This is a genomic window from Curtobacterium sp. MCPF17_011, from assembly GCF_003234145.1.
Taxonomy (GTDB): Bacteria; Actinomycetota; Actinomycetes; order Actinomycetales; family Microbacteriaceae; genus Curtobacterium.
In genome coordinates this window covers 56,468-112,026 of record NZ_QKSK01000010.1, presented here as the reverse complement: position 1 = coordinate 112,026, position 55,559 = coordinate 56,468, and the positions used below count along the sequence as shown (strand labels likewise).

The following is a 55,559-nucleotide window of genomic DNA, read 5'->3' as shown; positions in this document are numbered from 1 at the left end:
ATCACGTCACGGCGGAACTCTTCCGGATACGCCTTCACCATGGCGCACATCCTTCCAGCAGGAGCCAATGCCCCTACCTGTCAGGAGTCAACCAAACCTGCAGCAGTCCCCCGCGAGGTCACCGAGAGGTGAGTTCCGGGTACGAACGAGGCCGCGCAGCTTGAGCTCATCGAGGATCGCGACGTAGCTCGCGAGCAGCTCGCGAACCGACAGGTCCGCAGGGTTGAAAGGCGGACGAGGCAGCGGAGAAACGTCGGGCATAGCCGCAGCCTACGTGCGGGTAGCGCCGACCCCGGATCGAGATTCAGGCCGAGCAGAACCTTTGCAGCTGAAGCCGCGCTGGAAGTCAGAAACGAGGTCTGCGCGCTCCTCGAGGCCGTGCCAGGGGGTGGGCGGTGCCAACCTGCGCGGCGTCGGCAAGTTCGACATGGTGTGCGTTCCAGGGGCCGGAGTCTCAACTACTTCGAGAGAAGTCTCATCTGGGTTGAGAAACGACAACAGCAGTGGGGGACCGGAGAGAGCGAGTGACGGGAATCGAACCCGCGCTACCAGCTTGGGAAGCTGGAGTTCTACCATTGAACTACACTCGCGCATCCCGTCGAACGGGACCGCACCAGCCTAGCGGAACTTCCGCCGGGTGCCAGCCGCACCTCCGTGGCGGACACACGCCGGGCCTCCCGTCCGCCCCTGTCTCTCCGCTGTGAGCCGCGCTCTCCGACGGACACCGCCAGGAGCCCGTGTGTACCGTCCGAGGAGATCACCGAGCTCGTACGACCGACCCGAGGAGGAACCGGAATGGTCCGACATCCCCTCATCGACGACGTGGTCGGCCCGGCCATCGTGGTGGACTCCAGTGCCCCCGTGGTGTGGCTCACCGACTCCCTCGACTCCCTGCTGCGCCGCGCCGAGGTGGCCGGGCGCACGGTCGTCCTGCGGACCGGGCCGGAGGCTGCGCTCACCCCCGCACTGCGGCACGCGCTGGGTGCGCACGGCGCCGCATGGGCGGTCCGCGGACCCGACGGCGCCCTGCGAGACGGGCGCACCGGTGTGCCGGCGGCCGGCGTGGAGGACTTCGTCACGCGCGGCTCGGAGCTCCTCGGTGAGCCCTCGCCGGAGCACCGTGACGCCGTCGGCTCGGTCCGGCAGATCAGCATCGACCTGACCCTGCGGCACCACGACGAGCGGACCGTCGACATCGGCTCCGCGATCGAGGCGCTGTGCGCGACGGTCGGCACGTGCCCGACACGGTGGGGCACGTCCGAACCGCTCACCTCGGCGTGGGACCGCTGGGTCGTGACGCAGTACGCGATGCACGAGTCGCCGGGCATCAGCACCTCGTACGCGATCGGCGACGGCTTCGCTGCGACGATGACCGCGCACCTGACCGACGGGGTCGTCGTCGAGACGATGTCCGCGGTCCTCACGGTGCCCGAGAGCGGCGCGGACCCGCAGCTCGCGTCGCGCCTGCTCGATGCCGTGCACCGCGTCGCCGGTGACGTGGAGCCCGTGTTCGGTGTCGTCATGCAGCGCCGTGGGGACGCGGACCACCTGGTGCGCGCGGTCGCCTACGGCGAGCCCGAACCGCTCGCGGTCATCGTCGGACCCGAGGCCACACGCTTCCTGGACCGCCGCGGCGAGTGGCCGCCGGTCCGCACCACCACCGACACGTTCGCGGGCGAGGTCGGCGAGGGCCTGGTCGTCCGGTTCGAGGACGGCTGGACCGCGCTCGAGTCGTTCCTCGACCGCATCGACGAGGACCGGTTCCTGCAGCTCGTCGGGGGTGGGCCGCTCGACCCGGCCTCCGACGACGGCGCACTCGGGCCGCACGCCATGCACCACGGTGGGCAGGGGTCCCAGGGTGCCGCGTGACGTGACCCTCCTCTGTCGCGGTGAGGTGCAGGTCCGCGACGTCGCCGAGGCGCTGCTGCTCCACGACGACGCGTGGGGTGTCCGGGCGCTCGACGACGGACCGATGATGCAGGTCTGCCGTGACGCCACGCACCCGGTCATCACGGTGCTCGGAGTGCGTCGGGTCGACGAACTCGGCGAGGTCACGCGGCTCCTGCCCGACGCCCCGGCGCTCTCGGTGCCGCTGTGGTGGGTCGACACGGTGACGCCCTTCGACGCGGACGGCGAGCGCGGGGTGACGGCGGCGCTGGAGGCGTCGCTCGACCTGGACGCCGTGTGCATCGTGCACGGGGACTGACGCCGGGTCTTCGCAGCGTCCGTTGACCGCTCCGGCCGGATTCAGACGCAGCGGGCGCGCATCCGCCGTGCCGCCGCGCAGAGGACCGGGACGTCGGTCCGAGCCGTGCCGAGCAGCACCGACGCGGGTGTCCCGGCGGGTCGGCGGGTCAGTCGTCCGGCGAGCGCCGACACGTGCGCCCACGGCACGGCGGGTTCGTGCGCGGTCATCATCGGCGGGAGCTGCTGGACCGCCGAGGCGATGTCGACCAGGCACATCCGGACGGCGTCGTGCACGAGCGCCTCGGGCAGGGCCGGGTCGGCGACGTAGGTGCGGATCCGGTCACAGGACGCGATGACGTCGTCCAGGGACTGCGCGACGGGCGTCGTCACAGCGGGACCGTCCGGTCGAGCAGCTCGTCCGACAGGGCATCGGCGGCCAAGACCTCGACGCGCACGCCGAGCAGCTCCTCCGCGTCGTCCTGCATGCGCATCAGCGAGAACATGCCGGTGGGCGGTGCCAGGTCCACGACGAGTTCGACGTCCGCGGGCCAGTCGTCCGCGCCCTGCGCTCCCGAGGTGCCGACGAGCTGCCGGACGGCGACTGCGCCGTGCCGTTCGAGGATCGAGCGGAGTTCGTCACGGTGCCGGGCGACGAGTTCGCGCAGGGGGAGTGGCTCGGCGACGGGTTGCAGGTCGATGGCGGTGCGGAACCCCGCGGCGAGCAGGAGCCGCTGGAGCGCCGCGAGCGAGGGTTCGCGTCGGCCGTTCTCGTAGGTGCTGATCACGCTCTGGGTGACGCCGGCCCGTCGGGCGAGTTGCACCTGCGTCAGGTCGGCCCGGAGCCGGGCCTCGCGGATGATCGCTGCGGCGGAGAGCGTCGTCGTCGACGCGCGAGCGTGTCCTGGCGGCATGTGCGCAACGATACACAGGATTCCGTATTCCGGTTCTGCGGTGGGGATCGATGGTCCGCCGCCCCGACGGAGGCTCGTTCAGCGCGGCTGGGACACGTCCGCTCGGTGGAAGTTCAGTGCCGACCGCGACGCCGTCGGTCCGCGCTGCCCCTGGTAGCGCGACTGGTAGTCGGCGGACCCGTAGGGTTTCTCGGCCGGGCTCGACAGCTGGAAGAAGCAGAGTTGGCCGATCTTCATCCCCGGCCAGAGCTTGATCGGCAGGGTCGCGACGTTCGACAGCTCGAGGGTCACGTGTCCGGAGAAGCCCGGGTCGATGAACCCGGCGGTGGAGTGGGTGAGCAGCCCGAGACGGCCGAGCGAGCTCTTGCCCTCGAGCCGTGCCGCGATGTCGTCCGGTAGCGTGACGACCTCGAACGTCGACCCGAGCACGAACTCGCCCGGGTGCAGCACGAACGCCTCGTCCGGGTCGGTCTCGACCAGACGGGTCAGGTCGGGCTGGTCCACCGCGGGGTCGATGTGCGGGTACTTGTGGTTGTCGAACAGCCGGAAGTACTTGTCCAGCCGGACGTCGATGCTCGACGGCTGCACGAGTGCGGGGTCGTACGGGTCGAGGCCGATCCGGCCCTGGTCGAGCTGGGCGGTGATGTCGCGGTCGGAGAGCAGCACGCTGGAAGCCTAGTCGCCGGCCCGCGCACCGTCAGGAGTCGAACCCGTCCAGGACCCAGTCGTCGGTCGGCAGGGTGCGGTCCTGCCAGCGCATCCGGACCGCGCCGTCGTCGACCAGGTGGGAGTCGGGGTGGCCGGTCCGGAGCTGACAGCGGTGCCCGTGCAACATCCGCGGGCAGCGGTCCTGGTCCGGACCGGCGGAACCACGGCGGCCGACGACGGATCCGGCCAGGCGGGCGGCGACGCGGCGCAGACGAGCTCGGCTGGTACGCCGCAGGCTGACGCGGCGGGCGACGGGCCGGGCGGCGGGCGAGAGGGGAAGTGGTGTGCGCACGGGAGACTCCAGCTGTTCGCAGTGATGCGAATGAACGAGCGGCCGGGGTCTGGGGCTACCGAGATGAACGCTAGTCGAGCCCACCTCGGAGTGGGTGGAGTCCGCGCGACTAGGCTGAAGTCGTCCGCTTCAGCACCCAGCCCCCGCGCTGCAGCCACCCCCAGCAGGAGCGAAGATGACCACGACGACGACCTCCACCTCGACCACCACGCGCGGCACGTGCTGCCCGACGCGGTGTCGGCGATGATCTCCTTCGCCGACGCTGCCCGTCGCCTCCAGCACGGTGAGGACGGAGCGATCGCCAGCACGTTCGTCGACGTGCTGCCGATCCAGGCTGCAGCGCTGTCGACGCTCGGACCGCCGTTCGGCAGCGCGGTCTTCTCCGCTTCGGATCGACGTGCCGCAGAGTCGGACGAGCAGCAGGTGCTCCTCGGTGAAGGCCCTGGGTGGTCCGCGCTGCGGTACCGGGAGCCTGTCCTCGCGTACGACCTCAGCGGACCCACCGGGGACGACTGGCCGTCGACCCGAGCTGCACTCCGGCAGACCGGCTGGGCGGGACTGCTGTCGTTCCCCCTGTCCGTCGGGACGTTCGACCTCGGGGCCGTGACGCTCTACCGCGCGGACACCGGCCCGCTGGCACCGGCCGAACTCGACGAGGCGAAGCTCCTCGCCCACCTGGCCGCGCTGCGGATGCTGTCCTCGGCCGTCCGCGACGTCGAAGCCGGACGGACCCCGACGTCCGTCTCGGTGGCGCAGCCCTCCGGCCGCCACGTGCACCAGGCGACGGGGATGGTGGTGGCCCAGCTGGACCTGACCGCCGAGGACGCGCTCCTGGTCCTCCGCGCCCGGGCGTTCGCCGACGGGCTGCCGCTCCACGCCGTCGCCGAAGCCGTCATCGAGCGGCGCATCGACTTCCGAGACCCACGCACAACCGATCCCGTACGGAAAGAAGACCGCTGATGACGCAGAGCAGAGAGCAACGCCTCGTCGACACGTTCGTCACGCTCGCCGACACCCTCGTCGACGACTACGACGTCATCGAGCTGCTCCAGCTGCTCGTGGGGAAGGCAGCTGACCTCTTCGACGTCAGCGCTGCAGGGATCATGCTCGCGACCCGGACGGACGAACTCGAGTTGGTCGCCTCCACCAGCGAGCGGAGCAACCTCGTCGGCATCATGCAGCTCGACGCCGGCGAAGGCCCCTGCATCGAGGCCTACCGCACCGGCAAGGTCGTCACCGTGGGCAGCCCCGCCGAGTTGGCCGAGCGGTGGCCGGCCTTCGCGGCGGCGTCGAAGCTGTTCGGCTACGCGTCGGTGCACGCCATCCCGCTCCGTCTGCGGAACGAGACGCTCGGTTCGATGAACCTCTACCGCGAGCAGCCTGGTGCACTGGGCGAGGACGACATCGTCGCCGCCCAGGCGCTCACCGACGTGGCGACCATCAGCATCCTGCAGCAGCGTGGCCTCGAGCAGGCCACGATCGCGCGCACGCAGCTCCAGCGGGCGCTCGACAGCCGGGTGGTCATCGAGCAGGCCAAGGGGTTCCTCGCGCAGACGCACGAGGTCGACATGGACGAGGCGTTCGCCCTGCTCCGGTCCTACGCGCGGTCCCACCAGACGCCACTCGCCGACACCGCACGGCAGGTCGTCGAGCGGACCCTCTCGATCTGAGGGGCAGCGGGGCCGACCGTCAGGCGAACTCGCGCAGGTCGGCCCCGCGCTGGACGACGTCCTCGGCGACGTCGCGCAAGCCGCGACCGGTCCGCCCCGCACCGTCCCGGAGGACGCGGAAGGCCTCGTCGATCTGCACGTCGCGCCGGTAGGCCAGCGCGCCCTTGGCCTGCTCGAGCAGCACCCGAGCCTCGAGGGCGTCGGCGATCTGCGCATCGAGGGAGCGCTGCATCCCCTCAGCGCGGTGTCGGACCAGGGCAGCGGACGCCGCGTCGGCGAGCAGCTGGATCACCACGACGTCACCGTCGTCGTGTCCCCGGTCGTGGTCGGCGAAGACGCACAGCGAACCGATGGTCGCGGTCCGCAGCCGCACCGGTTCGGCGAACGTGCCGACCAGCCCGCGCTCGCGCATGACCTGCGTGAACGTCGGCCACTCGGCTGCCTTCGCGGTGACGTCCGGCACGTCGACCGTCGCGCCGGTCCGGAAGCAGTCCAGGCAGGAGCCCTCGTTCGTACCGAGCTGGGCCTCCTCGGCCTCGATGCTGCGCTCGCTCGTGGAGGCGATGACGTGCAGCGCACCGGACTGGTCGGCGAGGACGATGCCGGCTTCGGTGGCGGCGGTCCAGTGGACACAGGCGTCCACGACGCGGGTCATCGCGTCGAGGACGTCGAGGGCAGGGTCGAGAACGGATCCCACCACTTCGAGCAGGTGGTCGAACCGGTCCTGGTCATCGCGCTGCGCCGTCGTCGTCACGCCGCCCAGGCTACGGCGACGGACCAGGGACGTCGCCCAGCATCCGACGGCACCGGTCGGCACCGACCATCCCGCTGGTCACCGGAGGTGCTGGATCCGTCGGCCGCCGGGCGACCGCATCCACATGGTGGGTCCAGAGGGGCGCGCCTACGATGGAGCGTCCGCGGACCGCGGACGGAACCGACCCGAGACAGGTATGGCCGTCACGTCACCCCAGCCCCACCCGGACGCCGCCGATCGCCCGGACGCCGTCACCCGCCCTGGAGGCCCGGCATCGGACCACGCGCCCGTCACCACGCGCACGTCCACCGTCGCGACCGTCCTCGCCATCGCCCTGCCCCTCGCGGTGGCCTGTGCGGTCCTCGGGATGACGATCACGGGCGCGTTCACCGCCGACCAGCAGCTGGAGTCCGCCGGCGACCTGGTGCAGTTCGGCCTGGTCGCCGCCCGCGGCGTGCACGACGGCGTCGCCGCGCTGACGGTCGGTCTGCTCATCGTGGCCGCGTTCGCCCTGCCGGCGCAGAAAGCCGACCACGGGGCGATGTCCTCGGTGCAACACCGGGCAGCGCGCTGGGCCGCGATCGCCGGGTCGGTGTGGTTCCTGGCCGCCGTCGCCGGCATCGTGCTCACCGGCGCGAACACCCTCGGTGTCCCGCTGACGAGCCCGGTCTTCGCCCGCAACTTCCTGCTCTTCGCGTTCCAGGTCGAGATCGGCCAGTCGCTCGTCGTCTCCGCCGCCGCGATCCTCGTGACGACGGTGCTCGCCGCGCTCGCCACCCGGGCGACGACCCTGGCGTTCGCCACCGTCGCCGCGCTCTTCGCCCTGCTGCCCCTCGCCCTGTCCGGGCACGCGGCCGGGTCGCTCGAGCACGCCAACGCGGTGAACTCGCTCGCGGTGCACCTGGTCGGGGTGTGCGTCTGGGCCGGTGGCCTCGTCGCCGTCGTGCTGCTCCGCACCCGGATGAAGGGCGCCACGGGGCGAGTCGTCGCCCGCTACTCGACGCTCGCGGGGTGGGCGTTCGGCGCGGTGGCGTTCTCCGGCATCGTGAACGCGCAACTCCGCCTCACCGGGCCGCTCGACCTGGTCACGACGCCGTACGGGTGGCTCATCACGACCAAGGCCACGATCCTGGTCCTGCTCGGCGTCGCTGGCGTCGTGCAGCGCCGGAAGCTCGTGCCGGGCCTGCTCCGGGCACCCACCGACCGACGCCTGTTCGTCCGGTTCGCGCTCGCCGAGATCGTCTTCATGGCCGTCGCGATCGGCGTCTCGGTCGCGGTGTCCCGCAGTCAGCCGCCGATCCCGCAGACGCCGGAGACCGGGGCGGACACCCGCTCGGGCCTCATCGGCTACCCGTACCCGCCGGCCCAGACCATGCAGACCTACCTGTCGCACTGGCACATCGACTGGATGTGGCTCGCGCTCGCCCTCGTCGGTGCCGCCTGGTACCTGTGGAGCGTCCGGAAGCTCCGGCAGCGCGGCGACTCGTGGCCGGTCGGTCGGACCATCGCCTGGCTCATCGGCTGCGCGGTCTTCATCTGGACGACCTCCGGCGGCCCGGCCGTCTACGGCATGATCCACTTCTCGTCGCACATGGTCCAGCACATGCTGCTCATGATGTTCGTGCCGCTGCCGCTGGTCCTCGGCGGTCCGGTGCTGTTGGCGCTCCGCACCCTGCCCGTCCGGAACGACGGTTCCCGAGGTGCCCGCGAGTGGCTGATGCTGTTCGTGCACTCGCGCTGGATGCAGTTCCTCGGCAAGCCCGCCGTCGCCGGCGTCATCTTCGCCGGGTCGCTCGTGGTGTTCTACTTCACACCGGCGTTCGAGTACTCGATGCAGTCCCACGAGTGGCACGTCGTGATGATCGTGCACTTCGTGCTCAGCGGGTACCTGTTCTTCTGGGTGTTCGTGGGCATCGACCCGGGACCGCAGCGCCCCCAGTACCCGATCCTCATCATCGCGCTGCTCGCGACGCTGGCGTTCCACGCGTTCTTCGGTGTGGCCGTGATGACCTCGCAGTCGGTGTACGCGATCGACTGGTTCCACGCGCTCGGGCAGAGGAACGACCGCGCGCTGCTCGACGACCAGCACGTCGGCGGTGGCATCGCCTGGGGCGCGTCCGAGCTGCCGATGGTCTTCGTGGCGCTGCTCGTCGTGCGGAACTGGGTGCGCTCCGACGAGCGCATCGCCAAGCGCAAGGACCGACAGGCCGAGCGCGACGGGGACGCCGAGCTCAAGGCGTACAACGAGCGTCTGTCCGCCATGCAGCGCCGGGACTGAGGCGAGGTTCCCGAGCGGAGCATGATGGTCGCGTGACCTTCGGCGACTACCAGAACCAGATCCACCTCCGCGGCCTGCAGGGCGTCGTGTCCCGGTTCCCGGTCGCGGCCGCGGACCTCGAGGCCGCCGCGGCGGCAGCGATGGCACCTTCGGTGTGGACCTACGTCGCCAGCGGCGCGGGCGACGAACGCACACAGCGTGCCAACGTCGCCGCGTTCGAGCGCCGCGGCATCGTGCCGCGCATGCTCGTGGGTGCGTCCGACCGGGACCTCTCGGTCGACCTGTTCGGGATGCACCTGCCCTCGCCGCTCTTCCTCGCTCCCGTGGGCGTGCTGGGGGTCGCGGCGCAGGACGGCCACGGCGACCTCGCGACGGCCCGCGCCTCCGCCCGCACCGGCGTGCCGATGGTCGCGTCGACCCTGTCGGAGGACCCGCTCGAAGCCGTCCGGGAGGCTCAGGGCGACACCCCGGGCATGTTCCAGCTCTACACACCCACTGACCGCGACCTCGCGGCGAACCTGGTGCGGCGGGCCGAGGACGCGGGCTACGCCGCCGTCGTGGTGACGCTCGACACCTGGGTCACGGGCTGGCGCCCCCGCGACCTGCAGACCGCGAACTTCCCGCAGCTGCGGGGTGCCGCGCTCGCCAACTACCTCAGCGACCCGGCCTTCCTCGCCGGCGTCCCCGTTCCCACGGACCCGCGGTCGGTCATCGAGCACTGGACCCGGGTCTTCGGCAACCCGCTGCGGTGGGAGGACCTCGCCTGGCTGCGCGGGCTCACCGACCTGCCCCTCGTCCTCAAGGGCATCTGCGCCGCCGACGACGCGCGGCGGGCGGTCGACGCCGGGGTCGACGGCGTGTACGTGTCGAACCACGGCGGACGTCAGGCGAACGGGGTGCCGGCGATCGACCTCCTGCCCGAGGTGGTCGCCGCCGTCGGTGACGATGCTCCGGTGTTGTTCGACTCGGGCGTCCGGTCCGGTACCGACGTGGTGACGGCACTCGCCCTGGGAGCGACGGCCGTCGGGCTCGGGCGTCCGTACGTGCACGGGCTCGCCCTCGGCGGGACCGACGGCGTCGAGCACGTCGTGCGCTCGGTCCTGGCCGAGGCGGACCTGCTCATGGCGGTCAACGGGTTCTCGGACCTCGCCGCCCTGCGGACGGCCGACGTCCGGAGCATCCCGGCCTGGTGACGGTCGGCGAGCGACGGTCGGCGGTGAGGATCGGGTGGTCGGGTGGAACCATCCGGGTGCTGCCGGACACTCCAGGACATGAGAACCGGAAGCGGCGACGACGCCGAGGACTGGGCGACAGCGGGCCGCGGTGACGGCGAGGCCTACGGCCGCGTCTTCGACCGCCACCGTGACCGCGTGCACCGGCACGCCCTCCGGCTGGTGCCGCCCGAGGTGGACGTCGACGACGTCGTCGCGGTCGTGTTCCTCGAGGCGTGGCGTCGTCGGCGGAGCGCACGGCTCGTCGACGGCGACCTGCTGCCGTGGCTGCTCGTCACCGCGACGAACGTCGCGCGCAACGCCACCCGCGCGACGATGCGGTACCGGCGACTGCTCGCGACGCTGCCACCCGCCGATCACGCTCCCGACCCCGCCGACCGGCACGACGACGGTGCCGCGGTCGCCGCGTTCCGGACGCTCTCGGCGGCCGATCAGCAGGTCCTCGCGCTCTGTGTCATCGCCGGGCACCGTGAGGCCGAGGCGGCCGAGGTGCTCGGCGTGCCGATCGGGACCGTGAAGTCCCGTCTCTCCCGAGCCCGGAAGCGCCTCGGTGCGCAGTTCGCCGAGCAGACAGCAGTGCCGGCCGCTCCGCCGACCGCACCCACCACGACCGCACCGTCCACCACCGGAGGAGCACGATGACCGAGACGACCCGAGACCGCGCCCTCCGTGCCCTGCTCGTCGACCGCGTGGACCGGTCCGTGCGACGACGACGCTGGCTCGTCCCCACGATCGGCATCGGTGCGTTCGTCGTCGCCGGGTCGCTCACCGCCGGTGCCCTCGTCAGCACCGGGCTGCTGCAGCAGTCGCTCACCACGGAGGACGCGTCCGCCCTCGTCGCCACCGGGGCCGCCGGGGACGTGATGCTGCTGGGGTCGCCTGTGGTCCGTGTCGCCGACGGCCCGACGACACTGACGTTGCCCGGGCGGCCCTCCGGAGCGCGTGCCGTCGCCATCGGCCTGCAGTGCGCGCCGGACGGCACCGCCGCCGTCACCGTCGGGACGAGCAGCGACGACCGCGGTGACCCGGCCACGGCGGACTGCGGGACCTCGGTCACCGTGCCCGTCCGATCGGCAGCGGGGGACCGGCCGACCGTCCGGGTCGACCACGACGGCGGACCGATGACCGTCTGGGCTGCGTGGGCCCGTCCCGATCCGGTCCCTGGGCCGTCGCCCGAACAGCGGGACGCGCTCGAGGACGGCGTCGTCACCCGCTCGGAGTACGTCGCGGCGGTCGACCGGTACGTCGGCTGCATGCGTGCGTCCGGGCATCCGGTGAGCCTCGGGACCGCGCAGCCCGTGCTCTTCTCGCTCGCGATCACGTCCGACGCCGAACACGCCCACGCCCGCTGCGCTGCGGCCGAGCTCACCGAGGTGGACTCGACGTGGCAGGCCGAGCACCCGCAGGCGGTGTCCGACGACACGGTCGGGGCGGCGACCTACGACCCGGCCGCCGATCCCCGCTACGCCGTGTAGGCGGGGGCACGCGCGCGGTGGACGGCACCGGCCTGGAGGCGCGGGGCGGGCCTCCGGGCCGGGTCACCACAGGGGAGCTCGCCGGGGACGATGGAAGGGCCCCGCCGCTGACGCGACGGGGCCCTTCCTGCTGTGCCGGGGAGACTCAGCCCTTCTTGGCGAGTGCCTCGAGCGTGTCGTCGTTCGCGTACGCCTCGACCGCGTTGTCCTTGGTGACGAGGACCGGGGTCAGCTCGACGGTCGGGACGATCTTCTTGCCGTTGTCGTTGTTCTTGTCCTTCACGGTCTCCGGCTTCTTGCCGGCGGCCAGGTCGGACACCAGGTCGATCGCGGCCTGGGCCTCGTCGGTGGTGTTCTTGTAGATGGTCGAGTACTGCGTGCCCTGCATGATGAGCGGGATCGACGCGGTCTCGGAGTCCTGACCGGTGACGACGGGGTTCTCCTTGCCGGCGGCCTTGGTCGCGGTGAGGATCGCACGGGCGAGCGTGTCGTTCGGCGAGAGGACGCCGTCGAGCTCGGTGTCACCCGTGTAGTACTGCGCCAGGAGGTCCGTCATGCGCGACTGGGCCTTCTGCGCGAGCCAGCCCTGCGTGTTCACCTTGGCGAACGTGGTCTGACCCGAGGTGACCTTCAGCGTGCCGTCGTCGATCTTCGGCTGGAGGACGTCCATGGCACCGTTGAAGAACACGGTGGCGTTGGCGTCGTCAGCGGAACCGGCGAAGAGCTCGACGTTGTAGGGCTTGTCGCCCTTCTTCTCCTCGAGACCCTTCAGGAGCGCCTGTGCCTGGAGCTGGCCGACCTTGAAGTTGTTGAACGCGACGTAGTAGTCGACGTTCTCGGTGTTCAGGATGTTGCGGTCCCAGGCGATGACGGTCGCACCAGCGGCCTTGGCGGCCTTCACCTGCGAGCCGAGCTGCGAACCGTCGGCCGCACCGATGATGACGGCCTTGGCACCCTTGGTGACCATGCCCGAGATCTGCGACTGCTGGTCCGGCACGGGGCTGCCGGCGTTCGCGTACTGGATGTCGGCCTTGAATCCGGCCTTCTCGATCGACTTCTTGAACGCGGCGCCCGCGAGGACCCAGTTCTGCGAGGTCTTGGCGGGGAGGGCGACACCGATGAGGTCGCCCTTCTTGATGGTCGAGCTGGAGCCGGAGCCCGAACCCGAGCCGGAGCCGTCCGTGTTGCCACGGGCCGAGCAGCCGCTGAGGGCGAGGCCCGCGATGAGCGCCAGGCTGACGCCGGCGACGATCTTCTTGCGCATGTGATTGCTTTCTCTTCGTTGAGGAGTTGGGGCCGGAGCCCCGCTGTGGTGGATGGGTCGTACCGGGTCCCGGCGGTCGGTCGCCCGACCGCCGGGGTCCCGAGCTAGGGGAGGTTGACCTTGTCTGGCTGGTCCGCGATCGATCGCGGCTGCTCCGCGGCGATCGTGTTGGCTTCGGTGTCCTTCCGCTGGAACTGTCGCATCATGCCGCCGATCAGGGACGGACGGCCCTGCGACTTCGAGTAGACGTCGAAGGCGACGGCGACGAGCAGGACCAGACCGCGGATGATCTGCACCTTGTTCGACTCGAGGCCCATGAGCTGCAGGCCGTTGGACAGCAGCGCCATCACGAGACCACCGATGATCGAGCCGGAGATCGTGCCGACACCACCGGCGACGGCGGCGCCACCGACGAACACCGCGGCGATCGCGTCGAGCTCCCAGCCGGTGCCGTCCGCGGGGCCCGAGGCGCCCGAGTAGCCGACGAACACCATGCCGGCGATCGCGGCGAGGACCGACATGTTCATCATGACGAAGAAGTTGACCTTCCTCGCAGAGACACCGGACAGGACCGCGGCGTTGGCGTTGCCACCGACGGCGTAGACCTGGCGACCGAAGATGGTGTTCTTCGTGACGAAGCCGTAGATGATCGTCAGCACGCCGAGGATGATCGCGACGACCGGGACCGAGGTACCGACCGGACCGGCGGCGAACAGGTAGGTGGCGAAGACGGTGACGGCGACCAGGACGCCGGTGCGGACGATCGAGACCCACAGCGGCGGGACCTCGGCCTGCATCTTCTTGCGGCGGGCACGGCCGCGGGCCTCGATGATGATCAGGGCGACGATGGTCGCGAGCCCGATGAGCAGGGTGCCGTTGCTGAACCCGAAGTCCGGACCGAAGTCACCGAGGAACCCGGCGCCGATCGGCGTGTAGGCGTCCGGGACGGGGACCGAGGTGGACGAACCGATGATCTGGTTCGCGCCGCGGAAGATGAGCTGGCCGGCGAGCGTCACGATGAAGGCCGGGACCTTCACGAACGCGACCCAGAAGCCCTGCCAGGCACCGATGAGCGCACCGACGGCGAGGCCGAGGATGATCGCGGCCCAGACCGGGAAGTGCCAGACCGACATGGACTGCGCCACGACGATGCCGACGACCGCCGCGACCGAACCGACCGACAGGTCGATGTGGCCGGCGATGATCACCATGACCATCCCCAGCGCCAGGATCAGGATGTAGGAGTACTGCAGGAACAGGTTGATCACGTTCGTGGGCTCGAGGATGAGCCCGTTCGTCGTGATCGAGAAGAAGATCAGGATCGCGATGAGCGCGATGATCATGCCGTACTGGCCGATGGAGTTGCCCTTGCCGAAGAGCAGCTTCAGGTTGTTCATGAGACGGTGGCGCCCTTCCGCGCGGACGTCATGCTGCGCATGAGCGTTTCTGGATCGGCCTGGTCGGCCGGGAGGTCAGCAGTGATCTGCCCCTCGAAGATGGTGTAGATGCGGTCGGAGAGACCGAGGAGCTCCGGGAGCTCGGACGAGATGAGGATGATGCCCTTCCCCTCGGCCGCGAGCTGCTGGATGATCCCGTAGATCTCGAACTTCGCGCCGACGTCGATGCCGCGGGTGGGCTCGTCGAGGATCAGCAGGTCGGGGTCGGTGAACATCCACTTCGACAGGACGACCTTCTGCTGGTTCCCACCGGAGAGCTTGCCGACGTTGTCCTCGACGCTCGGCACCTTGGTGCGGAGGAGCTTCCGGTACTTCTCGGCGACCGAGTACTCCTCGAGGGAGTCGACGACGCCGCCCTTGGCGATCTTCTTGAGGTCCGCCGCGACCGTCGAGCGCTTCACGGTGTCGAGCAGGTTCAGCCCGAGGGCCTTGCGGTCCTCCGACACGTAGCCGAGGCCGTTGTTGATCGCCTGCTGGACGTTGGTGACCTTGATCTCCTGGCCGTCCTTGATGATCTGCCCGTCGAGCCAGGTGCCGTAGGAGCGACCGAACAGGCTCATCGCCAACTCGGTGCGCCCGGCACCCATCAAGCCGGCGAAGCCGACGATCTCACCCCGGCGGACGTGGAAGTTCGATCCCTTGCAGACCAGGCGCGACGAGTCGATCGGGTGCTGCACGGTCCAGTTGCGGACCTCGAAGAAGGTCTCGCCGATCCTCGGGGTGCGGTCCGGGAAGCGGGACTCGAGCGAGCGGCCGACCATGCCGCGGATGATGCGGTCCTCGTTGACGCCGTCCGCCTTGACGTTGAGCGTCTCGATGGTCTTGCCGTCGCGGATGATCGTGATCTCGTCGGCGATCTGCTCGATCTCGTTGAGCTTGTGGCTGATGATGATGCTCGAGATGCCCTTGGCCTTCAACCCGACGATGAGGTCGAGGAGGTGCTGGGAGTCGTTCTCGTTCAGCGCGGCGGTCGGCTCGTCGAGGATGAGGAGCTTGACGTCCTTGTGGAGGGCCTTGGCGATCTCGACCAGCTGCTGCTTGCCGACGCCGATGTTCTTGATCTGCGTGTCCGGGTCGTCGGACAGGCCGACGCGGGCGAGCAGGTCCTGCGCGCGGAGCTGCGCGGCGGTCCAGTCGATGCGACCGAAGCGGCCCGGCTCGTTGCCGAGGAACAGGTTCTCCGTGATGGAGAGCTCCGGGATCAGCGCCAGCTCCTGGTGGATGATGACGATGCCGGCCTGCTCGGACTGCTTGATGTTCGAGAAGCGGACTTCCTCGCCCTCGTAGACGATCTCGCCCTCGTACGTGCCGTACGGGTACACGCCCGACAGCACCTTCATCAGCGTGGACTTGCCAGCGCCGTTCTCGCCGCAGATCGCGTGGATCTCGCCGGCTCGGACGCTCAGCGAGACGTCGGAGAGCGCCTTCACACCAGGGAACTCCTTGGTGATGGAACGCATCTCGAGGATCGTCTCGGGAGCGGTGATCGAACGGGTCTCGAGCCCGCTCTCGATCGGGTCGTGACCCTGTGGGGTTGACGCCACGGTGCATCTCCTTCTGCCGCTGCGATGCGGCAGTCCTTCGGTGGAACAGCTGCGGCATCCGAAGGGCACGAGGGTGCGTGCGGACTTCGTTGTCGCGTCCGGGTGATCCTCGTGTGACAGCCGATGTGAACGGTCACATCGAGGAACGGAGGCAATGTTACGCACACGCCCGGCCTGGGTGTCAATTCGGATTGGTCGCGTTTCGGTAACGCCACGCCTGACGTCCGCGCAGGACGAACCGTCTGCCCCTCGGGCTGGGGACAACCGACAGTCGATCAGCGACGGCGGGGGGCCGACGTCGACCCGCGGACCACGAGCTGCGGCACGATGTCGATCGGTCGCAGCTGCTCGTCGCCGCTCGGCAGCAGGATGTCCACGCTCCGCCGTCCGAGTTCCTCGAAGTCCACCTGCACGGTCGTCAAGGGCGGCCAGAAGTGCTTCGCTTCCGGGATGTCGTCGTAGCCGACGACCGACAGGTCACCGGGGACGTCGAGCCCGTACGAGCGCGCGGCGTGCATGACGCCCAGTGCCATCGCGTCGTTCGAGCAGAACACTGCCGTGCAGTCCCGCCACCGCAGCAGCTCCCGCCCGGCCTGGTAGCCGAAGTCCACCGTCCAGTCCCCGAGGATCGGTGGCTGCACCGGCATGTCCCGGTCCGACATCTCGCGGAGGAAGCCCTGCATCCGGGCGTCCGCCTCGATCCAGTCCTGGGGCCCCGCGATGTGCCGGACGTACTCGTGGCCCAGGTCGAGCAGGTGGGCCGTCGCCAGGCGTGCGCCCTCCATCTGGTCGACCCAGAGCGCCGTCGGGTCCTCACCGACGCTCGAGCGCATCGTCACGTACGGGGTACGGACGCCGAGCTCCTCGATGAGGTCGAACACCCGCTGCTGGGGGGCGATGACGACGATCCCCTCGACGTCCTGGTCGAGCAGGTGTCCGAGTCCGTCGCGGACCGCCTCGTCGGTCGGCACCGCGATGTTCGCCGTCGTCACCGAGTACCCGCGGAGGACCGCGGCGTCCTCGATCGCCTGCAGGGTGATGGTCGGCCCGTAGTGCGACCGTTGCGCCGTCAGGACGCCGATGGTCCTGGTCTTGCTCGTCACCAGTGCGCGCGCGGCCCGGTTCGGCCGGTACTGCAGTTCCTCCATCGCCGCGAGCACCCGGTCACGGGTCTCGGCCCGGATCGCGTCCGAGTTGTTGAGGACCCGGGAGACGGTCTGGTGCGAGACGCCCGCGACCCGCGCGACGTCACGGATGCTGGGGGACCGCGGCTGCTGTGCCCGCGTGGTCGCCATTGCTGCTCTCTCCCGCCCGGGGCCGCGGCACGCCCATGTGCACGTTCACATCCCGAGCCAGATCATTATGCACGGCTCCCGGGTCCGCGCCACCCGAGCGGGCGACGAGGGTGGACGCGACGGGAGGCCCGAGGCGGCATCGCCGTGGACCTCACCTTGCGTCGTCCGGGCGCGTCGGGTCGCAGACGACCCGTCGGTCAGCGGTGTTTCAGCGCTGCGCGCCGAGGGCGTCGAGCGGGAGCTCCGCCAGCTGCCACCCGAGCCACGGGCTGAAGGCGAAGGGCGCGGCGGTCACGGCCTGGCGGAGGTCCTGCTCCGACAGCCACACCCACTCGGCGACCTCGTCGTCAGCGGGCTGCGGGTCGCCGTCGGCCACGGCGCGGAACACCGGGCAGACCTCGTTCTCCACGATCCCGGACGCGTCCACCGCGCGGTAGCGGAAGTCCGGCAGCACCAGGTCGACACTGTGCAGCGTCATGCCGAGTTCGCGTTCGGCGCGACGGGCGATCGCGTCCTCGAAGGACTCGTCCGGGCCGGGGTGCCCGCAGAACGAGTTCGTCCACACGCCGGGCCACGTCTTCTTCACGAGGGCGCGACGGGTCACGAGGAGGTCGCCGGCGGCGTTCTGCACGTGGCAGCTGAAGGCGAGGTGGAGGGGCGTCTGGTCTGTGTGCACCGTGAACTTGTCCGCCGTGCCGATCGGGGTACGGTCATCGGCCAGCAGGACAACGGTTTCCGGGAAAAGGCTCATCTGCCTCGATAGATTAGGCCAATGACCGAGGAAGCGGCCACCGTGGCGCACATCGACCTCGCGCTGGTGGATGAGTGCCTGGAGCGCTTCTTCACGGTGTCGAGCGCCCGGGCCCAGGTTTTCGGCCGACCGTCCGAAGAACTCTGGCGCGTCCTGCGCAGGGCGAGCATGGGCGGCAAACGGTTCCGGCCACGCATGGTCCTGACCTCGTACACGGCGCTCGGCGGGCAGGACGTGCACGCCGCGTCGCAGGTCGCTGCGGCGTACGAACTGCTGCACACCGCCCTCGTCGTCCACGACGACGTCATCGACCGGGACTGGTCCCGCCGTGGGCGTCCGAACGTCGCCGGGTCCTTCCGCGACGACGCGACGACCGGGGGGCTGCCGCTGCCGACGGCCGAACACCGGGGGACGAGCGCCGCCGTGATCGCCGGGGACCTGGCGCTCGCCGCCGCCCCCCGCTTCATCGAGGCCAGCGGGGTCACCGGCGACCGTCGTTCGCGCCTGCTCGACCTGTTCGACGACGCCGTGTTCGCCAGCGCCGCCGGCGAGATGGCGGACGTGGACCTCGCGCTCGGCGTGATGCCCACCGTGGAAGAGGTCCTGCAGATGGAGCGCGCGAAGACGAGTGTCTACAGCTTCGAGGCACCGCTGCAGTCCGGTGCGGTCCTGGCCGGTGCGCCGGAGCCCGTCGTCGCCTCGCTCGGTGCCTTCGGCCGGGAGATCGGCATCGCCTACCAGATCGTCGACGACCTGCTCGGGGTCTTCGGCAACGAGGGATCGACGGGGAAGACCGCCATCGGGGACCTCCGCGAGGGCAAGCGCACGATGCTCATCGCGTACGCCGCGACCACCGAGTGCTGGGCCGACCTGGCGCCGTACCTCGGCGACCCGGACCTGACCGAGGAACGTGCTGCGGGCCTCCGGGGCCTGCTCGTCGAGTGCGGTGCACGTGACGCGGCCCTCGACCGGATCCGTGACCACACCGCGCTGGCACGTGCGGAGCTCGCCGGCCTGCCCTGCGAGCTCGGCGCCGGACTCGAGGGGCTCGTCACCGAACTCGTGGAGCGCGTCCGGTGAGCTCGAGCACCACCGGTCACCGCCTCCCGCTCTACGACGCCACCGCCGAGGCCGCCTCGAGCGTCGTCATCAGCCGGTACTCCACGTCGTTCGGGCTCGCCAGCCGCCTGCTCACGAAGGACACCCGCGAGCACATCCGCAACGTCTACGCCCTGGTCCGGGTCGCGGACGAGGTCGTCGACGGCCCCGCGACCGAGGCCGGCCTGGACCCCGCGCTCGCCCGGATCGTGCTCGACGAGCTCGAGCAGGACACCGACCGCGCCATGGCGTTCGGCTTCTCGGTGAACCCCGTCGTGCACGCCTTCGCCCGGACCGCCCGCACCGTCGGGTTCGGCAGCGAACTGACGGCGCCGTTCTTCGCGTCGATGCGGATGGACCTCGAGCAGACCGAGCACGACCAGGCCTCCTTCGACGCCTACGTGTACGGCTCCGCCGAGGTCGTCGGCCTGATGTGCCTCCGCGCCTTCGTGTACCGCGCCGGGCGCCCGATCTTCGACGACGCCGTCCTCGTCGACGGCGCGCGTGCCCTCGGTGCCGCCTTCCAGAAGGTGAACTTCCTCCGCGACCTGCACGCCGACTTCGAGGTCCTCGGCCGCTCGTACTTCCCGGGCGTCGACGTGCGCACCTTCGACGAGGCGACGAAGGGCCGGCTCGTCGCCGACGTCCAGTCGGACCTCGACCGGGCCGCCGTCACCGTCCCGCTGCTGCCGCGGGACGCTCGCCCCGCGGTCGCCCTCGCACACGCACTGTTCCAGGAGCTCAACGACCGGATCGCCGCCACCCCGGCGGACCGGCTCGTCACCTCCCGGGTCCGGGTCCCGAACCCCGTGAAGGCACGGCTCGCCGCGCGTGTCCTCAGCCGACGCGGCGCACTGCCCGCGCGCACCGTCACCACCCCACAGACTGGAGGCTCGTCGTGAGCCCGACCCGTGCCTCCCGTCCGACCGACGCCCCGACCACTGCCGCACCGTCCGCCACCCGCATCGTCCCGGTCCGCCGTGCCGTCGTGATCGGTGGCGGCATCAGCGGTCTGGCGGCCGCCGCCCTGCTCGCCCGGGACGGCTTCGCCGTCACCGTCCTCGAGCAGCGCACCCAGCTCGGTGGCCGCGCCGGCACGTGGGAGCAGGACGGCTTCCGGTTCGACACCGGACCCAGCTGGTACCTCATGCCCGAGGTGTTCGACCACTTCTTCCAGCTGCTCGGAACCAGCGCCGACGAGCAGCTGGACCTCGACGTCCTCGACCCCGGTTACCGGGTGTACACCGAGGGCCGCGACGAGCCGATCGACCTGCGGTCCTCGCGCGAGGCCAACATCGCCCTGTTCGAGTCCATCGAGCCCGGTGCTGGCGCGAAGATGGCGAAGTACCTCGACTCCGCCGCCGACACGTACGACATGGCGGTCCGTCGGTTCCTGTACGGCACCTTCCAGGACCTCACGAAGCTCGCCGCCCCCGACGTCCTCAAGCGGATGGGCAAGCTCGCGCGACTGCTGCTCCAGCCGCTGTCGTCGTTCGCGTCGACCGCGGTCGAGGACCACCGCCTGTGGCAGGTCCTCGGCTACCCGGCGGTCTTCCTCGGCACCAGCCCGTACCAGGCGCCGAGCATGTACCACCTGATGAGCCACCTGGACCTGGCCGACGGGGTGCTCTACCCGAAGGGCGGCATCACGCAGGTCATCGCCGCCGTCGAGCGGGTCGCGCTCGCCGAGGGGGCGACGATCACGACCGGTGCGACCGTGACCCGGATCGTCGTCGAGGGCGGGCACGCCACCGGTGTCGCCTGGCGTGACCAGGACGGCACGGAGCACGTCGAGCACGCCGACCTGGTCGTGAGCGCCGCGGACCTCCGGCACACGGAGATGGAACTCCTCGAGCAGGAACACCGCACGCACGACGCCGCGCACTGGGCGAAGCGCGACCCCGGCCCCTCCGCGGTGCTCGTGTACCTCGGCATCGACGGCCCGGTCCCCGGACTGCTGCACCACACGCTGGTGTTCACCGAGGACTGGAAGGAGAACTTCGGCGCCATCTTCGGCAAGGACCGGCACGTGCCGGACCCCGCGTCGATCTACGTCTGCGCGCCGTCGCTCACCGACGACTCGGTCGCACCGGAGGGGCAGAGCAACCTGTTCGTCCTCGTCCCGCTGCCGGCCGACGTCTCGATCGGCAAGGGCGGCCTCGACGGAGCGGGAGACGCCCAGGTCGAGGCGATCGCGGACCGCGCCATCGACGTCATCGCCGAGCGGTCCGGTGTTCCGGACCTGCGTGACCGGATCCGCGTCCGCCGGACCATCGGCCCGCAGGACTTCGCCGACGACCTCAACGCCTGGAACGGGTCGATGCTCGGCCCGGCGCACACCCTGACGCAGAGCGCCTTCTTCCGCGAGAAGAACGCCTCCACGAAGGTCGACGGGCTCTACTACGTCGGCGCCTCGACGATCCCGGGCATCGGACTGCCGATGTGCCTGATCAGTGCCGAGGTCCTGCTCAAGCGGATCCACGGCGACACCTCGACCGAGCCGCTGCCGACCCCGCTGCCGCGGTCCGTCGACGCGCCGCCGGTACGGACGACGGGCTGATGCCCGGGCTGTACCTCGCCGGACTGCTGATCTCGATCGCCGGCATCGCGGTGCTCGACGCCCGGTACCGGCTGTTCTTCTGGCGTGCCCCGGTGCGCGCCGCCGCCGTGATGCTCATCGGGCTGGTGTTCTTCATGGTCTGGGACGTCGTGGGCGTGCACCTCGGCATCTTCTTCATCGGCACGAACGGGCTGCTCACCGGGGTGCTCCTGGCGCCGGACGTGCCGCTCGAGGAGCTGTTCTTCCTGGTGCTGCTCTGCTGGACGACGATGGACCTGTTCGGTGCCCTCCGCCCGGTGTTCGCGCGGCTCAGCGCTCGGCGCTCCACGGACGCGGGCCACGACGGGGGCCGGGCATGACCGGGTCCGGCACGTACGCGCTGCTCGCGGTGCCGTTCCTCGGCGTCGCCGTGCTGGTCGCGGTCCTCGCCGGCATCGTGTCGGCACGTCGCCGACGAGCGGCACGTCCGGAGGCTGCCGCCCGTGGCCGTCGCACCACCGTGCTCACCGGGGTCGTCGCCGGCGTCGCGCTGCTCGTGATGACGTGCGTGTTCAACAACGTGATCGTCGGGCTCGGCATCGTCGCCTACGACCCGGCGCTCGTCCTCGGGGCGCGCATCGGCCTGTTCCCCGTCGAGGACCTGGCGTACTCGATCGGCGCGGTCCTGCTGCTGCCGAGCTCCTGGGTGCTGCTCGACGGGCTGGGAACCGACCGGAGCCGGCGACCGGACGCGGTCTCCGGACCGGTACGGTCAGAGCGCCCGACCCAGCCGTCCCGCGCAGCGGAGGAGACCCCATGACCGTGAGCCGAGCCTCCAGGCCGTCGACGCTCCGTGCCCTGTTCGTGTCCTCGCGACCGATCAGCTGGGTGAACACCGCCTACCCGTTCGCCGCCGCCCACCTGCTCGGCAGCGGGGTCGGCGTCGAGGGGGGTGGCGGGTTCTCGCTGCTGGCGTTCCTCGTCGGCGTCGTGTACTTCCTCGTGCCCTACAACCTGGCGATGTACGGCATCAACGACGTCTTCGACTACGAGTCCGACCTGCGCAACCCGCGCAAGGGCGGCGTCGAGGGGGCGCTGCTCGACCGGAGCGTGCACCGGGCCACGCTCTGGGCCGTGGTCGTCACGAACGTGCCCTTCCTGCTCGTCCTCGTGCTGCTCGGCGGGCCGTGGTCGTGGCTCGTCCTCGCGATCAGCGTCTTCGCGGTCATCGCCTACTCGGCACCGGGGCTGCGCTTCAAGGAGAAGCCGTTCCTGGACTCCCTGACCTCGTCGACGCACTTCGTGTCCCCGGCCGTCTACGGGCTCGCGCTCGCCGGGGGCCAGTGGACCGGGCAGCTCGTCGCCGTGTGCGTGGCGTTCTTCCTGTGGGGCATCGCCTCGCACGCGTTCGGCGCCGTGCAGGACGTGCTCGCCGACCGGGCCGGCGGGATCGGGTCCGTGGCGACCGTGATCGGTGCCCGGGCGACGGTCCGTCTGGCGTTCGTGGCGTACCTCGTCGCGGGTGTGGCGCTGCTGTTCTCGGCGTTCCCGGGGCCGATCGCCGCGGTCGTCGTCGTGCCGTACGCGCTCAACGTGCTGCCGTGGTGGAACGTCACGGACGCCGGGGCCGAGGCGGCGAACGCGGGCTGGAAGCGCTTCCTCTGGATCAACTACCTGGCGGGCTTCATCGTGACGATGGCCCTGATCGGCTTCGCCTTCACGCACTGAGCGGGGCGGGGTGGGCCGGGGCGGCCGCCCTGCCGGTGCGGTCCCGCGGGGCCGGCCCCGCGCCTCCCGGTCCCGCGCTCCCGCGTGCGCGTCGGCGTGCGCGTCCGAGATGTCGCAACTCGCCGCGCGTACTCCCCCGAGGTGCCGGCATCGCGGCACCTCGGGCGTCGAGATGCCGCGATTTCGGAACCTCGGCGACGGACCGGGCGACCTCGGGCGACCTCGGGCGCCGGACCTGGGCGACCTCGGGTGACGGACCGGGCGCGTCAGGCCGCGCCGGCCGCCCGCCGCGCCTGGGCGACTGCGGCCCGCACCCCCCGCGACCACGACGGGCCGTGCCCCGGCAGGACGTGCTGCGCCTCGGTGTCGACGAGCAGGTCGAGGGACGCCACAGCGGTCGCCATGTCCGCCGTCGCCGCGGGCGCCACGACCCGCGGGCCGATCCCGCCGGTGTACGGGTCGAAGGTGACCAGCGCGTCGCCGGCGATCACCGCGTCCCGGTCCGCGAAGTGCAGCGCCACGTGCCCGTCGGTGTGGCCGGGCGTCTCGATGATCCACGGGTTCCCGGGGACGTCCGCACGGGACTCCAGGGTCTCGACCTCGTCGATGCCGTCGACGGTCGCGGCGCCGGCCAGCAGCATCCGGCTGAGCGGTCGGAGGCCGCCGGGGTGCGCGACGACGAACCCGAACCGGTTCTGCTGCGGCCGGTACGAGTACGGGTGCGCTGCGAGGTCACGGTCGCCCGGGTGCACGTACACGGGGGTGCCCCACTCGCGGTGTATCCTCGCCGCCGTCCCGACGTGGTCGAAGTGCCCGTGCGTGAGCAGCAGCGCCTCGACCCGGTCGGGGGAGTAGCCGAGGTCGTGGACGGCGAGCAGCAGGTGCGGCCAGACGGCGGGCAGCCCGGCGTCGACGACGAGCAGTCGGTCCCCGGTCTCGACCAGGTAGGTGTTGGTGTGTGCGAGCTCGAGGCGGTGGATGCCCTCGGCGACGTCCCGGAACAGCATGCGGCGGACGCTAGGCCGACACCCCTGGGTGTGCGTCCGGCTCCGGATCGCCCACTGCACGTCCGCGGACCGCACGCCAGCGCGTGCACTCACCGCGGAGCGTGTACTCAGGGAACATGCCCAACGACTCCATGCCCGAGCTCGAGCTCCGGAACGTACGGACCCGGGAGCGCATCGTCGACACGGTGACGCGGATCCGGCAGAAGTCCGACGTCCCCGCGCGCACCCGCCTCGCCCTCGCGAAGACCCGGCAGCGCTGGCACCGTGACCCGACGCCGCTCGTCGCCGTCGCCCTGACCGCCGCAGCCGGTGTCGCCACGATCATCGTCGGTGCCCGCATCCGGAACGAGCCCGCCGGGCGACTCTCCGCTCTCCGGGAGCCCGCCCCCGTCCCGGTGTTCAAGCCGGTCAAGGTCCGCAAGGACGGACAGTCGAAGGGCGTCCCGGTGTTCACGCGGAAGGACCCGACGGGCAACCCCGTGTACCAGGAACGCCAGGCCGCCGAGAAGCGTCGGAAGAAGGACGCCAAGCGGAACAAGAAGGTCCTCAAGCGGATCACGAAGGCAGCGAAGGGCTGATCATGGCGAAGGAAGCACAGAAGCCGGCGGCGGACGACCCCCGGAAGCCGGACTCCCCGACCGACCTGAAGAAGCCCACGGTCGTCTACACACTGAAGAAGACCCTGCGGGAGTTCACCAGCGACCAGTGCACCGACCTGGCCGCGAGCCTGACGTACTACTCCGTGCTGGCGCTCTTCCCCGGGCTGTTGGCGGTCGTGTCGATCCTCGGCCTCATCGGTCAGGCCGACACCACGATCAAGACGCTGCTCGACATCATCGGCAACATCGGGTCGCAGGACGTCGTGAAGCTGATCAGGGGACCGGTCGAGAACCTGGTCCGTTCGCCCGCAGCGCCGGTGACGTTCATCGTCGGTATCCTCGGTGCGCTCTGGTCGGCCTCCGGCTACGTCGGCGCGTTCGGCCGCGCGATGAACCGCATCTACAACGTCCGCGAGGGACGTCCGATCTGGAAGCTCCGCCCGACGATGCTCGGCGTCACGGTGACGACGGTCGTCCTCCTCGTGATCGGCCTCCTCGCCCTCGTGTCCGGGCCGCTCGCCCGCAGCTTCGGCGACGTCATCGGCCTCGGCGACGCTGCCGCCCTGGTGTTGTCGATCGTGCAGTGGCCGATCCTGCTCGTCATCGCGGTCGTCATCATCGCGGTGCTCTACTACTGGTCGCCGAACGTCAAGCAGCCGAAGTTCACCTGGGTCAGCGGGGGGTCGATCATCGCGCTGCTCATCTGGATCATCGCGAGCGTCGGGTTCGGCTTCTACGTCGGGAACTTCTCGAACTACAACGCCACGTACGGCTCACTGGGTGGAGTCATCGTCTTCCTGCTCTGGATCTGGATCACGAACAACGCGCTGCTCTTCGGCGCCGAGTTCGACGCCGAGATCGAGCGCGGCCGCGAGCTCCAGGCGGGCATCAAGGCGGAGGAGGACATCCAGCTCCCCGAGCGCGACACCCGCCAGACCGAGAAGCAGGACGAGAAGCGCGCCGAGGACGTCCTGCAGGGCATCCGCATCCGGCAGAGCGCCGGCGAGACCAAGGACGACGACTGAGCAGTCTCCGGACACGCCACCCGGACGGGAGGCCCGGTACCGGTTCCGTAGGCTGGCCTGCGTGACCGACACCGAGCCTCCCGTCCCCGTCTCCAGCCCCGCCAACGACCGTCCGGTCGCTCTCGTCACCGGAGCGACCCGCGGCATCGGCCGCGCGGTCGCGGCCGACCTGGGCCGGACGCACCACGTGCTCGTCGGCGGACGCGACGCCGACGCAGTCGCCGCCGTCGTCGCGGAGCTGCCGAGTGCGGAGCCCTTCGTCGGTGACCTGGGCGCCGGGGACCTGCCGGCCGTGCCGAGCTGGATCGACGTCCTCGTGCACTCGGCCGGCGTCGAACAGGGCACCCGCATCGCGGACACCCCGCGGGACACGTGGGAGGCCGTCTTCGCCACCAACGTCTTCGCGGTCGCCGAGCTCACCCGGGTGGCGCTGCCGGGCCTCCGGGCGGCGCGGGGCATCGTCGTGTCGATCAACAGCGGCTCCGGGTTCACCGCCGGTGCCGGGGGCGGCGTGTACGCGGCCTCGAAGTTCGCGCTCCGGGCCTTCACCGACGCGCTGCGTGAAGAGGAGCGGGCGAACGGCGTGCGGGTGTCGAGCGTGCACCCGGGCCGTACCGACTCGGACATGCAGCGAGCCCTCACCGAGAAGCTCGGCGAGGACTACGACACCGACTACTACCTCGCGCCGTCCGACGTCGCGGACGCGGTCCGCACCGTCGTCGACCTGCCGGAGCGCGGCACGGTCGAGGTGCTCTCGATCCGGCCGTCCCGGCGGCGCTGACGGCGGACCGGTCCCGACGCCCGAGCCCGACGCCGTACGCCGACGCCCGGCGCTGGCCGCCGGTGTCCTCAGCGCAGGTGCACCCGTCCGTCCAGGTCCAGCCGGTCGAGGAACGTGTCGTCGTGGCTCACGACCACCAGCGCACCCCGGTACGCCCGGAGCGCCGTCACCAGCTGGTCGACGCTCGCCATGTCGAGGTCGTTCGTCGGCTCGTCGAGCACCAGCAGCTGCGGCGGCGGGTCGGCGAGCACGAGGCCGGCCAGCGCCACCCGGAACCGCTCCCCGCCGGACAGCGATCCGGCGGGCCGGTCGACCGTGTCGCCCCGGACGAGCAGCCGCGCGAGGCGGTTCCGCAGTTCGGCTGGTGCGATGTCCGGGGCGACCCGACGGACGTTCTCGAGGACGGTCGCATCGTCGTCGAGGCTGTCCTTCCGCTGCGGCAGGTAGCCGATCCGGTCGGTGTGCGGCACGGCCGTCGTCTCCGGCAGACGGTGCCGCCGCGCTCCGGGCAGTCCGACGAGGTGTTCGAGCAGGGTCGTCTTGCCCACGCCGTTGTCGCCGACGACGGCGATGCGCTCCGGCCCCTGCACGACGATCGTCCGGCCGCGCACCGTGACGGTCGCGATCCGGCGGGACGCGGCCACCCCGGGGTCGGGCAGCTCGACGTGCAGGTGCTCGTCGTCACGGACCCGCCGGCCGGCCTCCCGCACGATCGCCAGCGCTGCCGCTTCGGCCGACGTGTGCCCGGAGCGCAGCCGACCTGCCGTCGCCTCGGCGCGCTTCCGCCGCTCGTTCGCCACGATCTTCGGCATCGACGACGCCGAGGCCGCGCCTGCCTTCGCCCGTCGCGCGATCGTCGTCTCGGCCTCGATGCGCTGACGCTTCTCGGCACGGTGCCGCTGTTCGGCGACCCGGACTTCGCGCTCGACCGCGGCCTGCTGCACGGCGAGGTGCTCCTCGAACGCCGAGTACGTCCCGCCGAACACGGTCAGGGCACCGTCGCGGAGCTCGACGACCTCGTCGACGTGCTCGAGCAGTTCCCGGTCGTGGCTCACCACGACGAGGGTCCCGCGCCACCGGTCCACCATGTCGAGGAGCGTGGCACGTGCTCGGCGGTCGAGGTTGTTCGTCGGCTCGTCGAGGAACGCGATCGGCCGACCGCGGAGCCGGATGCCCGCCACCGCCACGAGCACGGCCTGGCCGCCGGACAGTGTGTCGACTGGCCGGTCCAGGTCCGCCGGGCCGAGGTCGAGTGCGGCGAGGGCGACCCCGGCGCGCTCCTCGACGTCCCAGGCGTCACCGACCACGTCGAAGAGCTCCGGGGTGGCGTCCCCGGCGAGGACGGCCCGGAGCGCCCTGACCTGCGGGCCGACCCCGAGCACGTCGGCGACCGTGCGCGGGGAGGCGGGACGGGCCTCCAAGCCACCATCAGCAGTGCGCGACCCGATGTCAGCGAGTCGTTGCGGCAGGTGGTCCACCGGGCCGGTCGTCGTGACGGTGCCCGACGTGGGGGTGAGCTGACCCGTGACCAGCCGGACGAGGGTCGACTTGCCGGCACCGTTCCTCCCGACCAGGGCGGTGCGACCGCGGCCGAAGGCGGCGGTGAGGTGGTCGAGCGCGACGGAGCCGTCGGGCCAGGTGAACGAGACGTCGTGCAGGACGACGGACGGGCTGATGGGCATGGCGATGCCTCCGGTGGTCGTGCGGGCGCACGACACCGTCAGCCGCGGAGGCGGCAGACCCGCGGAGAGGCGAGCGAGGTCACGGTGTCAGCGCAGGGACAGCGGCTGCTGCGGCGCAGTGCCGGTGGTCTCGCGCAATGCCGGATCCGTTCCCGTCGGGAGGCCCCGTGGCCGCCACCCGTGCCGTCGGTCGGTCGTCCCGCACCGGGGCCCCGCGTGACGACGGGGTACGACTCACCGTACGACCGCGCAGTCGCGCCGCGCAAGATGTCCGACATGGCTGACGACGAGAAGCAGACCCGGGACGACTTCGCCGACGCGGTGAACATGACCGCCTCGCAGCTGCAGGACTGGCTGGACTCCGACGAGTCGAAGGAGGTCGGCCAGAAGAAGGACGGTGCCTCCGAGTCGACCGGGCACGAGTCCGGGCGGCACATCGTGCGGATCCTCCGCAAGAAGCAGGGCGAGTACACCGACGACGACTACGCGCACATGCGGAAGGTCGTCGGGTACGTGGCGCGGCACATGGAGCAGCGGCCCTCCGGCGACGTCGAGGACACCCGGTGGCGGTACTCGCTCATGAACTGGGGACACGACCCGCTGAAGTGACCGGGCGGCTCAAGTAGCGTGGCGGGCATGCCGGACAACCTGCTCCCGAACCCCTCGACCAACCCCGAGACGCTGCTGGCCGCCGAGCCCGAGGTGGACGCGGCCCTGGCGGCGGGCGCTCCCGTCGCCTCGGTGGTGGTGTCCTCCCCGGCGTCGAGCCTGGCGTGGGCGATGCTCGCCGACGAGGCATGGGCACGCGGCGCGACCGTCGAGTCCTACGCGTACGCCCGGGTCGGGTACCACCGCGGCCTCGACGCCCTGCGGAAGGCCGGGTGGCGGGGAGCCGGGCCGGTGCCGTGGTCGCACGAGCCGAACCGTGGCGTGCTCCGGAGCCTGTTCGCGCTGCGCCGAGCGGCCGAGGCGATCGAAGAGCCGGGCGAGGCTGAGCGGCTGACGCAGTTCCTCGACGGCGCCGACCCGACGGCCGCCGGGGCGATCGCGCGCGGCTGACGCCGCACCGCGCCGCGCTGGCGCTGCGGCTGGGCGCAACAGGAACCCGTCCGAACCGGGGGATCCCCTGGTTCGGACGGGTTCCTGTTGTGCGGCGCCAGCCGGCACCGGGTGCCGTTGGCGCCAACGGCCCCGGCGCCCCCCGCTACGCCAGCAGGACGCTCCAGCTTCGCGCGCTCGGCCAGAGCTGGTGCTCCGGCAGCACGTCCAGCCCGCACGCCCGACTCCCCAGCCCGTGCTGCGCGTCGTCGAGGTACAGGTACAGCGCGTCCGGCACCGGCAACTCGTGCGGGTGCCCGGCACGCCCGACCTGCTGCGCGGTCCACGGCGTCAGGGTGAACCCGGCGCGGTGCCCCGATGCGGGATCCGGCAGGGTCGTCACGGTGATCGGCCCCACGCTCAGCGTCCGGAGTTCCGGCCGGTGCCCGCTCTCCTGCGGCATCGAGTAGCGCGTGGTCATCGCCGACACCGGGGCCTGGAACCGCCCGACCCGTGCCGCGTGCGAGGAGTCCGCGTACGACTCGTCCGGCCCGGTCCCGAACCACGAGGCCGTCTCGGACAGCAGCGCGGCGGGCAGGTCGATGCGCACGCCGATCCGCGGCCAGGTGACGTCCCAGCCGCCGAACGGCACGGCGTCCGTCCGGAGCAGCAGTCCGGCGTCGGTCAGGGTCCACCGGTGCGTGACCTCGACGCCGGCCCCGCTGTTCGCGGCCGCGACCCGGACCCGCTGCACCAGGCCGTCGTCGGTCCGCGTCACGGACACCAGCCGGTGGGTCAGACGGTCGAGACCTCGGGCCTCCCACCGAGACGCCGACGAGGGTGCCGTCGGGTCACCGACGCCGAGGGTCAGCACCGGATCCGCAGTCTCGTACCCGCCCTGCGAGGCACCACGGTCGTTGTCCGTCGGCGCGCGCCACAGCTCGAGCCGCGGACCGGACACGTCGTGGCCCGTGAACGTCGCGAGGTCACCGCGTGCCGTGAAGGTCGCCTCCCCGAGACGGTCCCCGTCCCAGCCCGGACTGGAGGCCCGTGGCACCGCCGCCGGTCGGCTCGCCACGAGCGTCTGGGTGCGTGCGACCACGTGCCCGGTGTCCGCCCAGGCGGTGGGCCCGGCGAGCTCCGCCACGACGTCGAGCCACAGCTCGTCGCCCGGCGCGAGGGAGTCCGCATCGGCCCGGGCTGCCGCCAGCACCTCGTCGGGCACCGGCACCGTGGCGGACCGCCGCGCCGCGACGATCCCGGGGACGAGCCGCCCGGACGCCTCGACGACGCCGTTCCGCGACAGGGTCCAGCAGAACCGCAGCCCCGCGGTGGAGGCCGCGTGGTACCGGTTCTCGACCAGCACCGTCGTGTCCGAGACGGACAGGCGGACCGGCGCGACGACCGCCGCGAACTCCGCCAGCCCCGGGGTGGGGGTGTCGTCCGGCAGCACCAGGCCGTCCATCACGAAGTTCCCGTCGTGGACGACCTCGTGGAAGTCGCCTCCGTAGGCGTGGTAGGGCGTGCCGTCCTCCGTGTGTGCCAGCAGTCCGTGGTCCCGCCACTCCCACACGAAGCCGCCGTGCAGGCGTGGGTAGCGGTCGACCAGAGCCTCGTACTCGGCGATCTGCCCGGGGCCGTTGCCCATCGCGTGCACGTACTCGCAGTGGATGAACGGCTTCGACCGCTGTCGTGCGGCCTCGGCGGGACCGCAGCCGAGCAGGGGAGTGGCCGGACCGCCGCCGATCGACTCGGTCTCCTGCAGCGTCGGGTACATCCGCGAGTAGACGTCGGTGTACTCGCCCGAGTAGTCGCCCTCGTAGTGCACCGGTCGCTCGGGATCACGGGCGTGCACCCACTGCGCCATCGCGGCGAGGTTCCGGCCGGTGCCGGACTCGTTGCCGAGCGACCACATCACGATCGAGGCGTGGTTCTTGTCGCGCTCGACGGTCCGGGCGATGCGGTCGAGGTAGGCGTCCTCCCACGCCGGGTCGTCGGACGGGTTGCCGAGCCAGCCCTGGGACTCGAAGCCGTGCGTCTCGAGGTCGCACTCCAGGACCACCCAGAAGCCGAGTTCGTCCGCCAGGTCGAGCACGCGGGGGTGCGGCGGGTAGTGCGAGGTGCGGATGGCGTTGACGTTGCTCCGCTTCATCAGCGCCATGTCGGCGCGGGCGTGGGCCTCGTCGAACACCCGGCCGCGGACGGGGTGCGTCTCGTGCCGGTTCACGCCGTGGAACACGACGCGCTCGCCGTTGACCAGGAAACGGTCGCCCACGATCTGCACGCTCCGGAAGCCCAGGCGCAGCGACACGGTCTCCCCATCGAGGGAGCCGCCGACAGCGCCGCCGCCCCCCGACGTCAGCGTCGCGTCGTACAGCCGCGGGAGTTCGGCGCTCCACGGTTCGACGCCTTCGACGGTGATCGGGGCGACGTCGTCGGCGCTGGTCCAGGTCACGTCCACGCCGAGTTCGGGTACGGCGAAGTGCACCGGGAACACCGCGTCGATGGTCGGCACCGAGATCGTGCCGGTCCCGGTCGACGGACGACCCGACGCTGCGGTCCCGGCGGAGGCCGCGTCCCCGGGCGCCGGGGTCCAGCCGGCGCGCACGAACACGTCGTCGATCGGGGCGGTGGGCCGTGCCAGCAGGGTGACGTCGCGGAAGATGCCGGGCAGCCACCACTGGTCCTGGTCCTCGAGGTACGAGGCCGCCGACCACTGGTGCACCCGGACCCGGATCTCGTTCGCCCCCGGGCGGAGCAGTGACGTCACGTCGAACTCGGTGGCGAGCCGGGACCCGGTCGACCACCCGACGACGGTGCCGTTCAACCACACCCGGTAGTGCGACTCCACTCCGTCGAAGCGGAGCAGCACGCGCGCTGCGCGGTCGAAGGAGTCCGGCAGGGTGAACGTCCGGCGGTGGTCACCGGTCGGGTTCTCGTCCGGTGGGTGCGGCGGGTCGACCGGGAACGGGTACTGCACGTTCGTGTAGCTCGGCGCACCGTGACCGTGCAGCACCCAGTGCGACGGCACCGGGAGCGACCCCCACCCGTCGGGGTCCTCGAACCCCGGGGCATCGGCCACCGGTGACCACCGGAAGTCCCAGTCGCCGTTCAACGACAGGGACGGCGCGTCGGTGTGCAACGAGGCACGCGGTGCCCGTCGCGACGTCGAGCCGGGGGTGGTCGAGTGCAGGTCGTCGAGTGCGGCAGAGGTCAACCTCGACCAGTCCTTCCGTGAGGCCCCGCACCGGTGCACGGGGGAGTGGCGCGGCCGGGCCTGCGGGGGCACGCCGTCGTGCAGTCCAGTGTGGTCGGTTCCTGCTCCGCTGCTGTCAGCATCGTCCGCCGCGGCGTGGATCGGTCGCCCGTCCACCAGGGCGCGGCACCTGCGAACGGGGTCAGGGAAGCTCGCGGACCGTGGGATGCCCACGAGAGGAGCAACGATGATCGAACGCGGGAACACCACCCACAACCCGGAGCTCGACGACCAGCTCGCGCACGAGGCGCAGAGCATCGTCCAGGGGCACGGCAGCAACGCCCACGTCGAGGAGTTCCGGCAGTCCGAACCGATGCCCGACGACACCGACGACGCCGAGACCCTGCGGGCGTCCGGCTACGACGGCGACCTCGAGGGCACCCTCGTCGACGACACCACCGATGTCGATGCCCCCGATGACCCGGCCGGCGTCGCCGCCGAGGAACCGGACGGCAGCGGGGACGGCGCCGACGCGGCGGTCTACTCGACCTCGACGGCCGGTGCCGAAGACGACGCGGCGGACGTCACCGCCACGAACGCGGCCATGCCCGACGCGACCCCGACCACCCCCGACCTGAGCACCGCGACGACTGGAGGCGACGATGCCGATCACGCAGAATGAGACCACCGAGGACGGTCGGGCACTCGGCTCCCGCCTGGCTGGCGGCGGGACGTGGACCTGGGCCTACGTGGACGCCTCCGGGGACCGCGAGGACCCGCAACACCTCGCCGCCCTGCAGCGCCGGAAGGCCGAGGACGCGCTCCGGGCCGCCGGAGCCGACGCCGCCGTCATCGACACCGTGATGGCGGAACTCGAGGAGACGCCGGGCGTCCCCGCACCCGTGAACCGGTACGTGCTCGTCCACGACGGCGAGCTCGTGCTCAGCGAGGTGCTCCCCGGGCACATGCACGGACCGGAGTCGGTCGGGCACGGAGCCGTCCCCGACCTCGTGCCGCTCCTGGCACACCGGCCGCTCGACGTCCCGTTCCTGGTCGTCGAGGTCGGACGCGGTGGCGGCGGGTACCGGGCGTACCGTCTCGGTCACGCCGATCACCCGGACCAGCGCGACGAGCAGGAGGTGCAGGGTCGGACCGACACGCTCCACAAGTTCCAGGGCGGTGGCTGGGCGCACCTGCGCTGGCAGCACCACACCGAGGAGCTGTGGCGGCAGAACGAGTCCGAGGTCGCCGCCGCCGTGCAGGACGCCGTCGACCGGCTGTCGCCCCGGCTCGTGATCGTCGCCGGGGACATCCGTGCCCGCCAGCTGCTCATCACCGAACTGTCGAAGACGAAGGCCACCGCGCCGCTCCTGTCCGAGGTGCCGATCGACCCCCGCGCCTCTGACGCGTCGGAGGACGGCGTCCGCGAGCACGTCGACATCGCCCTCGCCCGGGTCGTCGCCCAGCGCCGACACGACGTCGAGGACCTGCTCCGCACCCACGACGGTCGCGGGGACGGCGAGGTCGCGGCCGGACTCGGCCCGGTGGTCGAGGCCCTGCAGCAGGCGCAGCCCTCGATCGTGGTCCTCGACCCCGCGGGCTTCGAGGACCGCACCGTCCTGGCCCTCGACGCAGCGCCGTGGATCGCGACCGCGCCGGAGCAGGCACTCGGCGCGACCGTGCTCGGGCCCGTCCCGGCACCCGTCGGGATCGTCCGCGCGGCGCTCCTGACCGACGCCGAGGTCGTGTACGCCAACACCGCGGCACTGCCGGGTGGTGCACCGGCCGCCGCACTGCTCCGCTGGCGGACCGGGCCGGCCATCCCGGGGGCTTGACCCCCACCCGGCGCGGCAGAGGGTGAGCCGATGACGGACGGGAGGCTCGTGGCGGCGCCGCCACGGGCCTCCCGTCCGTCGCCCCGGAGCGACGCGGGTCAGTCGGTGTCGCGGGTCAGTCGTGCGACCGGTCCGCCCGCGGCACGAGCGGCAGCGCCAGTACCGGCAGCGCCGCCACCAGCAGGAACGACCCGGCGAAGCCGACCAGGCCGACCAACGCGCCGATGCCCGGGCCGACGGCGCTCGCCGCGATGAACTGCCCGGTGTTCTGCGCGCCCAACGCCCGACCGGACCACGAGGGGCCGGCGGCTTCGGCGACCGACGTGTAGGCCAGCCCGTTGTCGGCGACCGTGACGCTCGTCGCCACGACCAGCACCACGGCGGCCGCGGGCAGGTGCGCGACGTCGACCAGGGCCAGGACCGCCATCACCGCGGCGGCCGACACGGCGACCACCCGCAGCGGCCCGACCCGGGAGCCGACCCGGTCACTCCAGAACCCGACCAGGATCCGGCCGATCGCGCCGACGAACTGCGCCACCCCGACCAGCAGTCCGGCGGTGGCGGTCGACCAGCCGAGGGTGACGAGCCAGACCAACCCGTAGGTCGACAGGGTGAACTGGGGGACCACGAGCAGGATCGAGACCGCGTGGATCCGCCAGAGGAAGCCGGTGGCGCGGTAGGGGTTCGCGGTGCTGGCGGCCGCACCGGCATCGCCAGCCGCCGTCGTCGTCGCCGGACGGGACGGGCGCGGCGGATCCACGATCCCGACCGCGCAGACCACCGCGAGCACCGCGCACAGGACGACCGGCAGGACCAACGCGCTGCGGATGCCCGACGCCTCGGCGAGCCGGGGCACCGTCACGGCCGCCAGGGTCACCCCGAGCGGCTGCGACATCTGCCGGATCCCCATCGCGAGGCCCCGCCGCTCCTTCGGGAACCAGCCGACGACGACCCGGCCGCTCGCCGCGTTCGTCGAGGCGCTCGTCATCCCGGCAGCCAGGAACGCGACCCCGAGGAACACCGTGTCGTCGCCCGCCAGCCACGCTCCGGCGACCGCGAGCGTGGTGAGCACCAGTCCGCCCGCGATCACGATCCGCTCACCGATCCGGTCGGTCACGGCGCCCCAGGCGATCAGTGTCAGCACCATCCCCGCCGTCGGTGCCGCGGCGAGCAGCCCGGCCTGGGCGAGCGGCATGCCCTGCGCGTGCAGGTGCGGGATGAGCAGTGCCGGTGCGGTGACGACGAGCGTCCCGGCGGCCTGCGCGGCGACGCCGAGCGCGAGCATCGTCCACGCTCGGGCAGGTGTCCGGACCACGCGCTCCCCGTCTCGACTCAGCTGGTGTACCGGAACGGTATACCAACACGGGTCGGACGGCACTACGCTGGATGCCCGTGACCGAACCGACCGACGCAGCACCCGTGTCGCAGACGGCCCAGCTCTACGACAACCTCCGTGCCGCGATCCTGACGCTCGACATCGCGCCGGGGGAACGCATCTCGGAGCGCGGGCTCGAAGCGCGCTTCCACGCCTCGCGCACCCCCGTCCGTGCCGCGCTGTCCCGCCTCGAACGCGAGGGGCTCATCCTGCACGAGGGGCGTTCGTGGACGGTCACCCCGATCGACCTCGACGAGATCGCCTCGCTCGCCGAACTCCGCGGTGTGCTCGAACCCGCCGCCGCCCGTCTCGCCGTTGCCCGCGCGCAGCCGGAGGCACTCGCCGCGGTCCGCGCGCACCTCCACGCCCTCCGGCCGACCCCGGACCAGCAGGCCGGCATCACGATGGGCTCGACGTTCCACCTGGACCTGGCCGCGCTCGGCGGGAACCGCTTCGTCACCGATGCCGTGGCCGACGCCCTGACCCGGCTCGAGCGCACCCGGTGGATCGAGGTCCGCACGCCCGAGGCCCGCGACGCCGCGTGGCAGGAGCACAGCGACATCCTCGACGCCGTCCAGCAGGGCGACGCCGACCGCGCCGCGGAACTGGTCGCCGCCCACGTCGCGGGGACCAACGACCGGCTGCTGGGCTTCATCGCCCAGGAGCGGCGTCGGCTCCGCGGCGCGGGCATGGCGATCGTCGGGGCACCGGAGCGGCTGGCGCCCGGGGCCTGACCGACGCGGGCTGGACCCCGGTCGCTCCTCGACCGGTGGACGTGGCCGCTACTCGACCAGCGGACGTTCCTCAGTTCCGTCGAGCTGGGCGGTCACCCAGGACAGGTGCGGGTCGGCGTCGTGGTCGAGGAGGGCCTCCCGCACCTCGGCCTCGTCGGTGGAGAGCCGGTACGCATCCCTGCGCCCGGACGGAGTCGACTGTGACATCTGATCGTCCTTTCCCCTGTTGGTCGGGCCAGTGTCGTCCTGCGTGCTGTCGTCCGCAAGGCCCCGGGCTGGACCTGTGGAGAACCGACGCTGCCTAGGATGGTCGGCGTCGCCGGGCGGGCCGCCCGCGGCTCCGACCGCGACGGGAGGCACGGCGTGACCACGCAGGGCACCGCACCTCCCACGGTCTACGACGTCGCCTCGGCCGCAGGGGTCTCGATCGCGACGGTCTCCCGCGTCCTCCGCACGCCCGACGCCGTCCGCGAGGCCACGCGTGACCGGGTGCAGGCGGCGATCCGCTCCCTCGGCTACGTCCCCTCGGGGAACGCCCGCGCACTGGCCGGTCGCCGGACCGGCGTGGTGGGCCTGCTGCTGCCGGGGTTCGACGTCGTGCCGGACGAACGGCCGGACGTCGTCACGGACGGAGGTGTCCGCATCGTCGACGACCGGCGGCACGTCACCCAGCCGACGTCCTCGAACCTGTACTTCGACGAGGTCTTGCGGGGCGCCGAGACCGAGGCATGGCAGCGCGGCCTGGCGCTGATGGTCGCGGCCGGCCGTGGTCCGTCGCGGGACGTCATCGTGAACGACGTCGCCGGCCGGGTCGACGGGCTGGCGGTCCTGGCGCAGACCGTGCCGGACGAGCTCCTCGAACACGTCGCCCGCCGCATCCCGGTGGTGGTGCTCGCCGACGACCGGCGCTCGCGCGGCTTCGACTCGATCAGCGTCGACAACGCCGCGGGCATGCGGACCCTCGCCGCCCACGTCATCGGTCGGCTCGGCATCCGGTCGATCGCCTACGTGGCGGGACCGGTGGACTCCCCGGACGACCAGGAGCGAACCGCCGGGTTCAGGCGGGCGCTCGAGGACCACGGGCTCGCGCCGACGGCGGTCCGGACCGTGCACGGCGACTTCGGTCGGGTCCGGGCCCGTGAGCTGGCCCGGACGCTGCTGGACGAGCGGGTGCCGCGGGCGATCGTCTGCTCGAACGACCAGTCGGCGCTCGGGGTGCTCGACGCGGTCCTGGCGCGCGGGCTGCGGGTGCCGGACGACGTCGTGGTGACGGGCTTCGACGGCATCGACGCGGGGCGGTACTCGACCCCGCGCCTGACCACCGTGCACCAGCCGATGGGGGACCTGGGGCGTGCGGCGGTCCGGGCGATCGTCGACCGACTGGACCGCCGTGAGGGACCACCGCGTGCCGTCCGACTACCCGTCGAGGTGCTGCTCCGCGAGAGTTGCCCGCCGGAGCTCTAGTGTGCTGCGCGACGTGCGGACTGCGACTTGCGCACCGCGATGTAAGCGCATACATTGACCCTCGTACCCACTCGACACGGAGGTCGACCGAGCAATGACGCTTCCCCCACAGCGCACCCGCCGTGCTCGCCTCGCCGCTGCCCTCGCCGGCATCGCGGTCGTGGCCCTCACGGCGACCGGCTGCAGCATCCAGGTCCGGTCGGAGCCGGACCCGAGCATCGGCAAGGACACGATGCTCATCAACGCCGACCACGGCAACCCGCTGTTCGACCGCAACTTCAACCCGTACATCACGAACGCCCGGACGGCGTCGAAGTGGATGTACGAGCCCCTCATCGAGGTGAACCCCCTCGACGGCAAGCGGAACCCGTGGCTCGCCAGCTCGTGGGAACAGCCGGACGCGAAGACGATCGACATGACGATCCGCCGGGGTGTCGAGTGGTCGAACGGTGACGCGTTCACCGCGAAGGACGTCGTCTTCACGTTCGACCTGCTGAAGAAGTTCCCCGCGATGGACGTCAAGGGTGCCTGGCAGCACATCGACACGATCGAGCAGCAGGGGGGCCACGTCGTCTTCCACCTGAAGTCCGAGGACGTCCCGAGCCTGACGATCATCGGCCAGACGTACATCCTCGGCGAGCGGCACTGGGGGAAGGTGAAGGACCCGACGACGTGGCGGGACCCGAACCCCATCGGCACCGGCCCGTTCGTCCTCGGCAACTACACCGACCAGCAGTACTCGATGGACAAGAACCGTCGGTACTGGCAGGCGGACGAGATCGCGATCAAGCACCTCATCCTGCCGGCGACGAACACGCAGCTCGACACCGTGACCCGCGGCTACGACTGGTCGTACTCGTTCATCTCCGACGTCGAGGGCACGTGGGGCGCCGCGTCCCGCACCAACACCTGGTGGTTCCCGCCGGGGGGCGTGATCGGGCTGATCCCCAACCTGACGAAGGCGCCGTACGACGACGTGAACGTCCGCCGGGGCATCTCGCTCGCCCTCGACCGCGACGACATCGCCGAGACCGCGACCGAGGGCAACCTCACCGCCGCGGCCCAGACCGGCCTGATCCTGCCGAACCAGGAGCGGTACGCGAACCCGGACATCCCCGACAAGGGCATGGTGACGCAGGACGTCGCCGCCGCGAAGGCCGCGTTCGCGAAGTCCGGCTGGGTGGAGCAGGGCGGCAAGATCGTCAAGGACGGCAAGCAGCTCGCGATCACGATCACCACCGCGAACGGCTACGCGGACTGGCTCCGTGCCGCGCAGGAGGTCCGCCGCGACCTCACCGCCATCGGCGTCGCGGTGACCATCAAGGCCCCGCAGCCCGCCGGGTACCAGCAGGCGATCAACAACGGTGACTTCGACATGGCGATGGGCGGCATGGGCAACGGCGACGTCTACCAGGCGTTCAACTCGCTGATGTCGACCGAGTTCTACCAGCCCGTCGGCAAGCCCACCGTCAACAACTACGAGCGGTACCGGGACCCGGCCACGCAGCGCCTGCTCGACGAGTACAGGGCGACGACCGACACCGCCCGGCAGCAGCAGATCCTCGACCAGCTGCAGACGATCGTGTACGACCAGCTGCCCGTGATCGGCATGTACCACGGCGGCCTCTGGGGTCTGTTCAACACCGGCAAGTTCGTCGGCTGGCCGAGTGCGGAGGACCCCTACATGGCCCCGCAGAACTACGACTCGGCACCGCTGCTCATCTTCACCAAGCTCCGGCTGCGCGACAGCGCCGCAGGGCGCGCGATCGTCGCGACAGAGAGCGAGCAGGGCAAGTGAAGTACATCCTCCAGAAACTCGTCCTCTTCGTCCTGACCCTCTGGGCCGCGGTCACGCTGAACTTCGTGCTGCCGCGCCTCATGCCGGGCAGCCCGAGCGACGCGGCCCTCGCGAAGCTCAGCCAGAACGGCCCGGTCACCGACGCCACCCGCAAGGCCATCGAGGCGCAGCTCGGCGTCCCGACCGGGAACCTCTGGGACCAGTACGTCAGCTACCTGCACCAGGTCGTCACCCTCGACTTCGGGACGAGCTACACGTTCTACCCGCAGCCGGTCGGCGACCTGGTCGGGAAGGCCCTGCCGTACACGCTGATCCTGGTCGGGGTCGTGACGATCCTGGCGTTCGTCCTCGGCACCCTGATCGGCATCGCGGCGGCCTGGAAGCGCGGCACCTGGCTCGACTCGCTCCCCACCCTGTCCGGCAGCTTCATGTCCACGTTCCCGTACTTCTGGACGGCGCTGCTCCTGCTGTTCTTCCTCGGCTACGTCCTGCACTGGTTCCCGACGACCGGCGCGTACTCGGCGACGACCACGCCGGGCCTCTCCGGAGCGTTCGTCGGTGATGCCCTGCAGCACGCGGTCCTGCCGGCGGTGACGATCCTGGTGACGAGCCTGGGCGGCTGGATCATCGGCATGCGGAACGCGATGATCAACACGCTCGGCGACGACTACGTGACCTTCGCCGAGGCGAACGGCCTGCGCGGCCGGACCGTCGCGATCCGCTACGCCGCGCGCAACGCGATCCTGCCGAACCTGACCGGCTTCGGCCTGGCCCTCGGTGGCGTGGTCGGCGGCTCGGTGCTCGTCGAGCAGGTGTTCGGCTACCCGGGCATCGGCTACCTGCTGTTCAACGCCGTCATCGGGCAGGACTACCCGCTCATGCAGGCACTCTTCCTGATGATCACCGTGTCGGTGCTCATCGCCAACTTCATCGTGGACGTGCTGTACGGCGTCCTGGACCCGAGGACGCGCCGATGACCCGCAACTCGCGACGAGCGGCGTGCCCCGCTCACAACCCCCACCCGAGGACGCGCCGATGACCACCGTCGCAGTACGTACACAAGAAGAAGCCCAGGCGCCGAGCAAGCTCAGGTCAGCCGCTCGCCAGTTCGGCGTCGTCTGGTCGAACACGAAGGCCCGGATCGGCATCATCATCCTGGCCGTGTTCGTCCTCGTGGCGATCCTGGCGCCCCTCCTCGCCCCGTACGGCGCCAGCCAGAACGGCTCCGCACGGTCCGCCGACGCGACGCCTGACCACTGGATGGGCACCACCGCAGCCGGCGAGGACGTCCTGTCGCAGCTCATCTACGGCGCCCGCATCTCGGTGATGGTCGGCGCCGTCGCGGGCATCCTGTCCACGCTCGTCGCCGTCGCGATCGGCCTCAGCTGGGGCTACGTCCGCGGCTGGATCGCCGAGGTCATCGGGTTCGTCGTGAACCTGTTCCTGGTGATCCCGGGCCTGCCGCTCATGATCGTCATCGCGGCGTACCTGCAGAACGGCGGCATCGCGGTCATCATCGCGGTGATCGTGGTGACGGGATGGGCCTGGGGAGCGCGCGTGCTCCGCTCCCAGACGCAGTCGCTGCGCGGCCGGGACTTCGTGACGGCCGCACAGTTCTCCGGCGAGGGGGCGACCCGCATCGTCTTCCGCGAGATCCTGCCGAACATGACGTCCCTGATCGTCGGCAGCTTCTTCGGGGCCGCGACCAGCGCGATCCTGGCGGAGGCGGGCCTGGAGTTCCTCGGCCTCGGCGACTCCTCGATCGTCAGCTGGGGCACGATCCTCTACTGGGCGCAGAACTCGAACGCGCTGCTCACCGGCCAGTGGATCCTGCTGTTCGCCCCGGGGCTCTGCATCGCCCTCCTCGCGATGAGCCTCACCCTGATCAACTTCGGCGTCGACGCCGTGTCCAATCCGCGGCTGCGCGAAGGCGCGCGCCCGAAGCGCAAGGAGGCGACCGCATGAGCGGCGCACGTCCCGTCCCCACCACCGGACTGGAGGCACGCACCGGCGCCGCCACGGGCCTCCCGTCCGACACGTCCCACGGAACCGCTGGCTCCGCCGGATCCGCAGGATCCGACGTCCTGCTGGACGTCCGCGACCTGTCGGTCGTCTACGAGTCGTCGGGGCAGACCGCCGTCCAGGCCGTCGACCACGTGTCGTTCTCCCTCCGGAAGGGCGAGTTCGTCGGGCTGGTCGGGGAGTCCGGCTCCGGCAAGTCCACGCTCGGCTACGCGCTCACCCGACTGCAGAAGCCCCCGGCGCGGACGAACGGCGGCAGCATCGTGTTCGCGGGGAAGGACATCCGCGACCTCGGCGACGAGGAGCTCCGGCAGCAGCGGCAGGGCGGATTCGCGATGGTGCTGCAGTCGGGCATGAACGCGCTCAACCCGGTGCGGAGCATCCGCAACCACTTCATCGACGTCTTCACGGCCCACGGCCACGTCCCACGCGAGCGGTGGGACAGCCGGATGCGGGAGCTCGTCGGCAAGGTGAAGCTCCCCGACTCGATGCTCGCGCGGTTCCCCGGGGAGCTGTCCGGCGGCATGCGCCAGCGCGTGTCGATCGCGCTCGCGCTGTCCCTCGAGCCGCAGCTCATGGTGTTCGACGAGCCGACCACGGCGCTCGACGTCCTCGTGCAGCACGCGGTGATGGACACGATCATCGAGCTGCAGCGGGCCGAGGGTTTCACGGCGGTGCTCATCAGCCACGACCTCGGCATCGTGCTCGAGGCCACCGAGCGCGTCCTCGTCATGCACGAGGGCCGGATCGTCGAGGACGGCGGTTCGCGCGAGGTGCTCCGTGCCCCGCAGGACCCGTACACGCAGATGCTGCTCTCGCACTACGCCGACCCGCGCGCGTCGGTCGTGAGCCTCCCCGGCTTCCCGGACCGCTCGCTCCGTGCCGCGTCGGGTGAGAAGCGCCAGCAGGCGACCTCGTCGTTCAGCACGGTCGGCTCGCGGGAGCGCAGTGCGGCACGCAATCCGATCGTCGTCGACCACCTCGTGAAGACCTACGCTCCGCCCCGTCGTGGTGAGGACCCGGTCCGCGCCGTCCGCGACGTGTCGTTCACACTCGAGCCGGGGCAGTCCCTCGCGCTCGTCGGCCAGTCGGGCTCCGGCAAGTCGACCATCGCGAAGCTGCTCACCGGCGTCGAGAAGCCCAGCTCCGGCACCGTCCGGTTCGGCGACCTCGACGTCGCGAAGCTCGGACGCCGCGGCATGCGGGACCTGCGCTCCGAGGTGCAGATGGTGTTCCAGGACCCGTACTCGGCGCTCAACCCGCTGCACACGGTCGAGTACACGCTCACCCGCCCGGTCGTGAACTACACCGGGCTCCGGGGCAAGGACGCTCGGCGTCGCGTACTCGAACTCCTGGAGACCGTGGGCCTGACGCCCGTGGAGCAGTTCGCGCAGAAGCTCCCGCACCAGCTCTCCGGCGGGCAGCGGCAGCGCGTGGTCATCGCCCGGGCGCTCGCCAGCGACCCGCAGGTGATCATCGCCGACGAGCCGGTCTCGATGCTCGACGTGACGCTCCGCGCCGGGGTGCTCGCGCTCCTCGAGGACCTGCGGGAGCAGTGGGGCGTCTCGCTCCTCTACATCACGCACGACCTGTTGAGTGCCCGGCTCATCACCGACGACATCATGGTGCTCCACGACGGCGCCGTGGTCGAGCGTGGCCGGACCGCCGACGTGCTGCAGCACCCGCAGGACGACTACACGGTCGCGCTGCTGGACGCCGTGCCGAACCCGCGGCGCGCGGTGGAGCTCGAGGGCGTCGCGAAGCGGCGTGCGACCCCAGCGCCGAGCGAGCCTGCGCGCTCGGTGGATGATGCAGTATGACGAACCTGCATGCGTTCCCCACGGTCCCGCCGTTCGGCCACCTGCCCACCCCCGAGGGCGTCGACGTCGTGGGCATCGACCTGCCCGTCGGCCGGCTCACCGCCTACCGCGTCGTCCCGTCGGGTCCGTCGAAGGGCGTCGTGCTCGTCGTCCCCGGGTACACCGGCTCGAAGGAGGACTGGTGCACGTTCATGCCCCTCCTCCGTGACGCCGGCTGGACCGCGGTCGCGATCAGTCGCCGCGGGCAGGCCGACTCGGCAGCGCCGGGCTCGCCCCAGAGCTACACGCTCGACGAGGAAGCCGCCGACGTGGTCCGCGTCGCACGCCTGCTCGACGACGGCGCTCCCGTGCACCTGATCGGGCACTCGCTCGGCGGCGTGATCATCCGCGCCGCCGCGATCGCGTCGCCTCGCTCGTTCCGGTCCGTCGTGCAGTTCTGCTCCGGACCGTACGGCTGGCCCTACCGCAAGGTCACCGAGCTGACGATCATGCACGACACCGGTGGGAACAACCGCACCCTGTTCGACGCCACCAACCCGCTGTGGGCGTACCGCCCCGACGAGGAACTCCCCGACGACGTCCGCATGGTCCGTGAACGCTTCGACGCCACGAGCCCCCTGAGCATCGTCGCCGGCGGGCACATCCTCGAGGACCACACCGACAGCTCCGCCGAACTCCGCGCCACCGGGCTGCCCGTCCTCGTCACGCACGGCGAGTGGGACGGTGCCTGGCCGATCCCGTGGCAGCGCGCCATGGCGACCGACACCGGCGCCGAGTACGAGGTCATCCCGGCGAGCTACCACGGACCGCAGATCGAGAACCCGCAGGGAACCGTCGAGGTCTTCGACCGGTTCTTGTCCGCCCACTGAAAGGCACCATCATCACCACGCTGCACTTCCCCGACGGCTTCCTCTGGGGTGCCGCCACCGCCGCCCACCAGATCGAGGGCAACAACGTCAACAGCAACTGGTGGGTGCACGAGCACGAACCGGACACCACGATCGTCGAGCCCTCCGGCGACGCGGCCGACAGCTACCACCGGTACCGCGAGGACATCAGGATCGCCGCCGACCTCGGCCTGAACTCCTACCGGTTCAGCATCGAGTGGTCCCGCATCGAGCCCGAGCGCGGGTTCGTCAGCCGCGCCGAGGTCGACCACTACCGCCGCATGGTCGAGGCCTGCCACGAATTCGGCCTCGAGCCGATCGTCACCCTCATGCACTTCACCGTGCCGCGCTGGTTCGAACGCGACGGCTTCTGGCGCGCACCCGACGCCGCCGACCTGTTCGCCCGCTACACCGAGGCGGCGCTCCCCATCGTCCAGGACGGCGTCCGGTACGTGTGCACGATCAACGAGCCGAACATCGCGGCGATGCTCGCCGGCGGTGAGGACGCCCGGAACCTCGTCGCCTACGGCCTGCCGAACCCGGACCTCGGCGTCGCCGACGCGCTGCTGGCCAGCCACAAGCGGTCGCGAGAGGTCCTGTCACAGGTGTCGGGCCTCCAGTCCGGGTGGACCATCGCGACCCAGGCGTTCCGCGCCTCCGGCGAGCCGGGGTCCGAGGAGATGCTGCGCGAGTACGGGTACCCGCGCGACGACTGGTACCTCGAGGCCGCTGCCGGGGACGACTTCCTCGGCGTGCAGGCCTACACGCGCACGTTCATCGGCGCTTCCGGCCCGTTGCCGGTCGCCGACGATGTCGAGACCACGCTGACCGGGTGGGAGTTCTACCCGGAGGCCGCCGGTGACGGCATCCGCAGCGCGTGGGAGCTGTCCGGCCACGTCCCCGTGATGGTGACCGAGAACGGCATCGCGACCGCGGACGACACCCGCCGGATCGCCTACACGCAGGGTGCACTCGAGGGCATCCACCGCTGCATCGAGGACGGCATCGAGGTCCTCGGCTACCAGCACTGGTCGCTCCTCGACAACTACGAGTGGGCCTCCGGGTTCCGGCCCACCTTCGGGCTCGTCTCCTGGGACCGGGAGACGTTCGAGCGGACGCCGAAGCCGAGCGCGCATTGGTACGGCGGCGTCGCGAAGGCCAACGCGATCTGACGCGTCGCGGCGGACGCCTCCCGGCCCGTCCTGGAGGCCCGTCCTGCTCCCGACGCCTCGGTCACGTCGCCGACGTGGTCCTGCGGGCGTCGCGCCAGGTCCACGGCGGCCCGCGACGTCCGCGGCGTCCACGAGGAAGAGCCGCCTCACCCGGACCGATCGACGTGACTCCCACCGCCCGGTGCGGCGTCATCCGGTCCGATCCCGGTGGACGCCGTCGAGGATCCCGCCGCCGCCGGTAGCGGTGACTTCCGGTTCTCGTCGCCGCGTGAGGCGCTGCGACAGGCGCAGCAACGGGCGGTCGACCCACTTCCAGACGGCCACCGACGCCAGGACGGACCCGCACGCGGCGAGCAGCCCGACGACTGGCCAGCGTGCGGGGTCCGCGAGCATCGGTACGCGTGTCAACGCGGCGATCAAGACCGGTACGACGACCGGGTGCGTCAGGTAGAGCGCGTACGACGCGTCTCCGAGGAGCAGCAACCGCCGACCCACCAGACGCCGCCACCAGGTCTCCGCGACCACGGCCGCGAGGATCGCAGTGGTCGCGACCGGCAGGAGCAGCGCGTGCGCGACGGGCGCACCGCTGATGCCCTCGACGACGACCCAGCACATCAGCGTGCCGAGCAGCCGGACGACGAGCGGACCACGGCGACGGTCGCGGGTCCACTGTCCGACGGCCATCCCTGCGACGAAGCACAGGACGATCGGGTCCGCGTGGAACTGCCACGCTGGCCACGGGTCGGGACGTGCGACGGAGAGCAGTGCGAGCACGGCCAGGACCACTGGCACGAGGGTCGCGGGTCTGGTCCGCAGGGCCAGTGCGCCGGCGACGACGACGTAGAAGAGCAACTCGTGCGAGAGCGTCCACTGCACGGTGTACAGCGGTTGCACCAGGCCGTCGGCGCCTCGTGCAGGGAGGAAGAGGTAGCTCGCCACGATGTACCACGGGTCGACGGCAGCGCGCACAAGCGACGAGGGGGCGATCACGACGAGGAGCAGCTTGATCGTGGTCATCGCCCAGGCGAGCGGGACGATGCGGGCTGCGCGCCGGAGGAGGAACCTGCCCGGACGGACGTCGTCACGGGACGTCACGATGACCGCGACGAACCCGCTGATGGCGAAGAAGACGGCGACACCCGCGACGCCCACGGGGAGTCGGGGGACGTCCTCGTGGAGGCGCTCCTGGACGTAGATCGGGACGTGTGACACCACGACGAGCATCGCTGCGAGGAACCGCAGCGCCTGGACGCCGGTGAACCGCACGGTGGTCGCGGGATCGATCGGTGCCGCCTTGTCGATGGGCCGGTTCATGTCGGACTTCCTTGCTGGGCGGAACGGTGGAACAGTGGGACGTCGTCGCGGAGGGGAGGTGACGGGTGTGCGGACGCTGCCGATCCGTCGCCGCTCGTTCTCCTGTTCGTGCTGGCACCCGCGCTCAGGCTGGCGCAGAGGAGGATCCAGAGGAGCGGGGTGCCCAGGTCGGGGATGGCCACGGTCTTCGCCACCAGGAGTGCCAGGAGGCCGACGGCGGCCGGTACGGTCACGCGCGACCGCAGGCCGGTGCGGACGGCGCGGAAGAGGGCGAACGAGAAGAGCGCGGTGCCCACGACGCCCACGGTCGAGAGCAGGGTGACCACGAACGACGACGCGCGGTTCCCACCCAGACCCGCCCCGAGGCCGCCGGTGTCCCAGAAGACCCCGAGGCCGACCCCGTCCGCACCGCTCCGTGCCAGCTGGGACTGGCTCCCGAGCTTGCCGGTGGCCAACTCCACGGCCGGCTCGATCAGGTCTCGCCCCATCGTCATCGCGGTGATGAGGACCGCCAGCAGCCCGAGGACGACCCACGGCGCGCCGCGACCGCCGTTCGCGGCGAAACGCGCCACGAGCACGATCAGTGCAGTCCCCGCGACGATGCCGGTCGTGACGAGGGCGGTGCCCGAGGCTGAGCCCAGGAGCAGCGTCCCGGCACCGACGGCGAGTGCTGAGCAGGCGACCCTCGTCGCGGGACGGTCCGCGAGGAGCGCTCGTGCGGTGGCGTACGCCGCGACCCCGGTCGCGAAGGCCGCGAGCTCGCTCGGCTCGTTGAAGACGCCACGCCACCTGCTGTCGGTGTCGGCGTAGTAGGTCTGCAACGTGTCGAGGAAGGGTGCCAGGACGTCGAGCCCCGCCTGCCGCAGGGCGCTCCGCACGAGGCTGCCGCCCACGCCGACCCACGTGGTGACGGTCAGTGCGAGCGGAGCGGTCCGGGAGCGGATGAGGAAGGCTGCTGCGCCCAGTGCACTTGCGAGGATCAGCGACTGCGCGAAGTTGGTCGTCGTGTAGCCGAGTGGTGTGAGCGCCGAGAGCTGGCGCTCGACACCGCCCCGGGGCGTGAGCACCGGGACGCCCGCGAACACCCAGGGCGCCATGACGGTCCACGTGAGCGACCACACCGCGAATCCGACCAGCACGGTGAGGACGGGCGTCGGGCCCGCCCGACGTGGTTCCACGAGGAAGGCGACGCCGGCGACGGCTCCGACACACACGAAGATCGGCACCGGCTGACCGACCACGAGCCCGGCCGAGGAAGGGAGCCCGGCGGCGCAGCCGAGAGCGACCGCGACGAGGGCGCGCCGCCGGAGCAGCACGCCGAGGAGCGCGCTGCTGATGAGGACGGCGCCGAGGATCGTCATCTTTCCCTCTCAACTGTTTGGGATATACTATAGGTTGTATATCAGCCGTTCAAGCCCCTTTCCGAAGGAATCGCCATGTCGCTCGCACAGTTCCTGGCCGTCATCCGTCGACGGCACTGGTTGCTGACCATGCTCACGTTGCTGGGTGTGACGGGCGGGGTGACGCTGTCGCTCCTCGCGACGCCGCTCTACCGCGCCGAGGCGCAGATGTTCGTCTCGGTGGACGGCGGTTCGACCGCGAGCGACCTGAGTCAGGGCGGGTCGTTCTCCGAATCCCGGGTGGCGTCGTACGCGAAGCTCTCGACCTCGACCGCGGTCCTCCGCGCCGCTGCTCGGGAAGCAGGAGTCGAAGCCGCTCCGTCCGAGCTCGAGCGAGCGGTGCGGACCACGACGAGTGCCGACACCGTCATCATGTCGATCACGGCGACGCAGCCCGACCCCGAGAAGGCCGCCGCGCTCGCGGACGCGATCGCCGCACAGACCATCGAGCTCGTGGGGGACATCGAGAAGACGGATGCGCTCGGCGAATCGCTGGTGAAGTTGAGCGTGTACCAGAAGGCCGAAGTGCCGACCGCGCCGGCCTCACCCCGCGTGCCGGTGGACATCGCGGTCGGCGCCCTCATCGGTCTCGCCCTCGGCATCGGCAGCGCCCTGCTCCGCGAGACGATGGACACGAAGGTGCGGAGCGTCGACCAAGTGGCGTCCGCATCGGGGAAGAGCGTCCTCGCGGAGATCCCGGTCTCCGACGACATCGCCACCATCGCCCTCACCAGCAGCGGAGGGCAGTTCTCCAGCACAGCCGAGGCCTACCGCCAGCTGCGCACGCACCTGACCTTCACGAACCTCGACGGCGACTGCCAGGTCATCGTGGTCACGAGTTCGCTCGCCGGTGAGGGGAAGTCCACCACCGCCGCCAACCTGGCGCTCATGCTGGCGCAGAACGGCCACCGGACGCTGCTCGTGGACGCCGATCTCCGGCGGCCGTCCGTTGCGGACATCCTGGGCATCGAGAGCAGCGTCGGCCTGTCGACCGTGCTCGCTCACCAGGTCGAACTCGACGACGCGATCCAGGTGGTCGGAGAAGGCGGGCTCCGCGTCCTCACCTCCGGCCAGGTGCCGCCGAACCCGAGCGAGCTCCTCAGCTCCCGGCAGATGCAGCTCGTGGTCCAGACGGCGTCGGTGTCGTTCGACTACGTCATCATCGACGCACCGCCCGCGCTTCCCGTCACGGACCCAGCAGTGCTGGGGGCCTCGGCGTCGGGCGTGCTGTTCGTCGCCTCGGTCGACGGCCGGGTGAAGATGGGCGACATCGGGCGGGCAGTCAGCAAGGTCGACGCGGTCGGGGCTCGAGTGCTCGGCGTCGTCGCCAACCGCGTCCGTGTCGGGCACCGACCGGAGTCGTACTCCTACTACGCCACTGCTCGTCCGCAGAGCGAGAGCCCGCGGCGGGCGCGGCGTGCGGCGGTCGAGGGAAGACGATGACGCCCGCTGTGCCGCCCCGGGTGCTGTTCGTATGCGAGGGGAACATCTGCCGCTCCCCGTACGCCACGGTGGCGTTCTCCGAGCTCTGGTCCGCGAGGGACGACACTCCTGCCGTTCCACTCAGTGCCGGGACGAGGGCACCGCTCGGCGCCGGGGCACACGAACAGCTCCGCCGCTTCTTCGTCCAACCGCGGAGCCTGGCACAGCTCGATGCTCACCGGTCCCGACGGATCGACGCGGCGCTCATCCGCAGCGTGGATGTCGTGCTGACGATGGAACGCGGACACCGGCGCGACGTACTCGCGCTCGTTCCCGGTGCCCTCCGGAGGACATACACCCTGGGCGAGTTCGCTCGGGTGGCCCAGGCGGCGACCGAGAGCGACGTCCGGTTGCACGGGATGTCCCTCGACGACGTCGTGGGACGGTTCCGCCTCGCCGCTCGGGGAGCCGTGGACATCACGGATCCGGTCCGGGGTGATGCCAGCGACTTCGCCGACATGGCCCACACCGTGGATGACGCTCTGAAGCGTGTGGTCGCGCTGCTCCACGCGGTCGCTCCACGTCCCTGACATCTCGAAGTGCCGGGGAGCGGCCCCGTGACTGCTCCGTACACGAGAAGGGGCCCCGATCGTTCTGGCGATCGGGGCCCCTTCTCGTGCACGGAGCTCAGCGGTTCACGACGTTCTTCGCTCCGGAGTCATCGATCTCCGGCTTGGACGTCGTCGTGATCTCGTTGGCGTCCCCGGTCACGGTGATGGACGCGACGTCCTTGGCGGTGATGCTGTTGATCGCGCCGGTCACACGGAGTTCCTCGGCGTCGCCCATGACGATGCGAGCGTTCGAGGTCGTGATCACGACCTTCGCGCAGTCGGGAACGGTGACCTCCTTGTTGTTGAGGTCAGCCACTCGGGCTACCCCGTCGGAGCAGCGCAGCGTGGCCTTCTCGAGCTCGGGCGGCGGGGCCGTGGTGATGTCGGTCGGAGTCGGCGTGCGGGTGGGGCCCGTCTCCGATGTGGCGTTGCTCCCGGAACAGCCGGTGAGAGCGGCGGCGAGGGCGAGGGTGAGAGCGGTCGTGGTCAGGATCCGGGTCGACATGATGGCCCTTCGGGTCTGGTCGGTCGTCGTGTGGTGGTCCGGGCGGGACGTCGCTCGGACGTCCCGCCCGGACCGGGGGAGTGTCAGCTCAGCTCAGGTCAGGGGGCCACGTTGACGCCCAGCTGCTGCTGGTTGAACTTGCCGCCCTTGGTGAACTGCTGCACGAACAGCTGGTAGCTGCCGGCGGGGAGCGCCACGTCCGGGTCAGCAGTCATCGACCAGTCGGTCGTGCCGCTGAGCGTCGTCGTGGCGAGGTCCGCGGTGATGCCCGAGCCGTGCAGTGCGAGCAGCGCTCCGTCCACTGCGATGCCGGTGAACGTCTGACCCTTCGCGGCGATCTGGCTCCCCGGTGTCGGGGTGAGCACCGTGGGTGCGGTGTTCGGTGCGTACTGCAGGGTCACGTTGGCGGGGTCGGAGGTCTTGCCGTCGGTGGTCTGGGTGACGGTGAAGGCCTGGTCGCCCCAGCCGACCTTGGCGGGGTTGACGGAGAGGTCGAACGCGCCGGAGGCGTTGGCCTTGCCGGTCGTGACGACGCCGTTGCTGTTGGAGATGGTGATCGCCGCGTTCGCGGTGACGCCGGAGCCCTTGATGTGGGCCCACTGCTTCACGTTCTCGGGGAAGTACCCCTCGACGTTGGCCGGCGTCGCCGGCTTGGCGTCCTTCACGGTGACGACGATCGGGGCGTTGTTGAACTTGCCGCCCTTGGTGTGCTGGTTCGCGAACAGCTGGTAGGAGCCGATCGGGAGGGTGATGGCGGGGTCAGCCTGCAGGGACCAGTTCGTGGTGCCGTTGAGCGTCGTGGTCGCCAGTTCGGTGCTGATCCCGGCGCCCTTGAGGCCGATCAGTGCGCCGTCGACACCGGTGCCGGTGAAGGTCTGCCCGGTGTTGATGATCGTGCCCAGGTTCGCCGGGGAGGTGAACGTGGGTGCGGTGTTCGGTGCGTACTGCAGGGTCACGTTGGCGGGGTCGGAGGTCTTGCCGTCGGTGGTCTGGGTGACGGTGAAGGCCTGGTCGCCCCAGCCGACCTTGGCGGGGTTGACGGAGAGGTCGAACGCGCCGGAGGCGTTGGCCTTGCCGGTCGTGACGACGCCGTTGCTGTTGGAGATGGTGATCGCCGCGTTCGCGGTGACGCCGGAGCCCTTGATGTGGGCCCACTGCTTCACGTTCTCGGGGAAGTACCCCTCGACGTTGGCCGGCGTCGCCGGCTTGGCCGACTCGACCACGGTGACGGTGGACCTGCCGGATGAGGTGAACGCGCCGAGGTTGCTCGTACCGCTCACGGTGAACGTGGCGTCACCGGTGCCAGCAGCCGTGCCCTCGATCGGCAGGCTCCAGCGGGCCTGCTGTCCCGTGTCCGCTGTCCAGCCGTGCTTGGTGTTCAGCGTGACGACGGCCTTCGCGCCGCCGTCCTGCACCGTGACGGTCGCGGTGGCATTGCCGTCGCTCTTCCACTGCCCGTTGGGGTCGAGGTACTGGCTCTTCGAGGTGCCGTCGACGAACTTCGTCCCGGCAGGCGCAGTCACCTTGAACGTGGTGTCCTGCAGCGACGTGAGCGCGTCGGTTGCCTCGAGCCCGAGGAACAGGTCCTTGGTCTCGCCGACCTGCATCGATGCGTCGAAGCCGAGTGCGTCGGTCTTGACGCCGCCGTTCTCGACCGTTGCCGGTGCGACCGCCACGGTGATGTCACCGTGGCCGATGACCGGGGTGGTGCCGTTCGCCACGATGTCGACGCTGCCGCCGGTCAGCTCGGCGCCGCCCTTCTGGCCCTCGAGGACCTGCAGCTTGAACTGGATCTTCCGGAAATTGTCCTCCCAGGTCTGGTCTCCGGCGATGGTTGCCGTCTTCCCGTCCTCTGCGACTGAACCGGACACCACGGCGCCGCTGCCCCCGGCTCCCTGGGCCGCGACGAACTTCGTGCCCTCAGGAGCGTGGAGCGTGACCTCGCCCTGCTTCTTGGAGGAGATCGACCCCGACACCCAGTCGGTCGTCGATCCGGCCGAAGTCGCTGGCACGTCGAACGTCACCTTCGCACCGGTCTGGACGGAGAACGTCCCTTCCGCAGCCACGTCCTCCTGCCCGGCCTTCTTGATGGTCGCAGTTCCACCAGTGATCGTCGTGTCCGGCGCCGCGTCGTCGTTCACGCGCAGCTTGAACTGGATCTTCCGGAAGTCATCAGCCCATGTGTTGTCACCCGGGAAGAACGCGCTCTTCCCGCCGTCGCGGATCTGCCCGACGATCGTGGATCCGCTGCCCACACCCAACGCTCGTGCTTCGACGATCGTCGTGCCCGCGGGTGCCTTCAGCTCAAGCTCACCCGCGGCGTTGCTCGACATGGAACCATCGACCCAGTCTGTCGTTGTGCCGGGAGCGGCGACCGGTACATTCGGGAACGTGACCGTTGGCTGCTCGACCACGGTGATGTCACCGTGGCCGATGACCGGGGTGGTGCCCTCCGCCACGATGTCGACGCTGCCGCCGGTCAGCTCGGCGCCGCCCTTCTGGCCCTCGAGGACCTGCAGCTTGAACTGGATCTTCCGGAACGTGTCCTCCCAGGTCTGGTCTCCGGCGATGGTTGCCGTCTTCCCGTCCTTTGCGACTGAACCGGACACCACGGCGCCGCTGCCACCGGCTCCCTGAGCCGCGACGAACTTCGTGCCCTCAGGAGCGTGGAGCGTGACCTCGCCCTGCTTCTTGGAGGAGATCGACCCTGACACCCAGTCGGTCGTCGATCCGGCCGAAGTCGCTGGCACGTCGAACGTCACCTTCGCACCGGTCTGGACGGAGAACGTCCCTTCCGCAGCCACGTCCTCCTGCCCGGCCTTCTTGATGGTCGCAGTTCCACCAGTGATCGTCGTGTCCGGCGCCGCGTCGTCGTTCACGCGCAGCTTGAACTGGATCTTCCGGAAGTCATCAGCCCATGTGTTGTCACCCGGGAAGAACGCGCTCTTCCCGCCGTCGCGGATCTGCCCGACGATCGTGGATCCGCTGCCCACACCCAACCCTCGTGCTTCGACGATCGTCGTGCCCGCGGGTGCCTTCAGCTCAAGCTCACCCGCGGCGTTGCTCGACATGGAACCATCGACCCAGTCTGTCGTTGTGCCGGGAGCGGCGACCGGTACATTCGGGAACGTGACCGTTGGCTGCTCGACCACGCTGACGGCCGACGTGCCGGACGCGGTGAACGCGCCGCGGTTGCTCGTACCGCTCACGGTGAACGTGGCGTCACCGGTGCCAGCAGCCGTGCCCTCGATCGGCAGGCTCCAGCGGGCCTGCTGTCCCGTGTCCCGTGTCCAGCCGTGCTTGGTGTTCAGCGTGACGACGGCCTTCGCGCCGCCGTCCTGCACCGTGACGGTCGCGGTGGCATTGCCGTCGCTCTTCCACTGCCCGTTGGGGTCGAGGTACTGGCTCTTCGAGGTGCCGTCGACGAACTTCGTCCCGGCAGGCGCAGTCACCTTGAACGTGGTGTCCTGCAGCGACGTGAGCGCGTCGGTCGCTTTGAGGCCGACGTAGAGGTCCTTCGTCTCGCCGACCTCCATCGACAGGTCGAACCCGACGCCATCGGCCGCGACGCCACCGTTCGAGGACTTGCCCGGGTTCACCGTGATCTCGACGGTGGTGCGGTTGTAGCCCTTACTCGTCGTGGCGACGACGAGCTTGTACTCACGATCCTCGAGGCCGTCGATCGGGATGCCCCAGCTGCCGTTGTCCTTGTCGGCCTGCATCGACCCGAGGATCGTGCCCTGCTTGCCCTTCTCGTAGACCCTGATCAGCGAGTTCTGCTGCGACACACCGGTGAGCAGGAGCGTGCTGCCCGGTTCGAGCACGAAGTCGTCTGCCGGCGACGTGATCGTCGTGCCCGCGCCGTAGTCGACCTTCAGTTCCGTGTGACCGTTGTCCTGGCCACGGACGACCTGCACGACGTCGAGGGTGTCGACACCGGTCATGTTCGGGGCATTGACCGTGGTGCTCCACTCGCCCCCGCCGTTGACGGTGTCGTAGCCCACGACACTGTTGCCGCGGCGCACCTCGACCTTGGTGCCCGGCGTCGCAGTGCCGCTGATCTGTACGGTCTTCTCGGGGTTCTCGAGATCGAAGGTGTGCTTCGCAGTGACGTCCTGGACCTTGAGTGCGACATCGAGTTCCAACTCACCGAGTTCGGTGCCGCCCTTGAGCGCACGGATCTGTACTGCGTTCGATCCGAGAGCGAGCTTGTCGAGTGTGAAGGTGAACGAGCCGTCCGCGCCTGGAGCGAAGGCCTTGGTCGTCGTGCCCCACCGGATCTCGACGAGGTTCGCGTCCGTCGGAACGTACCCGCTCAGGCGCGCCGTGCCCTTCTCGACGTCGGCGTCGAATGCGTTGGCGCTGAGGACCTGCGGAAGGTTGACCTTGGTGCGTTCTCCGCGGTCACCAGACCAGATCGTCGCCGTGGTCGCGGTCGAGGGGACCCGGTCGAGGACAGCTCCGCGGACCCAGCCGTCCGAGCCAGCGGTCAGTGTCTGGTAATCGCCCCCCGGGGTGTCGTCCCTGGACACGTGGATGGTCGCGCCACTGCTGCCCGCGTTCGTGGTGAGGGTCCGCTGACTACCCTTCTTCCCGACCGAGACCTCTGTGAGGGCGGGGTCGTGGAGCGGCACGGTCGTCTGCACGCCATCGGCAGCCTGACGAACCCGCAGGGTCCTGCCGGCCGTG

General features: G+C 70.8%; 50 protein-coding genes and 1 tRNA gene (1 of these 51 cut by a window edge). 31 read left to right on the top strand and 20 right to left on the bottom strand.

Going from position 1 to position 55,559, the window contains the following annotated elements; all coding sequences use genetic code 11:
* Positions 1 to 519: 519 nt before the first annotated feature.
* A tRNA-Gly gene (locus tag DEJ25_RS13250) sits at positions 520 to 590 on the bottom strand.
* A gap of 205 nt (positions 591 to 795) precedes the next feature.
* On the opposite strand from DEJ25_RS13250, the gene DEJ25_RS13245 reads away from it, so the two are divergent.
* Together DEJ25_RS13245 and DEJ25_RS13240 are read left to right on the top strand one after the other, a co-directional pair.
* On the top strand, positions 796 to 1,869 hold the full coding sequence (locus DEJ25_RS13245) for a DUF6177 family protein (protein ID WP_110903793.1): 1,074 nt from the start codon (positions 796 to 798) through the stop codon (positions 1,867 to 1,869).
* Between the two features lies 1 nt (position 1,870).
* Complete coding sequence (locus DEJ25_RS13240) at positions 1,871 to 2,206, top strand: hypothetical protein (RefSeq protein ID WP_146236729.1); 336 nt, start codon at positions 1,871 to 1,873, stop codon at positions 2,204 to 2,206.
* Positions 2,207 to 2,247: 41 nt separating this feature from the next.
* Here DEJ25_RS13240 and DEJ25_RS13235 read toward each other — a convergent pair whose 3' ends face one another.
* From DEJ25_RS13235 to DEJ25_RS16465, 4 genes are all read right to left on the bottom strand, one after another.
* Entirely contained in the window at positions 2,248 to 2,577 is a 330-nt protein-coding gene (locus tag DEJ25_RS13235) for a hypothetical protein (protein ID WP_110903791.1), read from the bottom strand.
* Positions 2,574 to 3,098 (bottom strand): helix-turn-helix transcriptional regulator, encoded by a 525-nt coding sequence (locus tag DEJ25_RS13230; protein ID WP_110903790.1) that lies wholly within the window; start codon positions 3,096 to 3,098, stop codon positions 2,574 to 2,576. Before DEJ25_RS13230 ends, DEJ25_RS13235 begins: the two co-directional genes overlap by 4 nt.
* A 78-nt stretch (positions 3,099 to 3,176) precedes the next feature.
* Positions 3,177 to 3,764 (bottom strand): dCTP deaminase, encoded by a 588-nt coding sequence (dcd, locus tag DEJ25_RS13225; RefSeq protein ID WP_110903789.1) that lies wholly within the window; start codon positions 3,762 to 3,764, stop codon positions 3,177 to 3,179.
* A 31-nt stretch (positions 3,765 to 3,795) separates the two neighbouring features.
* Positions 3,796 to 4,098, bottom strand: a complete 303-nt coding sequence (locus DEJ25_RS16465) for a hypothetical protein (RefSeq protein ID WP_146240686.1) — start codon at positions 4,096 to 4,098, stop codon at positions 3,796 to 3,798.
* A gap of 219 nt (positions 4,099 to 4,317) precedes the next feature.
* Between DEJ25_RS16465 and DEJ25_RS13220 the strand changes: the two genes are divergently transcribed.
* A complete protein-coding gene (locus DEJ25_RS13220; RefSeq protein WP_181427439.1) occupies positions 4,318 to 5,058 on the top strand; it encodes a GAF and ANTAR domain-containing protein in 741 nt (246 codons plus the stop codon).
* The gene (locus DEJ25_RS13215; RefSeq protein ID WP_111044953.1) at positions 5,058 to 5,768 is read left to right on the top strand and encodes a GAF and ANTAR domain-containing protein; all 711 of its coding nucleotides are present in this window, start codon (positions 5,058 to 5,060) and stop codon (positions 5,766 to 5,768) included. The genes DEJ25_RS13220 and DEJ25_RS13215 overlap by 1 nt, the downstream gene beginning before the upstream one ends.
* A 19-nt stretch (positions 5,769 to 5,787) precedes the next feature.
* On the opposite strand, the gene DEJ25_RS13210 is transcribed toward DEJ25_RS13215, so the two are convergent.
* A complete protein-coding gene (locus tag DEJ25_RS13210; protein ID WP_146236726.1) occupies positions 5,788 to 6,522 on the bottom strand; it encodes an ANTAR domain-containing protein in 735 nt (244 codons plus the stop codon).
* Between the two features lie 196 nt (positions 6,523 to 6,718).
* Between DEJ25_RS13210 and DEJ25_RS13205 the strand changes: the two genes are divergently transcribed.
* The 4 genes from DEJ25_RS13205 to DEJ25_RS13190 all read left to right on the top strand — a co-directional run bounded on the left by DEJ25_RS13205 (position 6,719) and on the right by DEJ25_RS13190 (position 11,507).
* A complete protein-coding gene (locus DEJ25_RS13205; protein WP_111044952.1) occupies positions 6,719 to 8,800 on the top strand; it encodes a cytochrome c oxidase assembly protein in 2,082 nt (693 codons plus the stop codon).
* A 32-nt stretch (positions 8,801 to 8,832) separates the two neighbouring features.
* Positions 8,833 to 9,993, top strand: a complete 1,161-nt coding sequence (locus DEJ25_RS13200) for an alpha-hydroxy-acid oxidizing protein (RefSeq protein ID WP_110903784.1) — start codon at positions 8,833 to 8,835, stop codon at positions 9,991 to 9,993.
* A 78-nt stretch (positions 9,994 to 10,071) separates the two neighbouring features.
* Positions 10,072 to 10,674 (top strand): RNA polymerase sigma factor, encoded by a 603-nt coding sequence (locus DEJ25_RS13195; RefSeq protein ID WP_111044951.1) that lies wholly within the window; start codon positions 10,072 to 10,074, stop codon positions 10,672 to 10,674.
* Entirely contained in the window at positions 10,671 to 11,507 is an 837-nt protein-coding gene (locus DEJ25_RS13190) for a hypothetical protein (RefSeq protein ID WP_111044950.1), read from the top strand. The genes DEJ25_RS13195 and DEJ25_RS13190 overlap by 4 nt, the downstream gene beginning before the upstream one ends.
* Positions 11,508 to 11,652: 145 nt before the next feature.
* Here the strand turns inward: DEJ25_RS13190 and DEJ25_RS13185 are convergent, their stop codons facing one another.
* The 5 genes from DEJ25_RS13185 to idi form a co-directional block, all read right to left on the bottom strand.
* Positions 11,653 to 12,771 (bottom strand): sugar-binding protein, encoded by a 1,119-nt coding sequence (locus DEJ25_RS13185; protein ID WP_110903781.1) that lies wholly within the window; start codon positions 12,769 to 12,771, stop codon positions 11,653 to 11,655.
* Between the two features lie 104 nt (positions 12,772 to 12,875).
* Entirely contained in the window at positions 12,876 to 14,168 is a 1,293-nt protein-coding gene (gene mmsB, locus DEJ25_RS13180) for a multiple monosaccharide ABC transporter permease (RefSeq protein WP_110903780.1), read from the bottom strand.
* A complete protein-coding gene (gene mmsA / locus DEJ25_RS13175) occupies positions 14,165 to 15,688 on the bottom strand; it encodes a multiple monosaccharide ABC transporter ATP-binding protein (RefSeq protein WP_181427440.1) in 1,524 nt (507 codons plus the stop codon). Before mmsA ends, mmsB begins: the two co-directional genes overlap by 4 nt.
* A 359-nt stretch (positions 15,689 to 16,047) precedes the next feature.
* A complete protein-coding gene (locus DEJ25_RS13170) occupies positions 16,048 to 17,067 on the bottom strand; it encodes a LacI family DNA-binding transcriptional regulator (protein WP_110903779.1) in 1,020 nt (339 codons plus the stop codon).
* A 208-nt stretch (positions 17,068 to 17,275) separates the two neighbouring features.
* Complete coding sequence (idi, locus tag DEJ25_RS13165) at positions 17,276 to 17,818, bottom strand: isopentenyl-diphosphate Delta-isomerase (protein ID WP_110903778.1); 543 nt, start codon at positions 17,816 to 17,818, stop codon at positions 17,276 to 17,278.
* 21 nt (positions 17,819 to 17,839) lie between these two features.
* On the opposite strand from idi, the gene DEJ25_RS13160 reads away from it, so the two are divergent.
* The 6 genes from DEJ25_RS13160 to DEJ25_RS13135 are packed head-to-tail and all read left to right on the top strand — an operon-like array spanning position 17,840 to position 23,183.
* Positions 17,840 to 18,898 (top strand): polyprenyl synthetase family protein, encoded by a 1,059-nt coding sequence (locus DEJ25_RS13160; RefSeq protein WP_181427438.1) that lies wholly within the window; start codon positions 17,840 to 17,842, stop codon positions 18,896 to 18,898.
* Positions 18,895 to 19,818: a phytoene/squalene synthase family protein gene (locus tag DEJ25_RS13155; protein ID WP_111044949.1), complete on the top strand. Its 924-nt coding sequence runs from the start codon at positions 18,895 to 18,897 to the stop codon at positions 19,816 to 19,818. Before DEJ25_RS13160 ends, DEJ25_RS13155 begins: the two co-directional genes overlap by 4 nt.
* Entirely contained in the window at positions 19,815 to 21,476 is a 1,662-nt protein-coding gene (gene crtI / locus DEJ25_RS13150; RefSeq protein WP_111044948.1) for a phytoene desaturase family protein, read from the top strand. The genes DEJ25_RS13155 and crtI overlap by 4 nt, the downstream gene beginning before the upstream one ends.
* Positions 21,476 to 21,835: a lycopene cyclase domain-containing protein gene (locus DEJ25_RS13145; protein ID WP_110903775.1), complete on the top strand. Its 360-nt coding sequence runs from the start codon at positions 21,476 to 21,478 to the stop codon at positions 21,833 to 21,835. Before crtI ends, DEJ25_RS13145 begins: the two co-directional genes overlap by 1 nt.
* Entirely contained in the window at positions 21,832 to 22,275 is a 444-nt protein-coding gene (locus DEJ25_RS13140) for a lycopene cyclase domain-containing protein (protein ID WP_110903774.1), read from the top strand. The genes DEJ25_RS13145 and DEJ25_RS13140 overlap by 4 nt, the downstream gene beginning before the upstream one ends.
* A complete protein-coding gene (locus DEJ25_RS13135) occupies positions 22,272 to 23,183 on the top strand; it encodes a prenyltransferase (RefSeq protein ID WP_110903773.1) in 912 nt (303 codons plus the stop codon). The genes DEJ25_RS13140 and DEJ25_RS13135 overlap by 4 nt, the downstream gene beginning before the upstream one ends.
* A gap of 266 nt (positions 23,184 to 23,449) precedes the next feature.
* Here the strand turns inward: DEJ25_RS13135 and DEJ25_RS13130 are convergent, their stop codons facing one another.
* Positions 23,450 to 24,190, bottom strand: coding sequence for an MBL fold metallo-hydrolase (locus DEJ25_RS13130; protein WP_111044947.1), 741 nt, complete (start codon positions 24,188 to 24,190; stop codon positions 23,450 to 23,452).
* Between the two features lie 116 nt (positions 24,191 to 24,306).
* Here DEJ25_RS13130 and DEJ25_RS13125 point away from each other — a divergent pair, with 116 nt between their 5' ends.
* The 3 genes from DEJ25_RS13125 to DEJ25_RS13115 all read left to right on the top strand — a co-directional run bounded on the left by DEJ25_RS13125 (position 24,307) and on the right by DEJ25_RS13115 (position 26,595).
* Positions 24,307 to 24,768 (top strand): hypothetical protein, encoded by a 462-nt coding sequence (locus DEJ25_RS13125; protein WP_146236725.1) that lies wholly within the window; start codon positions 24,307 to 24,309, stop codon positions 24,766 to 24,768.
* A gap of 2 nt (positions 24,769 to 24,770) precedes the next feature.
* The gene (locus DEJ25_RS13120) at positions 24,771 to 25,814 is read left to right on the top strand and encodes a YihY/virulence factor BrkB family protein (RefSeq protein WP_110903770.1); all 1,044 of its coding nucleotides are present in this window, start codon (positions 24,771 to 24,773) and stop codon (positions 25,812 to 25,814) included.
* 61 nt (positions 25,815 to 25,875) lie between these two features.
* Positions 25,876 to 26,595: an SDR family oxidoreductase gene (locus DEJ25_RS13115; RefSeq protein WP_110903769.1), complete on the top strand. Its 720-nt coding sequence runs from the start codon at positions 25,876 to 25,878 to the stop codon at positions 26,593 to 26,595.
* Between the two features lie 68 nt (positions 26,596 to 26,663).
* Here the strand turns inward: DEJ25_RS13115 and DEJ25_RS13110 are convergent, their stop codons facing one another.
* Positions 26,664 to 28,277 (bottom strand): ABC-F family ATP-binding cassette domain-containing protein, encoded by a 1,614-nt coding sequence (locus DEJ25_RS13110; RefSeq protein ID WP_111044946.1) that lies wholly within the window; start codon positions 28,275 to 28,277, stop codon positions 26,664 to 26,666.
* A gap of 276 nt (positions 28,278 to 28,553) precedes the next feature.
* Between DEJ25_RS13110 and DEJ25_RS13105 the strand changes: the two genes are divergently transcribed.
* Both DEJ25_RS13105 and DEJ25_RS13100 read left to right on the top strand, forming a co-directional pair.
* A complete protein-coding gene (locus tag DEJ25_RS13105; RefSeq protein ID WP_110903826.1) occupies positions 28,554 to 28,886 on the top strand; it encodes a DUF3140 domain-containing protein in 333 nt (110 codons plus the stop codon).
* A 27-nt stretch (positions 28,887 to 28,913) separates the two neighbouring features.
* On the top strand, positions 28,914 to 29,336 hold the full coding sequence (locus DEJ25_RS13100) for a DUF3151 domain-containing protein (protein WP_110903825.1): 423 nt from the start codon (positions 28,914 to 28,916) through the stop codon (positions 29,334 to 29,336).
* Between the two features lie 145 nt (positions 29,337 to 29,481).
* Here DEJ25_RS13100 and DEJ25_RS13095 read toward each other — a convergent pair whose 3' ends face one another.
* A complete protein-coding gene (locus DEJ25_RS13095) occupies positions 29,482 to 32,532 on the bottom strand; it encodes a glycoside hydrolase family 2 TIM barrel-domain containing protein (RefSeq protein ID WP_111044945.1) in 3,051 nt (1,016 codons plus the stop codon).
* A gap of 226 nt (positions 32,533 to 32,758) precedes the next feature.
* On the opposite strand from DEJ25_RS13095, the gene DEJ25_RS13090 reads away from it, so the two are divergent.
* Entirely contained in the window at positions 32,759 to 33,193 is a 435-nt protein-coding gene (locus DEJ25_RS13090; protein WP_111044944.1) for a hypothetical protein, read from the top strand.
* Positions 33,174 to 34,346 (top strand): Vms1/Ankzf1 family peptidyl-tRNA hydrolase, encoded by a 1,173-nt coding sequence (locus tag DEJ25_RS13085; protein WP_111044943.1) that lies wholly within the window; start codon positions 33,174 to 33,176, stop codon positions 34,344 to 34,346. The genes DEJ25_RS13090 and DEJ25_RS13085 overlap by 20 nt, the downstream gene beginning before the upstream one ends.
* A gap of 115 nt (positions 34,347 to 34,461) precedes the next feature.
* Here the strand turns inward: DEJ25_RS13085 and DEJ25_RS13080 are convergent, their stop codons facing one another.
* Positions 34,462 to 35,631, bottom strand: a complete 1,170-nt coding sequence (locus DEJ25_RS13080) for an MFS transporter (protein WP_111044942.1) — start codon at positions 35,629 to 35,631, stop codon at positions 34,462 to 34,464.
* A gap of 107 nt (positions 35,632 to 35,738) precedes the next feature.
* On the opposite strand from DEJ25_RS13080, the gene DEJ25_RS13075 reads away from it, so the two are divergent.
* Positions 35,739 to 36,455, top strand: coding sequence for a GntR family transcriptional regulator (locus DEJ25_RS13075; RefSeq protein ID WP_258366502.1), 717 nt, complete (start codon positions 35,739 to 35,741; stop codon positions 36,453 to 36,455).
* Between the two features lie 48 nt (positions 36,456 to 36,503).
* On the opposite strand, the gene DEJ25_RS16760 is transcribed toward DEJ25_RS13075, so the two are convergent.
* Positions 36,504 to 36,662 (bottom strand): hypothetical protein, encoded by a 159-nt coding sequence (locus tag DEJ25_RS16760; protein WP_181421567.1) that lies wholly within the window; start codon positions 36,660 to 36,662, stop codon positions 36,504 to 36,506.
* Positions 36,663 to 36,761: 99 nt separating this feature from the next.
* Between DEJ25_RS16760 and DEJ25_RS13070 the strand changes: the two genes are divergently transcribed.
* The 7 genes from DEJ25_RS13070 (at position 36,762) to DEJ25_RS13040 (ending at position 45,618) form a co-directional block, all read left to right on the top strand.
* Positions 36,762 to 37,919 carry a LacI family DNA-binding transcriptional regulator gene (locus DEJ25_RS13070; protein WP_111044940.1) on the top strand — a complete coding sequence of 386 codons (1,158 nt, stop codon included), beginning with the start codon at positions 36,762 to 36,764 and terminating at the stop codon, positions 37,917 to 37,919.
* Between the two features lie 94 nt (positions 37,920 to 38,013).
* Positions 38,014 to 39,717: an ABC transporter substrate-binding protein gene (locus tag DEJ25_RS13065; RefSeq protein WP_258366501.1), complete on the top strand. Its 1,704-nt coding sequence runs from the start codon at positions 38,014 to 38,016 to the stop codon at positions 39,715 to 39,717.
* Positions 39,714 to 40,694: an ABC transporter permease gene (locus tag DEJ25_RS13060; protein WP_111044939.1), complete on the top strand. Its 981-nt coding sequence runs from the start codon at positions 39,714 to 39,716 to the stop codon at positions 40,692 to 40,694. Before DEJ25_RS13065 ends, DEJ25_RS13060 begins: the two co-directional genes overlap by 4 nt.
* Positions 40,695 to 40,752: 58 nt before the next feature.
* The gene (locus DEJ25_RS13055) at positions 40,753 to 41,682 is read left to right on the top strand and encodes an ABC transporter permease (RefSeq protein ID WP_111044938.1); all 930 of its coding nucleotides are present in this window, start codon (positions 40,753 to 40,755) and stop codon (positions 41,680 to 41,682) included.
* Positions 41,679 to 43,559 carry an ABC transporter ATP-binding protein gene (locus DEJ25_RS13050; protein ID WP_258366500.1) on the top strand — a complete coding sequence of 627 codons (1,881 nt, stop codon included), beginning with the start codon at positions 41,679 to 41,681 and terminating at the stop codon, positions 43,557 to 43,559. The genes DEJ25_RS13055 and DEJ25_RS13050 overlap by 4 nt, the downstream gene beginning before the upstream one ends.
* Positions 43,556 to 44,428, top strand: coding sequence for an alpha/beta fold hydrolase (locus DEJ25_RS13045; RefSeq protein ID WP_111044937.1), 873 nt, complete (start codon positions 43,556 to 43,558; stop codon positions 44,426 to 44,428). Before DEJ25_RS13050 ends, DEJ25_RS13045 begins: the two co-directional genes overlap by 4 nt.
* Positions 44,429 to 44,436: 8 nt before the next feature.
* A complete protein-coding gene (locus DEJ25_RS13040; protein ID WP_375334563.1) occupies positions 44,437 to 45,618 on the top strand; it encodes a glycoside hydrolase family 1 protein in 1,182 nt (393 codons plus the stop codon).
* Positions 45,619 to 45,807: 189 nt separating this feature from the next.
* Here DEJ25_RS13040 and DEJ25_RS13035 read toward each other — a convergent pair whose 3' ends face one another.
* Positions 45,808 to 46,932, bottom strand: coding sequence for an acyltransferase (locus DEJ25_RS13035; protein WP_111044936.1), 1,125 nt, complete (start codon positions 46,930 to 46,932; stop codon positions 45,808 to 45,810).
* The gene (locus DEJ25_RS13030; RefSeq protein ID WP_111044935.1) at positions 46,929 to 48,293 is read right to left on the bottom strand and encodes a hypothetical protein; all 1,365 of its coding nucleotides are present in this window, start codon (positions 48,291 to 48,293) and stop codon (positions 46,929 to 46,931) included. Before DEJ25_RS13030 ends, DEJ25_RS13035 begins: the two co-directional genes overlap by 4 nt.
* A gap of 75 nt (positions 48,294 to 48,368) precedes the next feature.
* Here DEJ25_RS13030 and DEJ25_RS13025 point away from each other — a divergent pair, with 75 nt between their 5' ends.
* Positions 48,369 to 49,775 (top strand): polysaccharide biosynthesis tyrosine autokinase, encoded by a 1,407-nt coding sequence (locus DEJ25_RS13025; protein ID WP_111044934.1) that lies wholly within the window; start codon positions 48,369 to 48,371, stop codon positions 49,773 to 49,775.
* Entirely contained in the window at positions 49,772 to 50,344 is a 573-nt protein-coding gene (locus DEJ25_RS13020; protein WP_111044933.1) for a hypothetical protein, read from the top strand. Before DEJ25_RS13025 ends, DEJ25_RS13020 begins: the two co-directional genes overlap by 4 nt.
* A 97-nt stretch (positions 50,345 to 50,441) precedes the next feature.
* Here the strand turns inward: DEJ25_RS13020 and DEJ25_RS13015 are convergent, their stop codons facing one another.
* Both DEJ25_RS13015 and DEJ25_RS13010 read right to left on the bottom strand, forming a co-directional pair.
* The gene (locus DEJ25_RS13015) at positions 50,442 to 50,870 is read right to left on the bottom strand and encodes a DUF3060 domain-containing protein (RefSeq protein ID WP_111044932.1); all 429 of its coding nucleotides are present in this window, start codon (positions 50,868 to 50,870) and stop codon (positions 50,442 to 50,444) included.
* A gap of 98 nt (positions 50,871 to 50,968) precedes the next feature.
* Positions 50,969 to 55,559: the 3' portion of a hypothetical protein gene (locus DEJ25_RS13010; protein WP_111044931.1), read on the bottom strand. Its footprint extends 365 nt past the window's final position; the window shows 4,591 of its 4,956 coding nt (coding positions 366-4,956); the start codon falls outside the window, past its right edge; it ends in the stop codon at positions 50,969 to 50,971.

Coding starts and splice junctions, on each gene's coding strand:
- DEJ25_RS13245 (WP_110903793.1), top strand. CDS start 796: ATGGTCCGACATCCCCTCATCGACGACGTGGTCGGCCCGGCCATCGTG.
- DEJ25_RS13230 (WP_110903790.1), bottom strand. CDS start 3,098: ATGCCGCCAGGACACGCTCGCGCGTCGACGACGACGCTCTCCGCCGCA.
- DEJ25_RS13215 (WP_111044953.1), top strand. CDS start 5,058: ATGACGCAGAGCAGAGAGCAACGCCTCGTCGACACGTTCGTCACGCTC.
- DEJ25_RS13205 (WP_111044952.1), top strand. CDS start 6,719: ATGGCCGTCACGTCACCCCAGCCCCACCCGGACGCCGCCGATCGCCCG.
- DEJ25_RS13195 (WP_111044951.1), top strand. CDS start 10,072: ATGAGAACCGGAAGCGGCGACGACGCCGAGGACTGGGCGACAGCGGGC.
- DEJ25_RS13190 (WP_111044950.1), top strand. CDS start 10,671: ATGACCGAGACGACCCGAGACCGCGCCCTCCGTGCCCTGCTCGTCGAC.
- DEJ25_RS13185 (WP_110903781.1), bottom strand. CDS start 12,771: ATGCGCAAGAAGATCGTCGCCGGCGTCAGCCTGGCGCTCATCGCGGGC.
- mmsB (WP_110903780.1), bottom strand. CDS start 14,168: ATGAACAACCTGAAGCTGCTCTTCGGCAAGGGCAACTCCATCGGCCAG.
- mmsA (WP_181427440.1), bottom strand. CDS start 15,688: ATGCGTTCCATCACCAAGGAGTTCCCTGGTGTGAAGGCGCTCTCCGAC.
- DEJ25_RS13170 (WP_110903779.1), bottom strand. CDS start 17,067: ATGGCGACCACGCGGGCACAGCAGCCGCGGTCCCCCAGCATCCGTGAC.
- idi (WP_110903778.1), bottom strand. CDS start 17,818: ATGAGCCTTTTCCCGGAAACCGTTGTCCTGCTGGCCGATGACCGTACC.
- DEJ25_RS13160 (WP_181427438.1), top strand. CDS start 17,840: ATGACCGAGGAAGCGGCCACCGTGGCGCACATCGACCTCGCGCTGGTG.
- DEJ25_RS13145 (WP_110903775.1), top strand. CDS start 21,476: ATGCCCGGGCTGTACCTCGCCGGACTGCTGATCTCGATCGCCGGCATC.
- DEJ25_RS13140 (WP_110903774.1), top strand. CDS start 21,832: ATGACCGGGTCCGGCACGTACGCGCTGCTCGCGGTGCCGTTCCTCGGC.
- DEJ25_RS13135 (WP_110903773.1), top strand. CDS start 22,272: ATGACCGTGAGCCGAGCCTCCAGGCCGTCGACGCTCCGTGCCCTGTTC.
- DEJ25_RS13130 (WP_111044947.1), bottom strand. CDS start 24,190: ATGCTGTTCCGGGACGTCGCCGAGGGCATCCACCGCCTCGAGCTCGCA.
- DEJ25_RS13125 (WP_146236725.1), top strand. CDS start 24,307: ATGCCCAACGACTCCATGCCCGAGCTCGAGCTCCGGAACGTACGGACC.
- DEJ25_RS13120 (WP_110903770.1), top strand. CDS start 24,771: ATGGCGAAGGAAGCACAGAAGCCGGCGGCGGACGACCCCCGGAAGCCG.
- DEJ25_RS13110 (WP_111044946.1), bottom strand. CDS start 28,277: ATGCCCATCAGCCCGTCCGTCGTCCTGCACGACGTCTCGTTCACCTGG.
- DEJ25_RS13105 (WP_110903826.1), top strand. CDS start 28,554: ATGGCTGACGACGAGAAGCAGACCCGGGACGACTTCGCCGACGCGGTG.
- DEJ25_RS13100 (WP_110903825.1), top strand. CDS start 28,914: ATGCCGGACAACCTGCTCCCGAACCCCTCGACCAACCCCGAGACGCTG.
- DEJ25_RS13090 (WP_111044944.1), top strand. CDS start 32,759: ATGATCGAACGCGGGAACACCACCCACAACCCGGAGCTCGACGACCAG.
- DEJ25_RS13085 (WP_111044943.1), top strand. CDS start 33,174: ATGCCGATCACGCAGAATGAGACCACCGAGGACGGTCGGGCACTCGGC.
- DEJ25_RS13080 (WP_111044942.1), bottom strand. CDS start 35,631: ATGCTCGCGCTCGGCGTCGCCGCGCAGGCCGCCGGGACGCTCGTCGTC.
- DEJ25_RS16760 (WP_181421567.1), bottom strand. CDS start 36,662: ATGTCACAGTCGACTCCGTCCGGGCGCAGGGATGCGTACCGGCTCTCC.
- DEJ25_RS13070 (WP_111044940.1), top strand. CDS start 36,762: ATGGTCGGCGTCGCCGGGCGGGCCGCCCGCGGCTCCGACCGCGACGGG.
- DEJ25_RS13065 (WP_258366501.1), top strand. CDS start 38,014: ATGACGCTTCCCCCACAGCGCACCCGCCGTGCTCGCCTCGCCGCTGCC.
- DEJ25_RS13055 (WP_111044938.1), top strand. CDS start 40,753: ATGACCACCGTCGCAGTACGTACACAAGAAGAAGCCCAGGCGCCGAGC.
- DEJ25_RS13050 (WP_258366500.1), top strand. CDS start 41,679: ATGAGCGGCGCACGTCCCGTCCCCACCACCGGACTGGAGGCACGCACC.
- DEJ25_RS13045 (WP_111044937.1), top strand. CDS start 43,556: ATGACGAACCTGCATGCGTTCCCCACGGTCCCGCCGTTCGGCCACCTG.
- DEJ25_RS13035 (WP_111044936.1), bottom strand. CDS start 46,932: ATGAACCGGCCCATCGACAAGGCGGCACCGATCGATCCCGCGACCACC.
- DEJ25_RS13030 (WP_111044935.1), bottom strand. CDS start 48,293: ATGACGATCCTCGGCGCCGTCCTCATCAGCAGCGCGCTCCTCGGCGTG.
- DEJ25_RS13025 (WP_111044934.1), top strand. CDS start 48,369: ATGTCGCTCGCACAGTTCCTGGCCGTCATCCGTCGACGGCACTGGTTG.
- DEJ25_RS13020 (WP_111044933.1), top strand. CDS start 49,772: ATGACGCCCGCTGTGCCGCCCCGGGTGCTGTTCGTATGCGAGGGGAAC.
- DEJ25_RS13015 (WP_111044932.1), bottom strand. CDS start 50,870: ATGTCGACCCGGATCCTGACCACGACCGCTCTCACCCTCGCCCTCGCC.